The sequence below is a fragment of the Prodigiosinella confusarubida genome, assembly GCF_002847015.1.
Classification (GTDB): Bacteria; Pseudomonadota; Gammaproteobacteria; order Enterobacterales; family Enterobacteriaceae; genus Prodigiosinella; species Prodigiosinella aquatilis.
In genome coordinates, this window is sequence record NZ_CP025085.1 from 1 (window position 1) to 57,671 (window position 57,671).

Genomic DNA, 57,671 nt, shown 5'->3' on the forward strand with positions numbered 1-57,671 from the left:
AGGATGCAGATTAATTACCCGCGTTTGTCGGGGCTGGTCATCCTGATGAAAATAATTACCCAATCATGATTTGCTGAAAAATCGTGATGGCTGAGTATCACCCTATGAATCAGCGAGCCGTATCTCCAAATGTGACTGATTAACGACTCGCGATTTTAATACTATCCAATGTAATCAAGTAAGTTAAAGGAATAATGGTTATGTCAAATAACATCCGTATAGAAGAAGATCTGCTAGGTACTCGTGAAGTTCCTGCTAATGCGTATTATGGGATCCACACACTTCGGGCTATTGAAAACTTTTATATTAGCGACAACACAATCAGCGATATTCCAGAATTTGTGCGCGCCATGGTGATGGTGAAAAAAGCGGCAGCATTGGCAAACCAGGAATTGAAAACTATTCCACGAAAAATTGCCGACACAATTATTCAAGCCTGTGATGAAGTACTGAATAATGGCAAATGCCTGGATCAGTTTCCTGTCGATGTCTATCAAGGCGGTGCGGGAACATCAGTAAATATGAACACCAATGAAGTGCTGGCGAACATTGGTCTGGAGTTGATGGGGCATAAAAAAGGCGAATATCAGTACCTCAATCCGAACGACCATCTGAACAAATGCCAGTCCACCAACGATGCCTACCCGACCGGCTTTCGCATCGCGGTGTACAGCTCCATCCTGAAACTGGTGGAAGCGATCACTCAACTGGGTCAAGGGTTTGAGCGTAAAGCCAAAGAATTTGAAACTATCCTGAAAATGGGCCGTACCCAGTTACAGGATGCGGTTCCGATGACACTGGGCCAGGAATTCCATGCTTTCAACATCCTGCTGAAAGAAGAAAACAAAAACTTGCTGCGTACCGCAGAACTGCTGCTGGAAGTAAATCTGGGCGCAACGGCCATCGGTACACGTTTGAACACCCCTGATGAGTACCAGCACCTGGCGGTACAACATCTGGCGAAAGTCAGCGGATTACCCTGTGTCCCTGCCGAAGATCTGATCGAAGCAACGTCCGACTGCGGTGCCTATGTGATGGTTCACAGCGCACTCAAACGTCTCGCCGTAAAACTGTCGAAAATCTGTAATGACTTGCGTCTACTCTCTTCCGGTCCACGCGCCGGTCTGAACGAAATCAATCTGCCAGAGTTGCAGGCCGGTTCTTCCATTATGCCCGCCAAGGTTAACCCGGTAGTGCCGGAAGTCGTGAATCAGGTGTGCTTCAAAGTTATTGGTAATGACACTTGCGTGACGATGGCGGCAGAAGCGGGTCAGCTACAGTTAAACGTCATGGAGCCGGTTATTGGCCAAGCCATGTTTGAATCCATCAAGATTCTGTCGAATGCGTGCTGTAACTTGCTGGAAAAATGCGTCAACGGCATTACTGCCAATAAGAGCGTGTGCGAAGCATATGTCTTCAACTCTATCGGTATCGTGACGTACCTGAACCCGTTCATCGGCCATCATAACGGCGATATCGTCGGGAAAATCTGCGCCGAAACCGGTAAGAGCGTACGCGAAGTGGTACTAGAACGCGGCTTGTTAACCGAAAGCGAACTGGATGATATCTTCTCTATCCAAAACTTGATGCATCCGGCCTATAAGGCGAAACGCTGCACCGACGAAAAAGAATCCGTTTAACTGCCTTTTCTTAATCACCACGGCTGGCACAGGGGTATTCCATTCCTGTGCCTTTACTAAAAAATAAAAAACCATAAAAATCAAAATAATATCTATATACCCAATAAATTTCGAGTTGCAGGAAGGTGGCAAGTAAAGAAATCCCGATGCATTTACCAAGGTAAGTAATTCGAGTGACAAATCTGCCAAGAACAGAGTTAAACACTGCTTCCAGCGGCCTCGAAGAGGCAAAACCCAGGGATAGGCCAAGTAATTGAGTGATACCAACGCACCTGCAACTTGAAAGATCACGGGTATATTAAATTGTTTTAAGGAGCATTGTATGCTGGTCTTGGAACTCATTGTCGTGCTGCTTGCCATCTACCTGGGCGCACGCCTTGGTGGTATTGGCATCGGTTTTGCCGGAGGACTGGGAGTCTTGATTCTTACTCTTGGCTTTCACATAAAACCGGGCGCGATCCCTTTTGATGTCATCGAAATTATCATGTCCGTTATCGCCGCTATCGCCGCCATGCAAGTGGCAGGCGGCATGGATTATCTTGTCAGTCTGGCTGAAAAACTGCTGCGTCGTCAGCCTAAGTACGTTACCTTTCTGGCCCCGCTGGTAACCTATTTCATGACACTGCTGGCCGGTACGGGGCATACCGCGTTCTCTACGCTGCCAGTGATTGCAGAAGTGGCGAAAGAACAAGGAATAAGGCCTTCGCGTCCACTGTCGATTGCCGTTGTCGCTTCTCAGGTGGCGATTACCGCCTCACCTATTTCAGCGGCTGTCGTGTTTGTCGCCGGGATCCTGGAGCCGCACGGTGTCAGTTATCTGATGCTGTTGGGCATTTGTATTCCCACCACACTGGCCGCCGTCTTGCTGACCGCCATCGTCACCAACTTTTTGGGTAAAGAGCTGAAAGATGATGAGGTTTATCTGGAACGGTTGAAAAAGCACGAAGTGACGCTACGCAGCACAAGCAAACTGGAGATACAACCCGGTGCAAAACTGTCTGTACTGTTATTCCTGCTCGGCATTATCGCCGTTGTGTTTTATGCCACGGCGATCAGCGATACCGTCAAGCTGATTGCTCATCCTGTATTACCACGGAATGAAGCAATCGTAGTGTTCATGCTGACGATCGCCACGCTTATCTGCATCACCTGTAAAATTGATACCAGCAGAGTGCTGTCAGCCAGTACATTCAAATCAGGGATGAGTGCGTGTGTCTGCGTGATGGGTGTCGCCTGGCTGGGTGATACCTTCGTCAAAGCGCATATCACCGATATTCAGGAAACAGCGGGAACACTCTTGCAAAGCTACCCGTGGATGCTGGCTATCGTATTGTTTTTTGCCTCCATGCTGCTCTATTCGCAGGCTGCAACAGCCAAAGCATTGATGCCTGCCGCATTGCTGCTTGGCGTCTCTCCTGTAACAGCGGTCGCGTCGTTCGCTGCGGTATCCGCTCTGTTCGTCTTACCAACCTACCCGACCTTGCTGGCCGCCGTAGAAATGGATGACACAGGATCAACCCGCATCGGGAAATATGTGTTTAATCATTCGTTCATTATTCCGGGCGTGCTGACAATTACGCTCTCGGTCATCTTTGGGTTTATTCTCGGCAATATCCTGCTGTAGCCCGTGGAGGAGTGATCATTCGATACCTGTTGCATTGATTAAGTTCGCTTTCAACGCGCTAAAGACGTCACATGAAAAGCCAGAAAATAAACTGGCTTTTCATGCCGACAGAAGACATTAAAACAAGCTTTCTGTGCCGCTCAGTTGCCAATTACCCCCCCCCCCCGAAAACCAAGACAACCACAGCTTTAGTAAATAAATTTAATCACAGTAAAATAGATTCAAAATAATCCGCCAAATGACATCAGGCCGGATAACTAATGGCCAATATCGTGCATAAAGCGCTACACATTAGTAATAAAAAATAGTACATCTGGCAAAGTATCCTGACCATCCATTTCCCAAGTATCAAGCGCTATTGAATAATTACGTTTCTCATTATATTCATAATAAGACACCGGCATTGCTTAATTATTACATTGCTTACTATATTCATAGTAATACATCTGAAATTATTATATTTGTTATTATGTCACTCTGAAAGAACCCACCATTATTTAAGCCATTATCTTGATAACATTATGATTATTTACAGAATTCATTCTAATTGTGATTATACAGACTGAACAGGATCTCATATGCCACATATTTTATTAACCTAACCAATACAAATAATGCATTAAACGGTATTTATTAAAAAAAAAGAACAATATTCCATAATATTAAAAAACAAGTTCAAGTTAAAAAAACAAACATTTGTATATAAACAAAACTAGAATCCAAAGCAAACATACACTATAAATAAACTTACCATTAAAGAAGTACTCAATAGACTACGTGAATTTACTTCAGCGTTTATACGACAGAGTATGTAGAGAGACAGATAATTTATCGATGTCACAAACAATCCATTAAATTAAGGAATAAACACTATGAAAGAAAATATAGGGCGATGGAATCGCCGCTTGTGTTATACCGCGACCTTATTTCTAGCCATGGCTGGGGCTGCTCATGCAAGTACCGTAAATATTAATACCGATGTCGGGTATCAAGTTGTTCGAGGCTTTGGCGGTATGAATGGACCGGGTTGGATTAATGACCTAACAACAGCGCAAGTTAACACCGCATTCGGTAATGATTCCGGCCAAATGGGATTATCCATTATGCGGATGCGAATTGATCCAGACTCCAGCCACTGGAACTTACAGGTTGCTAGTGCAAGTAAAGCTTATGCTCTTGGCGCAACGCTGATGGCAACGCCCTGGAGCCCGCCAGCCTATATGAAAAGTAATAACAGTCTGATCAATGGAGGAACGTTACTTCCTTCCTATTATTATAGTTACACCACTCATCTGCTCAATTTTGCCAGTTATATGAAAACCAATGGTGCGCCACTCTATGCCATTTCAATACAGAATGAGCCTGACTGGCAACCAGCTTATGAATCCTGTGAATGGAGCGGTGATGATTTTAAAAATTATATCAAATCACAAGGCTCAAGATTTGGCTCTCTCAACGTCATTATTGCGGAGTCGCTAAATTTTAATCATTCACTAACCGATCCAGTATTAAACGACAGTACGGCGTCTCAGTATGTGTCGATCATAGGGGGACATCTCTATGGTACGACGCCAACAGCCTATCCCTTAGCTCGCAACGCCGGTAAACAAGTGTGGATGACTGAGCATTTGATTGACGAAAAGCAATCTGGCAATGACTGGACATCTGCGCTAAATGTCGCAAACGAACTGCATAACAGTATGGTTGCCAACTTTAATGCTTATGTTTGGTGGTACATTCGCCGTTCTTATGGCCTGATGACTGAAGATGGCAATATAAGTAAACGTGGTTATGTCATGTCACAATATGCCAAGTTTGTTCGTCCTGGATTTCAGCGTATTCAGGCAACTGAAAATCCACAATCCAACGTTCATTTGACCGCTTATAAGGGAGCATCTAACGATAAATTGGTTATCGTTGCTGTCAACACCAACGACTCAAACCAAAGCCTCACGCTGAATATTACAAACTCAAATGTAAGTGCACTCAAGAAATATAGCACTTCAGCAACGCTTAATGTCGGCTATGGCGGTAATACCCCGTTAAGTAGTGGTAAAGCCACATTATGGTTGAACCCCAAAAGCGTCACAACGTTTGTCAGTGATTAACATGTTGGCGTTAACGTGAAGACGTGAAAGTGGGCTATTGATAGGCGTTCACCAACATGGTCAACACTGAGCAAGTGTTTCAGGTAACACAACGCTTTTGCAAATTACCGACATTTCAAACATTGCCGCCGATATGATGATTGACTGGCGGCACATAAATTAAGAATTCAATAGCGAACGGCTCATGCGGGAAATGCGCGGGCCACTAACTACAGCTGCCAGCGCGGCAAAGGTACCTGCGGCAATCAGCGAAACGTGAGTGCCTTGCCCGCCAAACTGGTTGAACATTAACGCCACCAGAGCCGCCCCCATCGTTTGTCCGACCAGACGTGCGGTGCCCAACATGCCGCTGGCACCGCCGCTACGATGGCGGGGAGCAGCGCTGATAATGGTGTGGTTATTCGGCGACTGAAACAGCCCGAAGCCAACACCGCACAATATCATACGCAAACAGATATCCAGATAACCCGGCGCGGCAGGCAACCAAGCCAGCGAAAAGAGCCCCAGCGAGAACAACGTCAGGCCGATGGTACACAATATTCCCGCATTGACACGCTCCAGCAACCTGCCCGCCAACGGCGCCGTCACCATAATCGCCAGTGGCCAGGGCGTCAGCAATAAACCGGTTTCAATTTCACTCAGTCCCAGCGTATTCTGAAAATAGAATGGAATCGACACCATCGCCAGCATCTGCGCACAAAAAGAGCTGATTGAGGTACCCATCGACAGCGCAAACACCGGGATCCGTAGCAGGTCCACCGGCAACAGCGGGTACGTCTGGCTCAACTGACGTCGGAAGAAATAAAGCCCGACCAACAGTGTCAGTATCAGTTCTCCCAGCACCAGCCACAGATTCTGATTATGAGCAAAGCCACCCAACGCGATAAAGAATAGACCAAAAGTCAAGGCGTTAAGCAGGGCGCTCGGTGTGTCGAAACGCGACGAGCGCCGCCCTTCATTGCACGGCAGAAAACGCCACCCTAATATCAGAGCTACGATGCCGAACGGCACGTTAATAGCAAACAGCCACTGCCACGACGCTATGCCCAAAATGCCTGCCGCAATGGTCGGCCCAGCAGCACTGGCCACCGCCACCACCAGAGAATTGATCGCAATGCCTCGCCCTAAGCGGTCCTTGGGGTAAATCAGCCGGACCAGCGCGATATTGACACTCATCAGTGCCGCCGCCGCCAGCCCTTGCAGGATTCGCGCCAGCGTCAGCGTCGTCAGTGAATCCGACAGTGAACACACCAGCGACATCAGGGTAAACAACACCAGCCCCACCATATAGATACGGCGATAACCAATGATATCGCCGAGCGATGAAAACGGTAGCAACGTCATGGTGATTGCCAGTTGATAGGCATTAATCACCCAGATCGAAGACGCTGGGCTGGCATTAAAATCAGCGGCGATAGTGGGCAACGCCACGTTGACGATCGCCCCGTCCAGCACCGCCATGGTGATACCGAAAGCAATAGTGAGAATGGCGCCAATCCGCATTGGCATCGGTAATCCGTCGCCTATGGACACCGCCACCTGACTGGAAAAAACAGATTTCAAGATAAGATCCGAATACGAAAGGAGTGAAGTACGAGCCCGGTTATTCGCCGCACGTTTTTTATCTTTGTTACCCTACTGTGTTTAACTGGGAAGCGCAATCATCCGCATGTGGAGGATAATCAATAAGCACGCAGGGCTAATCATACGGTTGGTGTCGTTAACTATCCACCAGTGCCGTACTGTGACTTCATCAGTGATCAATCCGCACGACATCCTACTGGCTAGCCCGACGCGAGATCTTCCTGCATAGTGACAAAAAACAACACGAGGTTTAGCGTTTCTCTGAATCTTAGCCTCGATTATGCGTCGCCCCGTTAAAACTGCCTATATTCTATTTTCTACTTAAAACTCATTGAAATATTCTTATCGCTTTCTTTATGCCCCGCTGAATAACAATTACTGGCCGCTGAGTAGAATGGAATAAGCGTTACCGCCTTGATCTTTTTTTTGCGGGAACAGCCCCAGGAATTGCTGATGTTGTATTCACACATATAGCGCTTATGTGCCAACACAGTTTCTTGACCTGATCATGCACACTACATCAGTCTGGGCGATCTGTCTGAAATGTGGTGGATTAAGGGCTTATTGCTTGTTTAAGTAACGTGTTGTGGAGGGAAATATGAGGAAAAATACCGGACTTGCTATTTTCGCTGCCGGAGCGCTGTTTGCAGCAGGATTCAGTGCATCAGCTTTCGCCGGACCACCTGGTCCTGGTCCTGGTCCGTGGCTAGGGCCTGGTTGGTGGGGACCGAGGTGGTATCCGGGACCTGTCGTCGTCGTCAGGCCGGACCCAGGGCCAAGAGTGATTTATGCTCCGCCACCGCAGCCTCAGGTATGGGTTGAAAAAACACCGACGTACCATTATTACTGTCGCCATCCGACCGGGTATTACCCAAAAATCGCTCGTTGCCCCAGTGGGTGGATGAAAGTGGTGTCTGATAAACCGTAATACCAATGAAGTCTCATCAGGAAGGGGAAAGGACTAGCGAATGAAAAAGAATTGTGCAGTAGTCGGCATCGTACTACTTACGAGCGCCGAACTGACGGGGTGCGTATCCACACCTACAGCACCAACGGTGATGTCCTTGCCCGGTAATGGCAAAAGTTACGAGCAATTCCAGGCTGACGACGCCGTCTGTAAGAATACGGCCTATCGTTCGCTCAATGGTGAGGCAAACACCGCCAACAATCAAAGTATAGGCACTGCCGCCGCTGGCGCAGCTATTGGTACTGCAGCAGGAGCGCTATTGGGAGCAGCAAGCGGAGCACCGAGAGGTACAGCCAATGGTGTGGCAGTAGGCGCAGCCAGTGGCTTGCTGATAGGATCAGCGATCGCCGGTGGCAACGGTGAGCGTACCCAGAGCACCTTGCAGGATCAGTTTGATACTATCTATATGCAATGCATGTACGCGAAGGGAGAAAAAATTCCGCAAGCGTATTCCTGGGATCAGCCTTCCAACACATCAGACGTGCCACCAGACTATAACAGTAGTGAGTATGACAATAGCGCATCAGCGGTACCACCAGATTATCATCCACAGTAGTTTCACGTATGAACGCAGCTAAGAACATGGGCGCATTCATTCAGGGGTATGACGCGATTAAAGCAGCAACACAGGCCACAGTGCTGATTATTCATCATTCCGGTAAAGATCAGGACAAAGGGGCGCGGGGCTCCAGCGCCTTCCGTGCCTCGCTGGACGTGGAATTTAACGTCAGCCGTGAAGGTGATGACGGCGCGTTGATCCTCAGTCGCACCAAGATGAAGGAAGCGGAATAACTGCCGCGTCGCGCCTATGACCTGAATGCTATCGATCTGTACGTGGATGATGATGGCGATCAGATCACCTCGCTGGCGCTGAACGATGAAGGCCGTAGGATGCTGCTGCCAGCAACCCCGATTTAGCGGGCATTTCGCAGCTGACGGAAAATCGCTTTCCCCCACTTCCCACGCATATATAGGCGAGAAGTGGGGGAAACTTTATGATCGCTTGCCTTGGTCACTCACCGTTTTATGGTTGCCTTCTGCCTGGAGGACGAATTGTTTCAAGACATTCCTCAATGTCCTATTTACGATGCAGTTCTTGTAACCGACCACACTGCTGCCGCATACCATCAAACACACATTCCGCAAGCTCTGGTGGAAACGACTCCGGCAACAACGCAGATACACGTTCAATAACCTCAGGTGTTCTGGATATAATTTCATCCATCATGGATTCAACCTGTACTCTGCCCAGACCGGTTAATTCACCCTGCTTGATCCAATGCCGCCGTTGAATTCTGTGCAGGTGGTAATAATTACTGCTACCGCGAACTGCCATTGCCAGTTTGCACTTCTGCCAGGAAATATGGTTATTATCAGGACCAATGACTGGCCATACCGATAAAACATCATAAAGAGGCGTAAGGTGATAATGACCTTGTGGCTCAATAGCGATACTGAAATTTTTGGCATGTCCATCAGTGGCCGCTATCAGCCAGAAAATAATTTGCGCCATGAAGAACAACGCTTTGTCCCGTTCAGCCTGGTCTGAATGACTCAGTATGGCCATAATATCGGAAATACTCGGCCCACCATCAGACTGGTATTTTCGTAGTGGAGAAACACCCAGAGCTTGACACATATCCTCTTGTGGCAAGCGAACGATCCATTGCCGATCGCCCGACCATCTCCTGTCAAAACGCTCAACAACCAGTGCCTTCTGCTCTTCAAACTGCGCAATCCGCGTTTTTGCAACCGGGACCCCATACGCCTCAAGAATCAAAGAACATAGCCATTCATTTTCAACCGACGTGCTCATATTCGCTTGCATATTACCAACCAGCCCGAGTGGTAACTTGAAAATATGCGTCGTTGGGGTACTGCCTTCTGGCAAACACCATTGTTCTTCATGCCACAGTAAAGCCGTTTTTTCCTGCGCACCGGCAATTGATAAGCGCAAATCATCAGTATCGCCCTGCCGACCAGGCAATAAAGCTGCCGTGATATTACGCAATCTTGCGGCTATCTCTGCTTCAGAAAGCGGGCGATGGTTTATGGAGAATAAATCCGTGGGCTCTTCATCAACATTCAGTAACTGTATTGCGCCAACACAGTCTTTTCCCAACTCAGCCAGCAGATCAAAAGGCTCAAGACTTGCTGCTTGGTAACGCATTGCCAAACGCCTGCGAATGCCTTCGCTGTCAGGCAATAAATTATCAAAATAGTCACGTACTACGTTGCCGCGCCAAAGCTGATTACCGGGGGTGAAAAGCAAAGAGAGCGATAAAGGTCTTCCCTGTTCATCAGCAATCCATTCCGGAAGATATTGCAACCTATCTTCACCTCTGGCCTTTCCCCAGAATCCAACCTGGATCCCGTTCATCCATATCGCTAAACGCTGTTGTGTACGACGCATATCATCACCATTTTTCCCGTCGGGTAGGGGAATCTATTGGCTTTTCTCCCCCTTCCATGGTTGAAGATGACGCAGAGAAGAGCTCCCTTGGTTCAGAAGAGAGCACCACTTCAACCCCCAGTACAGTAAACACCTTAAACAAGCGCTCAATGCTGGCACTTCCAGGGTTTGCTTCCAGACGGGCATAGGTTTGCTGTGTTACACCTAGCCTTTCAGACACGTCTTTTTGCGTCAGTCCATTAGCTTTGCGAAAGCCAATCAGCAATGGACGCAGCTGATTCAAGGTTTTCAATGGATAAACAGTATTCATAAGGCACTTACCATTGTTTTAGATGCTTATACATACTATAAGCTGTTTTTTAAAAAACACACCCTATAAGCTGTAAACACAAAATACATCAAATAAGCTGTAAAATGATAAAACAGCTTATATGCTGTAAAAAGGTAAGATTCTAATGATGGAAAACGATCTGGCGGAAATGATACTTGGGTATAATGAGCAGCAGGAAAATCATCTACATACGAAAAATGAGCGTCAGCCCCTCCCAAAAAGGGGCTGGCGCGGCGCTTAATACATATGCTTTTGATACAGGATACGCCCCTGTATTTCTATCGATTATGCTTGCTTCAGTCTGACGATAAACGCCTGCATATCAGCGGGATTTACAACACGCCCAGCATCAACATCGGCAAGTCCCTGTAAGACTCTCTGATGACGCTGTTCTGCCTTTTCAATCAGAGAAGTAAGCGCTACAGTTGATTTTTTCGTTTTTTTCATCGCTAAGTCCCTAATGAATCAAGTATTTTTAAACTCATACGGCACCACACACTCTTCCTGATTAGCATCCAGATAATCCGCCCACCATTGCAGCATTACAGGCCATGCGCGTCCGCGAGTTTATAGGCTTTCTCGCGGAGCTTGGCGGTGCGGGCAACAATGTCAGTCAGCACCATAATTTGGAGGGACAACTTATAATCGAAATGAATTGCTCCTCACCTTGCTCCCCAAATCATCTGGATGTCAATGGACGAAGAAAGACCACTGTGGATAAAACAGACAAAATAACAGAGAGGGAAATGAAATTAAAATCTTTATTTTACAGATAGATATTGACGTTACTGGACGATTACGGACATAAAAAAAGCCACCCGAAGGTGACTTAATTTTCATACAATGGTGCGAAGGCTGTACTCGTTCATTGGTGCGTGACGACATGCGGGCAATGGGCTTTGATGTGAACAAGAAGTTCACACGCTGGCTGGACAAGCTGGAAAAAGATGGCCTGATCGCCTTTGAGGGGGAACGGATTACGCCGTTATCACAACGGAATAAGGTGGGGGAAGCCGTGATCCCTGAGTAAGTGGGGGGGATGGTTTGCTAATGTTTTACTCTGCCGACACACTCTAAATATAACATTTGAGTTATTATAACCTATGAGTTATATTCCCCATTAAGAAGGGGACTGACATGTATGAATTGATTTTTCACCCCGAAGCTGCAAACGAAATTTATGGCCTCGAACCTGTTATGCAGGCAAAAGCGCTTAAAGGGCTTGAAAAACTTGAAGCTAAAGGGCCCGAGCTAAGATATCCAGACACGGATATCATTGAAGCTGGATTATTTGAGCTACGGGTTGGTAGAAAAGACATAAGCAGAACGTTTTTTGCTTACGCAAAAGGACGTAAGATCTATATTTTAAGGACGTTCGTAAAGAAAACCCCTAAGACCCCGAAAGCTGAAATAGCGCTGGCAAAGTCAAGATGGGAGGAACTGAAAGATGGCAGTTAAAGGTATCAACTTCTCTGAAGTTAAAGAGAAAGCGCTTTCTAATCATGAAGTTAAAAAAGCGTATGAGGACGAAACTCAAGAAGAAGCGCTTCGCGCTGTTCTGATCGAAATGAAGTCCAAATCAGGTCTGACAAGTACAGAGATCGCAGCTCGCATGGGTGTAAGCCAACCTGCGGTGAGCCGCCTTGAGAGAAATGTTTCCAGTGCCAGTATCTCAACCTTACAACGATATGCCGCTGCTTGCGGGATGCAACTTAAGCTGTCACTGGGTTAAGATTAGCGCGGTATCCACACGCCGGATTTTGAGCAGGCCTGCCGGTTAGCATCGGTGCTACACGTTCCGGCTTGCTACTTCTTCTATACATTGGAAAACGATCTGGCAAAAATGATACTTGGGTATGATGAGCAGCAGGAAAATCATCTACATACGAAAAATGAGCGTCAGCCCCTCCCAAAAAGGGGCTGGCGCGGCGCTTAATACATATGCTTTTGGTACAGGATACGCCCCTGTATTTCTATCGATTATGCTTGCTTCAGTCTGGCGATAAACGCCTGTATATCAGCGTAATTTACAACACGCCCAGCATCAGCATCGTCAAGTCCCTGTAAGACCCTCTGATGACGCTGTTCTTCTTTAATCAGAGAAGTGAGCGCTACCGTTGGTTTTTCCGTTTTTTCATCGCTAACCCCCTAATGAATCAGATATTTTTAAACTCATACGGCACCACATACTCATCCCGATTGGCATCCAGATAATCCGCCCACCATTGCAGCATTAGCCTACGCTCATCCAGATGTTCCGCTTTGTGGATATAGGCAGCACGGACGCCGTTGCGTTCCTGATGGCTCATCTGGCGCTCTACCGCATCCCGTGACCACTGCCCAGACTCAATTAATGCGCTACAGGCCATGGTGCGGAAGCCATGTCCGCAAACTTCAGTGGTGGTGTCATAGCCCATTGCCCGCAATGCATTGTTGATGGTGTTTTCACTCATAGCATTACTTGGGCAGTGTGCTCCGGGGAAGACAAATTCATAGTTACCGCTGATCGCTTTAACTTCTTTCAACAATGCTAAAGCCTGTTTAGATAGAGGCACCAGATGTTCAGTACCCATTTTCGATCCCCGATGAGAATGCTTCACACCAGGAACTGGCTCACGTTTTGGGGGTATCGTCCACATAGCACGTTTAAAATCAAATTCCGGCCAGCGGGCATAGCGTACTCGCTGGAGCGGATAAAAACGCACAGCGTGAGTTTTAAGGCCAGTCTGGTTAACGCCCGCCCTTTGTGGCGTTCTATCCTTGCCAGAAAATCCGGCAGTTTATTCAGCTTCAGGGCTGGCCGATGAGTGGCCTTGGGCGCGGCTATCGCGCCGGAGAGGTCTTGCGCGGGGTTGCGCTCTATCAGATCATTTTGCACCGCGTAGCGCATAATATCGGTGACGCGCTGGCGCAACCGTGACGCCAAATCAAGATGGCCGTTTTGTTCCACGATTTTAAGCGGTTCAAGCAGGTCTTTAGTTTTCAGTTCGGCAATGTGGCGATGCCCGATAGCAGGCAGAATATTACGTTCCATATCACGCCATACCCGTCCGTCGTGCGTTTCTGACCACTTATTCTGGCTAACATACCAGTGCCAGTCTTTTGCTACCTTCTCAAAGGTATTCAGCGCAATCTGCGCCTGCGCTTTTTCTTCTTCGCGCTTTTCCGTTGGGTGGATGCCCTCCAACAGCAGCAATCGTATCTCATCACGCTTCTCTCGAGCCTTCGCCAGCGAGACCAGCGGATAGGCACCGAACGCAATCCGGCTTTCCTTACCTTCAAAGCGATATTTGAGATACCAGCGCTTAGAGCCGTTAGGACTCACCAAAAGATACAGGCCATGCACGTCCGCGAGTTTATAGGCTTTCTCGCGGAGCTTGGCGGTGCGGGCAACAATGTCAGTCAGCACCATAATTTGGAGGGACAACTTATAATCGAAATGAATTGCCCCTCACCTTGCTCCCCGAATCATCTGGATGTCAATGGACGAAGAAAGACCACTGTGGATAAAACAGACAATCCGCCCAGACAATAAAATCAGATTAAATCGTTATTTAACAATGATATATGGAAGCCAGTGGACGATAGCGGACATGAAAAAAGCCCCCCTAAGGTGACTTGACTTTCATACAATGGTGCGAAGGCCGGACCGAATTTTATGACGTAATTAACTGATAAATATAATTTTAAAAACCAGTTATATCATGTTGTATACTCACATATATACTCAGCTTTATTAATTTTAAAATACTATAAAAATCAATTAATTAAACTTCTTCATCGTCATCTTCAACAGGCTCCAGCACATCAAGAGCGACCTTCACCATGGCGATGGAACCTATACGGATAAAAGCATCTTCGCCGTCAGCATCGGCTATCACATAGCGTGCTGTTTTTTCCGGCCCAGATTCCAACATATCAAAGAACCCACCTAACTGGCCGAGAGCCCCTGTGTTTTCATCCTCAGGTTCATCCGATTCAACACTCAGTCCGATAACTGGGCCGCCATTTTCCAGCGTAATGCAGACATTATAATAGAAATCCTCATCCCCATGCTCATCTCCATCACCGTAAATAGGAGTAAGTGCTTCAAACAGGAACTGGTGAAATGCCACTTCGCGGGTATTTAACGCATAGCAATACTGGTCTGAATAGAACACAAAAAAGCGCTCTATCTCTGGATCTGTTTTCTCTTGAAAATAGGAAAAGAATCGACGCTTATCAGCCGCAGATATTGGTAGCCAGAGCGGGTCTTGATGCCCTCGCAGATAGAGCTTCACAGACCAGATCCCGTTATCTATTTCAATGCCATTGGCTGCAAAACGATCCAATGCTTCATCAGTTTGAGTACGATAGGTTCGGAATTCTTTCAACACTTCGTCGCCGTCAGGAAACACTGCACTTAACGGCTTATTCAATACAGCACATATCGCCTGCGCCAAGCCTAGCTTTGCGGCAACTTTACCTGTCTCTATGCGTTGAATTTGCTGCTGACTGGTTCCCACCATGTCCGCCAGCCCACGCTGAGTGATGGATAGTTGGGTACGAAGCTGTTTGATCTTATTTTGCGACATAGTGCAATACCCTACATGAGATCGGCAAATACCATTAAAACACGTAATGGTGTTATAAACACAAAATAAGGTTAAGCCGTGATCGTATTGCTGTTTCTACTGTGACAGCAAAAAGTAAGGCAGGGCTACACATTGTCGATAGCAGTAAGTGCAGTGAAGTAGAACGTCAACATACTCAAATCATCCATTGAGGTTGCTGCTCCCTACGATAAGCACCCTTTTAAAACGCGATGAGGTTTCTATTTCCAGAGAGACTGGGATCTGCGTGGACTTGCCGCTGTTATATGCTGCTGTTGCGCCAACGAAACGATAAGGTACATTTAAGCGATCCAGAACTTCAATAATCACGGCAGAAGACCCCCCTGGCGCAGCAGGCATAATGTTGCCGGTAATGCTGTTTCGACGAGCTTTGGTATATATCCCATAGCCTACCTTCAGCAACAACCCATCCTTAACCAGGCTACGTAACACTTTGCCAACTTGGCCATAGCTCCCAATATCTTTGAAGTCATCACGAGTAAAAACATAACGCTTTGAACGCTTCAGTCTGGACTGAATACAATCTTTCGTCGTCATGTACGTCTCCATGAAGATAATGGAAGAAAACCGAAATCAGCGATCTTCCCTCGTATGCCAAAGATCGACAATATAAACAGCATCATGCTGAATTTCATAGTGAACTTCATAATCATCAAACAGAATTTTTCTCACCTCGCGTGGTTCATACCTTGTCTGAGATACGCCGACTCGTGGATGGTCGGCAAGCCCTGTTGTTCCAATGATCAAGCGATCTAACACATCGTCAGCATGTTGCCGACTGTACTGACTGGCAAACCCATAGATACGTTCCAGGTCATCCTGTGCCTTTTGCGTCCAAAGTATTTCCATTGATTATGACTTTTTCAGTTTGTTGGCAAAGTCGATCACATCAGCATGGCTCACCACCTTCCCGGTATCGACATCGGCAAGACCTTTCAAAATCCGCTGATGCCGCCGTTCTCTCTCTTCAATCATTGCGGTCAACGCTTCTTTAATCACCCAACTTTTGGATCTATCCAGTTCAATAGCCAGGCTTTCAACCGCAGCAGCAAGCTCGGCGGGTATCTGAGCACTGATCGTCTGTTTAGCTGGTTGTCCCATTAGCATCACCTTTTAATAAAAGTTAATAACACTTATTAAAATAGCACGATTTTGTTAGCGTCACTACCTGTGACAAGCACAACATCAGCATCCCTGCTACGTCATGAGATCACCTCGCCGCCAACATCCCTGGATAATGCTTGGCAATAATATCGTTCATCTGATCGATCAGATCGGGGCGTTTAAAGGTGAGATGTCCGGTGCCTTTCTGAAAATAACGAATAGTGAAAAATTCATCTTCGTAAACCTGCTTGTGAGGATTATCGCGGATATGGTCCATCAGCCGAATGGTGAGATCGCCCCGATTGTCGGGAATAGGTTTGCCGTCCAACAGATACAGCATACGCTCCAAGTCGGCCAATTGATCTCGTCGCCAGCCCCAGTTCAGGCCAAAGCCCCAACGATTGTATGTGACCAAGTTGCTGATGATGATTTTCTTGCCAAAGTAACAAGGGTGATTGGTTTTGTAATCCCATGATAATCCTTTGAAGACATTGATCACTCCACGTTCAAACACCGCCTGCTTGCTCTGGTGAAGCTGCTCAAAGGTGCTAAGGATGTTGGCTTCACTGATAGTCGGCAGTTCGCCCTCATCCAGATTCTTGTGCCACTGGGTACGGGCTTCGACGTCCATCAGTGACAGCATGCCGGACTTCAACATCAGGTCACGCCAGATATTGCGATCCAGTGTGCGGGTAATAGCCTGCATCGCCTTATTCAGGGGTTCCGTCAGCCAGCAGTCATAGCGATGACCTTGTTTCAATGACCAGTCTTCAGCGCTGCCGCCACCAATGGCGGTTGTAAGCTGGGAAATCGCCTGCAACTGATAGATAAGCTGTTCTATCTTTTGCAGCGCGGTATCACGTCCGGTGACGATGCGCTCGATATTGGTCGAGCAAATGAGCTGGGTGTGTTCGGTTAAAACCTCGGGTTCAGTTTGCATAGTTTGTGTTCCGTACATAAAAGCAAACGCGCCTGCCGGGAGTGGCAGACGCAGTATGCAACGGGGAAAGGGAGAAGAAAGTCAACGAGAGTAATTCAGGAAAGCGGCTCGCAATCTTTAGGCTTTCAGCAAGCCGGTGGCGCGTCTGGCGCGCAGAATATCGACGGCAGGGGTTATACTCCGTTTACACGGACAGTTGTGAAAAGTCTAAAAACTTCTGATTTCGTCGTGGCTAACCGTAAATACCATTGACAGCCGCCAAGGGCAATCCGGTTGCGACTGGTTGTCTCGCCTTCAACGCTCAAATCCTCGTGCATACGCAGCATGCCGATAATGCCCTGACTGTCGTCATGGATCGCCCGAATACGATTGAGCAAACGAGCATTGTCTAATGACCGGGGGCTTGGCTTGTGCTCCTGCCTGGATAGTAGCCACTGGCTGACACTTCAAGGCAACGGCACATGAGACGAGGCAACGCCACGGCCTCATGTTTGAATTCCGGGCTAAACTTTCTTCTATTGGTCATAACACGCCTTGACCCCATGATGGGGCTTCTTTGACGTGCCCGTAATATCAGGGCAGAACCCCACTGAGTTACCCCCAGTTAAGAGCAACTTTGGTGATTATATTAATTTCAAGTTAGATGATTTAACTTACTTGTATTATCTGCCATAGGGTCAGAAATAAATTGATTAGTTCCCGAACTAAAATAAATAGAGAAAATGCCTTTCCCTGCTTTCAGTAACTTGCCACGGAAGGGATGGGCTGTTTATAGTCAAGAAAGGGGCACCCGCAAGCGCGCATTTTTCAAGTTAAGGCAGTAAAGTAGCTAAATTTCACCATTTCAGCACACTATTCTCTTGCATTGAGTACTCGCTGTGCAATGGGGTATTTTGTTGATATTTATACAGTATGTTAAATAAGGATTAGGTCGTTTTATGGAAGATAACAACACCTCAGCTACTCTCCAGGCCATCAGAATTCTTGAGTACTGGCACAAAGTTGAGTTCTTTGAGTCTACTGACATTAAAGATCTGGAAGATAACGCCGAAGGTGTTCTGAAGATTGATCTGGATGCTCTGCAGACCCCATCTTCACTCCCCTGGATCGATCAAAAGCAGATAAGACGAGCGGGCAAAGACTTCTCACCCTATAAGAAATATAAATACGAACTCTTTTTCGGTATTTTTGATAGAAAGGAAATATTCTCTCGAGCGAAACGCGTCTTACCTGACACTAACGACATAAACGATGAAAACCTTCGGGATGAAGGTAGAACATGTTCGATTAAATGCCTCGTCGATCAGGACGGTATTATCAATAGTGACAGTTTTGAATTCTCGACTGTGACATGGGCGCTGGGACAACTGGAAACTGGTGGGCTGGATAATCTTCGGTTCGACGCCTACGAAGAAGCGACAAAAAATCTACATAAGCGCTTCATCGACATCATTACCGTAGCAAACAATTTTAAAAAACAGCATAAATATCCTGCCGAACTGACGATATATGAAGTCATTGGCTTTTTAAAAGCGATGGCAGAATGGACCTGCTTTAGCCCCGAAAACCCCGCCCCTGCGCTTTTCATCAAATTAAAGGAAACTAGAAACAAGAAAAAAACTGACGAATCACCACGGCAGTTCAATCGAGAAGGACTGCCTAATCTCACTCAACTTACCCAGCTATTACCGTCAGCATCTGAACAATCAGCGATATCATCCCAGTCTCCGATCGGTGATATCAGCATTCTTAATAGCTTCTATATCCGTGATATTGAAATCGCCCTGCATCAGATCAAATGCAATGGGCTAGACCTTGACTCACCGTTGGGTCGTTACCTCACGGGTAGCAGAAATAAAAAGCCAGATTTATTGCAGCCTGATGGCCGTTCTATTCTGTTAGAGAAGCTCAGACTAAGTCAGTTGCCTGCCGGACGCTGGCCTTCAGACGTCAAACACAATATGAGCCTAATGCAGCAGTTTGCTATTAATACGTTAGAGCAAGAGCTGGAACTGTCAGGTCTCTATTCTGTTAATGGGCCTCCAGGCACGGGTAAAACCACCATGCTGAGGGATCTCATTGCCAACAATTTGGTGAAGCGCGCGACAGTGCTGGCTGGTCTGAAGCATGCCTCTGAAGCATTTGACGGAACCATCACAGCGGAAATAGCGGGTAAACACCACGTCATTCCCTGCCTATCATCTGAGCTCTGTGGATATGAAATGGTGGTGACATCCAGTAATAACGCGGCAGTCGAAAACATTTCCCGTGAATTACCCCAAACTAAAAGCTTAGGCAAAGCATGGCAACATATCGACTACCTAAAGCCCGTAGCTCAAAAGCTAGCCGCTACCACATGTACTATTGAACACCCTGCTCAGCATGGGGGGAAAACCTTCGAGATCACTCCCTTAACGGAGAAAACAGATTGCTGGGGTCTTATCGCAGCAGCACTGGGCAAGCAGGAAAACCGGGATATATTCGGAAATCGCGTTTTCTACCAAAATCATGAAAAGGCTATTGCTCCATCACCAGCAGACGGCTACCGCAATTTATTTACTGCAATAAAGCTTCCTGCAAACGCTTTCATAGATGCGAAGAAAGCATTCAATCAGGCGCATAAACAATATGAGCACATTATTCAGGAATTGAAGATTCTCGAGGCCCTAAGCGACCAGCAAAATGCCTGTCAGCAGTTGCAATTAAAGATTGAAAAATTACACATCCGCCAGTTACAACTCAGTGCATTTTTGGCTAAACGCTATGCTCGTACTCCGGTATGGTGGACACTGCGAATAAAAAAAATCTGCCGTGAAAAAACAATTTCCAAAGGTCTGAGTCGCAGACTGGCGGCCACACAGGCGAGTTACCGGCTCGAAGAGAAGCGCTTTCAGCAAGCTTCAACCGCACTACATGCCGAGCAAAAACGGTGTGCCCCACTTAAACAGAAGTACAACGATGTACTGTTCGCTTCGCTGGAAACAGATGTGGAAGCTCAGAATATTCAGCGAACCGCCTTTGGTCACGGTCAGGCTCTGAATGAGGCTCGTAGTCTTCTGACCATTAGGGCGCTGGATCTGCATCAGGCCTGGCTGGCGACCGCTTATAGAGAGTGCAATCTGAAGAACACGTTATTCAGTTTAATGCCTGCTATCAATGGCTCGTTAAAAAACAAACAGGCAAGTCTGACACTATGGCGACTGCTGTTTATGATAGTTCCAGTCATCTCATCGACATTTGCATCTGTGGCTCGCCAATTCAGTGCTTATGGTGCTGGTGATATTGGCTGGTTGTTTATTGATGAAGCTGGACAGGCTACACCACAGCAAGCTGCTGGAGCACTCTGGCGCGCTAAACGTGCGGTTGTCGTGGGTGATCCTTTACAAATCGAACCTGTTTTCACTATCCCCCCAGCGTTTGTAGAAGCTATTGCTAAACGAGAGTTTGGTGAAACATGGCGGGACTGGTCCCCAACCGTTCAGTCGGTTCAGAATCTGGCGGACAGGGTTAATCCTTACGGCACCATGCAGATTTCGAAAGATATCTGGCTTGGCAGTCCGCTTCGCGTCCATCGACGCTGTGATGAACCGATGTTCAGCATCGCTAATGCTATTGCCTATAACAACAAGATGCTGCATGGCCGGGATCATCTCTGGCCTCAAGATGAGTTTCTGTGGGGAAGCAGCTGCTGGTTTGACGTTTATGGTGAGACAGAAGGGAAGCATTATGTTCCAGCGCAAGGACGTCACGTGTTGACAATGCTGAGAACTTGGCTACAGCACAATAATCAAACGTTACCCGATGCCTATATCATTTCACCTTTTAAACAGGTCAAAAACCAACTGAAGGATTTTCTGCGAAAAGAGCTTCGCGGCGTAGAAGGTCTAAATCAGTGGATCAACAAGCGTATCGGCACAGTACACACCTTCCAAGGCAAGGAAGAGAAAAACGTCATTCTTGTTCTTGGTCTCTCAGAAAATAACCGAGGTGCTACAAAATGGGCCGCTAAGAAACCTAATTTGCTAAATGTCGCGATTACTCGCGCACAAAACCGTGTCTACGTCGTTGGCAGTAAAAGCATCTGGTCAGGATGCCAATATTTTGACATTGCAGATGAAAAGCTGGGAGAAGTGGCGCTACATTCTGCTTCGGCAAAACCTGCCATTGCGCTTGCCAGGGACAACATAGAACAGAAACAAGAAGATCTCTCAATTATCCAATATTGATGAGACGAAGTAACATTTAATTGCAGCATGATTTGGGTAAGGAGAGTGTCCATCGAGCAGTCCCAACCACCCCGTCTGATTGTTGAAATGAAAAATGGGCAACCTGTTAAGTTGTTCCGGCCATCCTAACGACAAACAGGCGTAGGTTTTATATCTACGCCTATTACAGCATCCCATCCCTTATTTCTTTGTCCCAAATCGTTTGTGATTGCATCATCAGCAGGTATGATTTTGCGATATCCATTCCAAACCAAATCTGTGACAGCGCGTAACGCATTGCCAATAATTGATCTTTTTCAAGGATGTTCATGAACAACAACGAACAGCTATTTCTGAACGAGCTGGATAACAAATTTTGGAAAGCCGCTGATAAACTGCGCTCTAATATGGATGCCGCCAACTACAAGCATGTCGTCCTGGGGCTCATCTTTCTGAAATATGTATCCGATGCATTTGAAGCACGTCAGCAGGAGTTGCTCACGTTGTTTCGCGATATCGGCAATCCGGACAATATTTACGCCATGTCTCGTGATGATTTCGCAACCGATGAAGAATATGCGCGGGCGATTCAAGCAGAGCTGGAAGTTGAAGACTACTACATCGAAAAAAACGTGTTCTGGGTTCCCAAAGCCGCCCGCTGGGACATGCTGAAAAGTAAAGCAACATTACCCGTCGGTACGGTACTTTGGGTGGATAAAACCGGACAGGAAGTGGTCCTTCGTTCTGTTTCCTGGCTGATTGATAATGCGCTGGATAAAATCGAAGAATCCAACGAAAAACTCAAAGGGATCCTTAACCGCATCAGTCAGTATCAGCTGAGCAACGACGTATTAATCGGCCTGATTAATACCTTCTCAGATGCCAACTTCAGCAATCCAGAATATAACGGCCAGAAATTACAGCTTAAAAGCAAAGATATTCTCGGTCACGTTTACGAATATTTCCTCGGGCAATTTGCGCTAGCCGAAGGTAAACAAGGCGGTCAATACTACACGCCAAAAAGTATCGTTACGCTGATTGTTGAAATGCTGCAGCCGTATAAAGGCCGAGTGTATGACCCGGCGATGGGTTCCGGTGGGTTCTTTGTTTCCAGCGACCGTTTTATTGAAGAGCACGCAGGCGAGAAGCATTACAACGCCGCCGAGCAGAAACGCAATATCTCCGTTTACGGTCAGGAATCCAACCCGACCACCTGGAAGCTGGCGGCAATGAACATGGCGATCCGCGGCATCGACTTCAACTTCGGCAAGAAAAACGCCGATACCTTGCTGGATGACCAGCACCCAGATTTACGTGCCGACTTTGTAATGGCCAACCCGCCGTTCAACATGAAGGAATGGTGGAGCGCAAAGCTTGAAAATGACGCTCGCTGGAAATACGGCACTCCGCCGCAGGGCAACGCCAACTTTGCGTGGATGCAGCATATGATCCACCACCTCGCGCCGAAAGGCTCGATGGCGCTGCTGCTGGCGAACGGCTCGATGAGTTCCAACACCAATAACGAAGGTGATATACGCCGTAACCTGATTGAAGCGGATCTGGTGGAATGTATGGTGGCGCTGCCGGGTCAGTTGTTTACTAACACCCAAATTCCCGCCTGTATCTGGTTGCTGACCAAAGACAAAACCGGCGGTAACGGCAAAGCGCATCGCAAAGGCGAAGTGCTGTTTATAGATGCTCGCCAGATTGGCTTTATGAGAGACCGCGTACTACGTGATTTTACTGATAAAGATATTGAGAAAATTGCTGATACTTTCCATGCATGGCAGGAAGATAAAGATTATCACGACGATGCAGGTTTTTGTTTTGCTGCAACTCTGGAAGATATTAAGAAAAACGACTTTGTTCTGACGCCAGGGCGCTATGTTGGCGCTACTGAGCAGGAGGAAGATGCTGAACCTTTTGCTGAGAAAATGGCGCGTTTGACCCAGCAACTAAAAGTACAACTGGAAGAAAGTGCTGAACTGGAGAAGCAGATTAAGGCGAATTTGGGGGGGCTGGGTTATGGGTTTTGATTGGGGAGTAAAAAAGCTAGGTGACATTTTAACATTACAGAGAGGCCATGACCTTCCTTCTCAGGATCGAAAATTTGGTAAAGTACCAATAATGGGATCCTCTGGGGTTACTGGTTATCACGATCAATATAAAGCTAAAGGACCAGGTGTAATCATAGGGCGTAGCGGTAACTCTATGGGACAAGTTTCTTATGTCTCAGAAAACTATTGGCCTTTGAATACATCTCTTTATGTTACAGATTTCAAAGGCAATTGCCCCGAGTTTATTTATTACTTCTTGAAGCAAATAAATTTTGATCAGTTTAATTCTGGCAGCGCCCAAAAGTCTCTGAATAGAAATGCAGTGTACCCTTTTGAAGTTAAATTCCCATCGTCCTATAAAACACAGTCAGCAATTGCATCAATCCTATTTGCTTTAGAAGATAAAATAGGCGTTAACCAGGAAATCAACCAAACTTTCGAACAAATGGCACAAGCCTTGTTCAAAAGCTGGTTTGTTGATTTTGAACCAGTAAAATCTAAAATGATGGCGTTGGAGGCTGGTGGCTCACATAAAGAGGCAACCCTTGCGGCAATGACTGCAATCTCGGGAAAAGATTCTGATTCATTGGCATTTTTTGAGCGTGAACTACCTGAGAAATATGCTCAGTTAAAAAGTACGGCGGAGCTGTTTCCGGCTGCGATGCAGCACAGTGAGTTAGGGGAGATTCCGGAAGGGTGGAACATTGGTCCATTGAGTGACATTGCTATTTTTACTAAAGGAAAGATCGAAGTTTCAAAACTAACTACTGATACATACATTTCTACAGAAAATATGCTTGAGAATAAAATGGGTATTTCTCAAGCATCATCTTTACCTTCTGCAAGTACAGTTCCTAACTTCAGTGCAGGGCATATATTAATTTCCAATATACGGCCCTACTTCAAGAAGATCTGGCTTGCTAGGTTTTCTGGTGGCAGATCTGCTGATGTTTTAGCATTTGAGAGCAAAAAAAACATTACAGTTGAGTTTTTATACAATCTTCTTTATCAAGATGTCTTTTTTGATTTCATGATGTTGACATCAAAAGGTGTGAAAATGCCTCGTGGAGATAAAACAGCTATTATGGGATGGTCCTGCATACAACCAGAAGAAAAGCTTTTGAAAGCTTTTTCAAAAAGCGTTAGGCAATTTTATTCGTATATAGAAAGCCATAATTCAGAAAATAAATACCTTACCGAACTCCGAGATACCCTTCTCCCCAAACTCCTCTCTGGCGAAATCACCCTGCCGGAAGCCGAGCAAGCGGTAAGCGAGGCAGAAAATGTATAAAGTTGACCGGCCTTCAAACAGCCTGCAATCCCTTCAGGAAGTCTCGTTCAGCAGTCTAGGTTTTACAGAACGTTATCACCTGCAAGAGTGGCTTGCGAAAAACCCGCAGGCGCTGACACGTGAAAATGAAGATGAACTGCTGATTATTCAGAAAGAGTTCGCCGGGTTTGACGACACCAAGGAACGACTCGATCTGTTTGCTATTGATAAGAAAGGCAATCTGGTCATTATCGAGAACAAACTCGATGACTCCGGGCGAGACGTAGTGTGGCAGGCGCTGAAATACGCCGGTTACTGCGCCAATCTGCGCAAAGAACAGATCCTCGAGATCTTCCAGCTTTATCTCGATAAAGAAGAACCTGAAGAAACCCGTCCGGCGGCTGAGGTGATGGCAGAGTTTCTGGAATATGAAAGTTTAGATGAAGTGCTGATCAACCAGATTCGCACTCAGCGCGTGATGATGGTGGCCGCCAATTTCCGCAAAGAAGTCACTAATACTGCACTTTGGCTGATGCAGTTTGGTATCCGCGCCCAGTGCTTCAAGGTCACGCCGTACCGCTTTAATGACGATGTATTCGTGGATATCCGCCAGGTGATCCCAACGCCGGAAGCGGAATCCTACATGATCGGCATGGCGCAAAAAGAAGCAGAAGAACAATCTACCAACGGTGAGATGAAATCCCGCCACCACATGCGCAAGGCCTTCTGGACACAGATGCTGGAAAGATTAAGGCACAGCGCCTGTACACTCTATAACAACATCAGCCCCTCCACTGACCACTGGCTAAGTGCCGGTTCGGGCATCAGCGGCGTTTCGTACAATCTGATATTCAGCAAAAAAGAAATTCGCGTAGAGCTTTGGATTGCCAAATTCTCCGCTGAGAGTAATACCTTTGCGTTCGACTGGTTGTATGAGCATCGCCAGACTATTGAGAATACTTTCGGTCATTCCCTTTTCTGGCAGCCACTACCGGGGAAAAAATCTTGCCGGATTAGTTTTGCAAAAACCATAGCCAGTTTTGATCAGACTAACTGGCCGGAAATGACAGACTGGCTGCTGAAAAATATGAGCGCGTTTGAAAAAGCGTTCGATCTCTTTATCGCGCCGTTAAATATAGCGCTCAAAGAAGTATCAAACGCGCCGGAAGAAATTGAAGCGCCAGAGACAGAGGAAGTGTAAATGCTGAGCGAAGACGATTTGGAGCAAATGAGTCTCGGGTGGTTTGCCGGACAAGGATGGGAAATACTGCATGGGCCTGATATCGCGCCGGATAGCGACAATCCGCTGCGTATTTCATTCCACGATGTATTTCTGCGCCCGGTGTTACGGGAGCAACTGGCGAAACTGAATCCACACCTTCCCGCCAGTGTGTTAGACGAAGTACTCGCCCGCATCACCCGTGCTGAAAGCCCGGATATCGTCGTCAGCAATAAAGCGTTCCATCATCTGCTTCTCGCTGGTGTTCCGGTCGAATATAAACGTGACGATAAAGTCATCCACGATACCGCCCTGCTGATGGATTTTAATCATCCGGGAAATAACCATTTCACGGTAGTTAATCAGGTGGCCATCAGCGGAACTAAACAACTGCGTCGCCCTGATGTAATTTGTTATATCAACGGATTGCCGGTCGCGGTTATTGAGCTGAAAAGCCCAATTGATGCTAACGCCGATATCTGGACCGCATTCAATCAGCTTCAGACTTATAAAAACGAAATCAGCGACTTGTTTATCTGTAATGAAGCACTGGTGATCAGTGATGGCTATAACGCACGGATTGGTTCTCTGACCGCCGATGAAGAACGTTATCTGCCGTGGAAAACCATCAGCAATGAAGACGATAAACCGCTGTTGGAATGGCAATTAGAAACCGTTGTTAAAGGCTTCTTTAACCGCGAGTTGCTGCTCGATTACATCCGTTATTTCATTCTGTTTGAGAATGATGGTAAACACCTGATCAAGAAAATCGCGGCTTATCATCAGTTTCATGCCGTGCGTGAGGCAGTGAGTGCAACCATCGTCGCTTCCACCGGTAAATTTTTGCCGCTGCGCTGTGATATCAAACCCGGCAGTAAAAAAGCCGGTGTTGTCTGGCATACACAAGGTTCGGGTAAGAGCATTTCCATGTGCTGCTATGCCGGGAAATTATTGCAGCAGGAAGAGATGAACAACCCGACCATCGTGGTGGTTACTGATCGCAACGATCTGGATGGTCAACTTTACGCCACTTTCTGTCAGGCCAAAGATCTTCTGAAGCAAGAGCCTCAGCAAGCCAGTGATCGTGACCAGTTACGCGAAATGCTGGCTGCCCGTGAATCTGGCGGCATCATCTTTACGACGGTGCAGAAGTTTGCTCCGCTGGATGGGGAAAAAGTACATCCGGCACTGAGCGTACGTGACAACATCGTGGTGATTTCCGATGAAGCACACCGCAGCCAGTATGGATTGAGTGCCACACTGGACAGAGAAACGGGTGTCTATAAATACGGCTACGCCAAGCACATGCGCGATGCATTACCCAATGCCTCGTTTATGGGCTTTACCGGCACGCCGGTCTCTTCTGAAGATAAAGATACCCGCGCCGTATTTGGTGATTACGTTTCAATTTACGACATTCAGGACGCAGTAGAAGACGGCGCAACAGTACAGATTTTCTATGAATCTCGTCTGGCAAAACTCGACCTTAATCATGCAGAACTGGAAGAACTTTCAAACCAGGTCGATGAGCTGGTTGAAGATGAAGAAACCGACCAGAAAGAAAAAACCAAAGGTGACTGGAGCCGTCTGGAGAAGCTGGTGGGTTCAGAGCCCCGCATTCATCAGGTCGCTGCTGATCTGGTTAAACATTTTGAAGCCCGTAACGCTACGATGGATGGCAAAGCAATGGTTGTTGCCATGAGCCGTGACATCTGCGTGCGGCTTTATAATGCGCTGGTAGCACTGCGGCCGGAATGGCACAGCGAAGATGTCGAAAAAGGCAGCCTCAAAGTTATCATGACCGGTTCAGCCTCCGATAAAGAACACCTACAGTCGCACATCTACAATAAGCAGACTAAAAAACGTCTCGAAACGAGATTTAAGGACCTGGACGATCCATTAAAAATCGTGATTGTGCGCGATATGTGGCTGACGGGGTTTGATGCGCCTTGTTGCCACACCATGTATATCGACAAGCCCATGCGCGGGCATAACCTGATGCAGGCCATAGCACGCGTGAATCGGGTGTTCAAAGATAAACCTAGCGGTCTGGTGGTTGATTACATCGGCATCGCTAATGAACTGAAGGATGCTCTGAAGACCTACACAGACTCGAAAGGTAAAGGCCAAACGACTGTTGATACTAAAGAAGCCTTTTCTGTACTGTTGGAAAAACTCGATATTATTCATGGCATGTTTGCCAAAACTGCAACAGATCCAGGCTTCGATTATTCAGCGTTTGAACATAATCCACAGAGGGTCCTTCTCGATGCAGCAAACTACATTCTCGGACTTGATGACGGTAAAAAGCGTTATTTCGATGTCGTGCTGGCTCTAAATAAATCCTGGTCACTGTGTAGTACGCTGGATGAAGCTAAACCATTGCAGAAGGAACTCGCCTTTTTGTCAGCGGTGAAGGTTGCCATCATAAAACTGACCACCACGGATAAAAAATTCAGCCAATCCGAGAAAAACTCACTGCTAAGCCGCATTCTGGATAACGCCATAATCGCGACCGGTGTTGACGATGTATTCGCCCTGGCAGGTCTAGATAAGCCCAACATCGGCTTACTTTCTGATGAGTTTTTACAGGAAGTGCACGATATGCCGCAGCGCAATTTGGCTGTTGAATTACTTCAAAAACTTCTGAATGATGGTATTCATGCCCGAGCAAATAACAACGTTGTTCAGGAGAAAAAATACTCTGATCGTCTGAGAACGGTGCTTCTCAAATATAATAACCGCGCAATTGAAACCGCACAGGTTATTGAAGAACTGATCCAGATGGCCAAAGAGTTTCAGGCTGCCATGGCGCGTGACGATGCACTCGGTCTGAATCCTGACGAAATTGCCTTCTATGATGCGTTGGCGGAAAACGAAAGTGCTGTTCGGGAGCTCGGGGATGATATTCTCAAGAAACTGGCGATTGAAGTCACTTTAAAACTGCGTCAATCCACCACCGTTGACTGGCAGGTGCGCGAAAGCGTGCGCGCGCGGTTGCGGATCCTGGTACGTCAGACATTACGTAAATATAAATATCCGCCAGATAAAACCGCTGGTGCAGTTGAGCTGATACTAAAGCAGGCTGAAGTGGTTTCTAATAGCTGGACGGTGTGATAACCAACATACGGAAGATGAGTAAAAGGATGTAATAACATGGCAAAAATGATTCCCGCATTTGGTCCTCAGGATACCAACAGCTATGGCGAAAAGACGGTTTATGCCTTGTTAAAGGCTGGGCTATCCAATGATTTCATTATTATTCATAGCCTTCCATGGCTAAGCGCCGCAGTAAAAGAATTCGGCATCAAGTTACAACCGAGCGGTGAAATTGATTTTTTGATACTGCATCCTTCCCTTGGGGTTTTAGTGCTTGAAGTAAAAAGCGGGGCTTATCGTGTGGATAGACTTGTTTTTATTCACATCAAATCAAATACTCCCGTAGATGTTATTCGTCAGGCCCGCAATAATACTCACGGACTAGCCCGCTGGTTAGGTGGTGCAACAAAATTACGACTACGCATTGGATACGGTTTTGTTTTTCCTGATAGCTGCTTCGATAAAAAGCTCATTAGCACAGCGATGATCGACACTACTGTCAAACCATTTAATCGTATATTCATTGACAAAAAACAGTTGCCTGCGATCGCTAAACGCATCATCGATATGATGCAGTACTGGAAATTAGCGTTAAATAATGGAGAACTAGGAGGGAACAGACTTAAGTTAATTATTAAGTCTATTTGCCCTCAGTTTGATGGAACACCTAGCTGGGGTTCCAGAATTGTTTACGATAACCAACTCTGGCTAAGACTCACACACGAACAAATTAAGGTCATTGAGCTCCTGTCTCAAAATAAACGGTTTATAGCGACTGGATGGCCAGGCACAGGAAAAACACTGATAGGAATTGAGTTCGCGAGGAGACTCGTTAGAGAACAAAAAAACGTTTTGTTTATTACATTCAATAACCGTCTATCTGACTATATTCGCCAACAAACGCCTGATTCATTATGCGATGTTTTCACCTGGCATAAACTGTGTCATCAGGCTCGTAGTAGATTAGCATTGTCACCCAATGTGCCAACAGACTGGTTTGAAACAGGGTGTTACGAAGATTTACTTGAGGCACTAAATAACAACAAGCTAAAAAATTATGACGTATTAATTATCGATGAAGCTCAGGCATTACAACATTCATGGCTCGAAACTTTATATACTTGGTTTCAAAATAAAAACATTCTCGCATTTTGTGATGAATCCCAAATTTTCTCGTTTGAGAAAGGTACTAATCATGATGAACTTCGCCAGTTAATCAACGCTCAGATCACTTTTAACTTAACTATCGTTTTAAGGAGCCCTAAAGCTGTCACTGATTATTTAATGACAATAAGGCCTACTTCGTATCAACTCATTTCCCCTCGTAATGCTGAACCCGATACATTAAAAGAACTTGTCGTCAGCGATCCGCTCGCTGCTATGATTAATGAAATATTACGCTTGAAAGAAAGCTTCGTACCATCTAATAACATTACAGTTCTTGTGCCTACAGACTTAGTTAAAAACACTCTTCAGGAAGAAATAAATGTTATCGGTATAAATATTGAAACTGTTTCTCGTTTTCGAGGTATGGAATCACCTATTGTTATAGCTCTCTATTCATCAGATATGGAAGATGCACAATTATTTTGTGCTTATTCAAGGGCCACTACTGCCTTCATCGCAATCTATGATTCAGAGAAATTGGCGTGGAAAGATCATCATAGTTTCTTACAGCAGCTTATCAGTCGAAAAGAAACGCAGAAAGCAATTGATGAAGCAAAATATAATTCAATGACTCAGTCGCTCATGGCTGGATATTTTGAAGAAGGATTAAAACTTAATACAATAAAGTTGTCATGGTCAGAAGGATTATCTTCATGGTTGATCAGTTTTGGACAAGAAAACTCGCCAGCAGAAACATGGTTGGATTATCTTTACACTGAATTTCCTTGGCCTATTTTATATTGGTTTGATAGTTCTCACAGAACAGTACATTATATAAATAGAAATAATTTTGAACCGGGTACCTTAGAAAATGGAGCATTATTATCGATAAAACATTGCTCTACATGCAAAAAAATGACCCCATTCATTTCAAAAAGACAGTGTTTACATTGCAACAATAAAGAAATAGAAAAAAAAACCTCACCGACCGTAGAAAATTTCGACACGCTTAGGAACCTTGATTCAATAATTTCCTGCAATAATTTTACTACATCAGAGAATATACAAAAAAGGAGTTCACTGCCGATACCGTTAGCCGCAGTTGGAGCACGAAGGGTTGCATTCGAGAGAGGGAAAAGAAATAAAGTATTAAGTGAACCATTACCAGGAGGTAATCTCCTGTATCGTAGCGCATTAGCATTCGTTCAGGCCAGGATAGCATTACTACCACCTGGAAAAATGTTAGTTCTGGATGAAATCACGGATACTTTACGTAAGCGTTATATCCATATTGAGACATTAGACCGCTCGGCATTACGAAATGCCTTGGCCTGTGCTTTAGCCACTTGCTTTACTAAAAAACTGCTTATTAAAATTGAGAAAGGTAAGTATTGCATTGTGGATGAGTGATTTACAGCCACTTTCCTTGGGCTGATCCAGGTCTTAAAAGTATCCTTTAATCAAATAGTTAAACTGTCGTTCTGCAATCATAGTGTTAGACATAAGGAAATTAACAATGCCTTTAGATTTAAGTAACACTGTCGTTATTGGCATTAGTGCAACTGCACTTTTTGATATGAGCGAATCCGATCGCATGTTTCGGGAAACCTATGCCACCGATCGTGATAGCGCTATTGAAAAATATCGAGCCTATATGCTGGAGCACGAAAACCAACCTTTAAAACCCGGTACCGGTTACCCTTTGGTAAAGGCGCTTCTAGGGTTAAATCAGTATCGCGAGCCAGACGATAAATCACCACTTGTTGAGGTAGTTGTAATGTCACGTAACAGCCCAGATACTGGTATCCGGGTTCTGAATACTATTCGTCATGATAAGCTTGATATCACCCGCTCAGCCTTCACTGCGGGAGAAACTGTCGCTGATTATCTTGATGCGTTTGATGTTGATCTTTTTCTAACGACTAACGTTGAAGATGCTCAAAAAGTCATCGACTCCCGCTTTTGCGCCGCCGCCGTCTTGAGAGATCCACCCTCTGATGCTTCCGATATCCCAGAAGGGCAGGTACGCATTGCTTTTGATGGCGATGCAGTCCTTTTCTCCGATAAAAGTGAACTGGTCTATAAAACTCAGGGAATAGCGGCATTTCATGCTCAGGAAGACGCACAGCAAGATATCCCCATGGCTGAAGGCCCATACGCCACATTGCTTAAAAAACTAGCAAAGCTCCAAGATCGATTACCGACACGTATTGAATACTCTCCTGTCCGCATCGCCCTGGTCACGGCTCGAAACAGTCCGTCTGAAATGCGTGTAATCAAAACGCTGAGGAGCTGGGGGGTTTATGTTGATGAAGCTTTTTTTCTGGGCGGTGTAGAAAAAACGAAAGTTCTTAAGGCTTTTAAACCACATATTTTCTTCGACGATCAGGATGTACATTTAAACGCTGCCGCGAAACTTGTTCCTTCAGGAAAAGTTCCTTATACCAGTAATTCTGAACTTAATGTAGCCTTCTGACCGTTACTCAATATCATGCCGTGATACCAAGTAATTTACTTCTGAAGTACGAAAATAACTCTGCTGAGGGTTTACCCCGGTTTTATCATTTCCCGGTTGGCTTCCCAAAGTCAAACGGACTAACCCCCTTCTCCCGATTAGCATCCAGAAAATCCGCCCACCACTGCAGCATCAGTCTGCGCTCATCAAGATGCTCGGCCTTATGAATATAAGCCGCACGCACAGAGTTACGTTCCATATGGCTCATCTGCCGCTCTACCGCATCCCTAGACCACAATCCTGATTCAATCAAAGAGCTACAAGCCATAGTACGAAAACCGTGGCCGCAGACTTCAACCTTAGTGTCATACCCCATTACCCGCAGCGCGTTATTCACCGTGTTTTCGCTCATGGGCTTACGCGGATTGTGATCGCCAATAAAGATCAGTTCATGGTCACCGCTAACTTGCTGTATTTGCTTGAGGATAACCAACGCCTGCCGGGAAAGTGGCACCAAGTGCGGAGTACGCATTTTAGAACCGCGATGGGAATGTTTCACACCTTCGATGGGTTCACGCTCAGGGGGAATGGTCCACATTGAAGTTTCAAAATCGATCTCCGACCAACGGGCAAAACGCAGTTCGCTGGAGCGGATAAAGATCAATAGCGTCAATTCTACCGACAAGCGGGTTAACGGTCTGCCGGTGTAGCTATCAATGCGCTGAAGCAGTTCAGGAGTACGCTTTAGCTCCAGTGCCGGGCGATGTTGCCGATTGCTCGATGCAACTGCACCTGCCATTTCCTGTGCTGGGTTGTAGTCGATTAATCCACTCTGTACGGCGTAGCGCATTATCGCTGTCGTGCGTTGCTGAAGCCGTGACGCGACTTCGAGGCGGCCCGACTGTTCCACCGTCTTGATAGGCGCTAACAGGTCACGCGTTTTAAGCTCGGCAACGTTACGTTTGCCAATAGCAGAGAAAAGATTATCTTCCAGACTTTTCAGTACTCGCCTGCTGTGCTCTTCCGACCACTTTTTATTGGTGGCGTGCCACTCTCGGGCTACGAACTCAAAGGTGAATACCGCTTTCGCTTGTTCTTCTTGCACCGCACGTTTTTGCTCACGCGGATCAATGCCCGCAGCAACCAACTTTCTGGCGGCTTCTCGCTTTTGCCTTGCATCAGCCAGTGAAACTTCGGGATAGACGCCAAACGCCATCAGGTGTTGTTTGCCACCGAAGCGAAAACGAAAGCGCCAGTATTTTGAGCCGTTGGGATGAACCAGCAAAAACATGCCATCGCCATCAACCAACGAATACTCTTTTTCTTCAGGTTTAGCAGAACGTACCTTGGTATCTGTCAGGGCCATAGTGGTTGTCCTTCCATAATCCTGCTGTGAGTATATAAGCAATATCGAACCAGCATATATACTCGGTTCTATACTCACAAGCAGATTGATGTGGGTGGAGTCAGGTTGACTTCCGTTGACAGAAAATTCGGGCAAAGCCTTGTGTAGCGCGGATTTCAGGCATAAAAAAAGACCTCAGTTGAGGTCTATTTACATACTGTTGGTGCCGAAGGCCGGACTCGAACCGGCACACCTTGCGGCGGTTGATTTTGAATCAACTGCGTCTACCGATTTCGCCACTTCGGCACTGAAGTAGTATGCGGAAAACGTCGTGGATTATACCGTGGCATTACGCTTGCGCAACCCTAATCCATAAATATCTGACTTGAATGCTGAAAAAATCGTCTCTTTGTACATTATCTCGCAATTATGATGTGTCGCATCAGGTGGTTGCTGATGCATCAGCAGCTTTATCGACGCTTGAGCAACAACAAAATGCTGATAACCAGGAATAGCGTACTTGGCAGTAATGCCCCCAGGATCGGCGGAATGTGATACACCAGACTCAACGGTCCGAAGATCTGATCCAGCACATAAAACAGGAAACCGAAGCTGATACCAATCACTATCCTCATACCTGCCGATACACTGCGCAATGGACCGAAAATAAAGGATAGTGCCATTAGCATCATCACCGCTACAGAAAAGGGTGAAAACAGCTTGCTCCACATGTTGAGCTGATAGCGATTAGATTCCTGCCCACTCTGTTTAAGATATTTAATATAGTTGTACAAACCATGAATAGAGAGCGCACTGGGGTCAAGGGCTACCGCACTCAATTTGTCTGGCGTCAGATTGGTTTTCCACACGCCACTGAGCATCTGGCTACCACCAATCTGTTTGCTGTTTTGGAGATCAGACTCTTCAACCTGAGACAGCTTCCAGACACCATCATCGAAATTGGCGGAAGCGGCATAACGGACAAAAAGCAATTTATCATTTTTGTCGAAATGGTAAATATTCACCCCGGCAAGCTCAGTGTCACTCACGACCCGCTGAATATACACAAAATCGTTGCCGTCTTTGGCCCATAATCCATTTTGGGAGGAAAGCATGGAACCACCGTACATCATCTGGGAACGATAATCACGCGCTAACTGCTCGCCTTGTGGCGCGCCCCACTCACCTATCATCATCGTCAGCAGTACCAGCGGAATGGCGGTTTTCATTACCGAACCAGCAATTTGTAGACGGGTAAAACCAGAGGCCTGCATCACCACTAATTCACTACGGGTAGCCAGTGTTCCCAACCCTAACAACGCACCCAATAAAGCCGCCATCGGGAAAAATATTTCAATGTCTTTCGGCACACTGAGCAGTGTGTATATACCGGCACCCATCACCGAATAACCGCCCTCTCCTACCTTACGTAACTGATCAACAAACTTAATGATGCCAGACAACGAAACCAACATGAACAAAGTCATCATGATGGTATTAAAAATGGTTTTACCGATATAACGATCTAATACACCAAACATCAGGCCGCCCCTCTCAGATTCAGACGGGCCCGTACTTTACGCGCAGGAACGCTATCCCACAGGTTGAGTCCCACTGCAATAGCGAAATAGACCAGGTTGGTAAACCACATCCATATCATCGGGTCGAGCTTACCTTTGCCAGCATTGGAACGTAACGAGCTCTGTAACAAAAAGAAAATCAGGTAGAGCAACATTGCCGGGAGCATACTCAACACACGCCCCTGACGCGGGTTAACCACACTGAGTGGCACCACCATTATAGCCATCACTAAAACAGAAACGATCAGCGTCAAACGCCAATGAAACTCAGCTCTGGCATTAATATCTTTGGAGTGCCACAGCGTTTTCATGCTCATCTGTTCTACATTACTGGGATCAACTGCCACTGCCTGATGACCCACGACAGCCTTATAGTCTTTAAAATCCGTGATGCGAAAATCGCGCAGCATAGCCGTACCTTCATAGCGGGTACCCTTATTCAGCGTGACAATCTGGGAACCATCACTATTCTGTGAAACATGACCACGGTCTGCCACCACCACAGATGGACGGCTATTATCGCGGGGGTGCAACTGTGCCAAAAATACATGTTCGAACTCCTGGCCGTTGACATTGCTGACAAACAGCACAGAGTTGCCATCCTGAGTCGATTGAAACTGCCCTTCCGCCAACGTTGCCATTCCGGGGTTGGCTTTCGCCTCCGCCAACACTTCATCCTGATGACGCGAGGACCAGGGGCTCAGCCATAAGACATTCACCGTCGCCAGTACGACAGTGAATATAGACAACAATAACGCCGCCTTCAGCAGGACATTCTTCCCCATCCCGCAGGCATGCATGACTGTGATTTCACTTTCAGAGTATAAACGGCCATAGGCCATCAATAATCCGAGGAACAGGCTCAACGGCAGAATAAGCTGCGCCATCTCCGGGATACCCAGCCCCAACAGGGATAAAACCAAATTTGTCGGAATATCGCCATCAACCGCAGCGCCTAATATTCGTACTAATTTTTGACAGAAAAAAATCAGCAGCAGAATAAAAAGAATGGCTACTTGGCTCTTGAAAGTTTCCCGTACCAGATATCGAATGATGATCACGTTCAATTACGCCTGTGAAAACTTGTCTTTTTGCAGGAAAGTCGATAGTTTTTTCGCTAACTCGCCATTTATACTCATTTGTGGCAACCTTCATAGCGACAATAATATTACGACATCCTGCATTCGGGGTGTTCTATCAGAACCTGCTTATAATCACCAAAACAGATTCGCTACGTCGTTTAGATTAACACAGGTTATGTTAACGCAACGACGGGAAGTATTACGGAGTATCATATTCTAGCCGTAGTTCCCGTTTTTGTCTTTAAGATTCAGGAGAGTACATGGAGTTCAGCGTAAAAAGCGGTAGCCCGGAAAAACAACGCAGTGCTTGCATTGTCGTCGGCGTGTTTGAACCGCGTCGTCTGTCCCCTATCGCTGAACAACTCGATAAAATCAGTGACGGCTACATCAGCGCGTTACTTCGCCGCGGCGAGCTTGAGGGCAAGGTAGGACAATCATTGCTCCTGCACCATGTACCGAATATTCTTTCCGAACGCATCTTGCTGATCGGTTGCGGAAAAGAACGCGAGCTTGACGAACGCCAATACAAACAGGTAATTCAGAAAACCATCAATGCACTCAACGATACCGGCTCAATGGAAGCCGTATGTTTTCTGACCGAGTTACATGTAAAAAGCCGCAACACTTACTGGAAAGTACGTCAGGCCATCGAAACCGCCAAAGAAACGCTTTATACCTTCGATCAGTTAAAAACCAACAAAGTCGAACCTCGCCGTCCACTGCGTAAAATGGTGTTTAACGTTCCCACTCGCCGTGAACTGACTTCCGGCGAACGCGCCATTCAGCACGGTTTGGCAATTGCTGCTGGTATCAAAGCCGCAAAAGATCTAGGCAACATGCCGCCTAATATCTGTAATGCCGCTTATCTGGCGTCTCAGGCGCGTCAGTTGGCCGATACCTACGACCATATCACCACCCGCGTGATTGGCGAACAGCAGATGAAAGAACTGGGAATGAACGCCTATCTGGCTGTTGGCCAGGGCTCACAGCACGAATCACTGATGTCTGTCGTCGAATATAAGGGCGATCCGTCAGTTGATACTAAGCCTATCGTGCTAGTGGGAAAAGGATTGACATTCGACTCCGGTGGCATTTCCATCAAACCCGCCGATAGCATGGACGAAATGAAATACGATATGTGCGGCGCTGCTGCGGTCTATGGCGTAATGCGCATGGCCGCTGAACTGTCTTTGCCACTGAATATCATTGGTGTGCTGGCCGGCTGTGAAAACATGGTGGACGGTCGTGCTTACCGTCCTGGCGACGTACTAACCACGATGTCTGGGCAAACGGTGGAAGTGCTCAACACCGACGCCGAAGGCCGTTTGGTATTATGTGATGCTCTTACCTATGTAGAACGCTTCGATCCTGACGTCGTCATTGATGTCGCCACGCTGACCGGCGCGTGCGTGATAGCACTTGGCCACCATATCACCGGACTGATGTCGAACCACAATCCGCTGGCACATGAATTGCTGGGTGCATCGGAACAGGCAGGCGATCGCGCCTGGCGGTTACCATTAGCAGATGAGTATCAGGAACAACTGGAATCCAACTTTGCCGATATGGCCAATATCGGTGGACGTCCAGGCGGTGCTATTACGGCAGGCTGCTTTCTGTCGCGCTTTACCCGCAAATACAGTTGGGCACATCTGGATGTTGCCGGAACAGCCTGGCGCTCCGGCAAAGCCAAAGGAGCGACTGGTCGGCCGGTGGCGCTACTGTCGCAGTTTCTGCTTAGTCGTGCGGGTTTCAACGACGCAGAATAAACTGACGGGCGGTATCAGCTAAGGCAGTACGTTACAATGGTTATGTGTCCCTATGAATGTCTGACCATTTACGGCAATCCCCGCGCAAGCGGGGATTCATCATTACTATTAATGTATTTATTTTAAATGGATTGATTCCTGCGTAAGACATCGTCACCGCCCGGAGAAAATAGAAGCGCACGAAGTCTTCGATGGAAACACACAGGAAACTATGAAAAACACAACGTTCTATCTTCTTGAACACGACAGTAAAAGCGGCGAACTGAGCGCCTGCGAGGCACTGGCCTGTGAACTGGCAGCGGAACGTTGGCGTGCGGGAAAGCGCATACTGATTGCCTGTGAAGATGAACAGCAGGCCATACGACTGGACGAAGCATTGTGGCAACGAGATCCTCACGCCTTTGTACCGCATAACCTGGCGGGAGAAGGCCCACGACAAGGCGCACCAGTAGAACTTTCCTGGCCTCAGCGCCGTGGTAATGCACCACGTGATCTGCTCATTAATTTGCAAGGGCAATTCGCAGATTTTGCCACCGCTTTCCATGAAGTGATAGACTTCGTCCCTTATGAAGAATCTCTGAAACAGTTGGCGCGCGATCGCTACAAAGCCTATCGCAGCGTCGGCTTCCAATTGACCACGGCAACACCGCCAACCCACTGAATTTTGAGCATAATGGAAACGAAATACAACCCGCAAGATATCGAGCAGCCACTCTACGAACACTGGGAAAAACAAGGGTACTTCAAGCCTAACGGCGATACTGGCACAGAAAGCTTCAGCATTATGATTCCGCCGCCCAATGTCACCGGCAGCCTGCATATGGGTCATGCTTTCCAGCAAACCATCATGGACACCATGATCCGCTATCAGCGGATGCAGGGTAAAAACACCTTGTGGCAGGCAGGAACAGATCATGCTGGTATCGCAACTCAGATGGTGGTCGAGCGTAAAATCGCCGCAGAAGAGGGCAAAACCCGTCATGATTATGGTCGTGAAGCTTTTATCGACAAAATCTGGCAGTGGAAATCCGAATCCGGCGGTACCATCACTCGCCAGATGCGTCGCCTGGGTAACTCTGTAGATTGGGAGCGTGAACGTTTCACAATGGATGACGGTCTTTCCAATGCGGTGAAAGAGGTGTTCGTCCGCTTATATAAAGAAGACCTGATTTACCGGGGAAAACGCCTGGTGAACTGGGACCCGAAACTGCGTACCGCCATTTCTGATCTGGAAGTGGAAAACCGCGATGTGAAAGGTTCCATGTGGCATTTGCGCTATCCGCTGGCCGACGGTGTGAAAACCGCTGATGGCAAAGATTACCTGGTCGTAGCCACAACCCGGCCGGAAACTGTGCTCGGCGATACCGGCGTGGCGGTTAATCCAGAGGATCCACGCTATAACGATCTGATTGGCAAAGAAGTAATCTTACCGTTGGTTGGTCGCCGTATTCCAATTCTTGGTGATGAACACGCCGACATGGAAAAAGGAACCGGCTGTGTGAAAATCACCCCGGCGCATGATTTCAACGACTACGACGTCGGCAAACGTCATGCACTGCCGATGATCAACGTCCTGACATTTGATGGCGATATCCGTCAGGAAGCTGAAATTTTTGATACCAACGGTGAAACCAGCACGGTTTACAGTGATGAAATTCCGTCTCAGTTGCGAGGGTTAGAGCGTTTTGCCGCCCGCAAAGCCGTCGTCGCGGCCTTTGATGAACTCGGATTGTTAGAAGAGATTAAAATACACGACTACACCGTCCCTTATGGCGATCGCGGCGGTGTGGTGATTGAACCCATGCTGACTGACCAATGGTATGTGCGTACAGCACCACTGGCAAAAGTCGCCGTAGAAGCAGTTGAAGACGGCCAGATTCAGTTTGTACCGAAGCAATACGAAAATATGTACTTCGGTTGGATGCGCGATATCCAGGACTGGTGTATTTCCCGCCAACTGTGGTGGGGTCACCGTATTCCCGCCTGGTACGATGCCGAAGGCAAAATTTATGTAGGCCGTGATGAAGCGGAAGTGCGCCGTGAAAACCACATCGCCGACGACATCGTGTTGAGGCAGGATGAAGACGTACTGGACACCTGGTTCTCCTCCGGATTGTGGACATTCTCCACCCTCGGTTGGCCGGAACAGACGCCAGAACTGAAAGCCTTCCATCCCAGTAGTGTGATGGTGAGCGGCTTTGATATTATTTTCTTCTGGATTGCCCGCATGATCATGCTGACCATGCACTTCATCAAAGATGAGAATGGCAAACCACAGGTTCCGTTCCATACTGTCTATATGACCGGTCTGATTCGTGATGAAGAAGGCCAGAAAATGTCCAAATCCAAAGGGAACGTCATTGACCCGCTGGATATGGTGGATGGTATTTCACTGGCGGCGTTGCTGGAAAAACGTACCGGTAACATGATGCAGCCACAGTTGGCAGAGAAAATCCGGAAACGTACCGAGAAACAGTTCCCGAATGGTATTGAACCGCATGGTACTGATGCCTTGCGGTTCACGCTGGCGGCGCTGGCGTCCACCGGCCGCGATATCAACTGGGACATGAAGCGTCTGGAAGGGTATCGAAACTTCTGTAACAAACTGTGGAACGCCAGCCGTTTTGTACTGATGAACACAGAAGGTCAGGATTGTGGTGCGCAGGGCGGCGATAAAGTGTTGTCGCTGGCAGATCGCTGGATTCTGGCGGAATTCAACCGCACGGTGAAAGCCTACCGTGAAGCACTGGATAGCTATCGCTTTGATCTGGCTGCCAATGTGTTGTACGAATTTACCTGGAACCAGTTCTGTGACTGGTATCTGGAACTGACCAAACCGGTGATGAATGGTGGCAGTGATGCTGAACTGCGCGGCACCCGTCATACGTTGGTACAGGTACTGGAAGCATTGTTGCGTCTGGCGCATCCGATTATTCCGTTCATCACAGAAACCATCTGGCAGAGAGTGAAAGTGTTGAAGGGCATTACGGCCGACACAATTATGCTACAACCGTTCCCGACATTTGATGCCGCACAGGAAGATACTCAGGCACTGAACGATCTGGAATGGATCAAGCAGGCCATCATAGCGATACGTAACATTCGCGCTGAAATGAACATCGCACCCGGCAAGCCATTGGATGTGCTATTGCGTGATACCAGTGCTGAAGCCCAGCGTCGTGTAGAACAGAACCGTAGCTTCCTGCAAACGCTGGCTCGTCTGGAGAGCATCACGATTCTGCCAGCCGGGGATAAAGGTCCGGTGTCTGTCACCAAACTGGTGGACGGTACTGAACTGCTGATACCAATGGCGGGTCTGATCGATAAAACTGCAGAACTGGATCGTCTGGTGAAAGAAGTTGCCAGAATCGACGCTGAAATCAGCCGTATCGAAAACAAGCTGTCCAATGAAGGCTTTGTGGCTCGAGCGCCGGAGGCTGTCGTCGCTAAAGAACGTGAAAAACTGGATAGTTATGCCACAGACAAGGCTAAACTACAGGAACAACAGGCGATCATTGCTGCGCTGTAAATGCTATAAGCCCCGCGATGCGGGGCTTATTACACCGGCCGGATAAGCACCTCTTCCATCATCGCCTCAGATACCCGATTTTCTTGACTGAACGGCAGAACACCATAATGACGGACATGTTGCCGGTTCAGTATCAATAACGTCGTTTAAGCGCAGATAACTGCGATTAAACCATCGGAAAAGGAGAGTGACATGACGATGCACCCGATGATCAAGCTGGCCGACGGAAACCTTATGCCGCAATTGGGGCTAGGTGTCTGGCGGGCCAGTAATGAAGAGACCATGACTGCGGTTACTGAAGCCCTGAAAACCGGTTATCGGGCGATTGATACCGCCGCCATTTACAAGAATGAAGAGGGTGTCGGTCAGGCCTTAAAGGCGGCAAATCTCCCCCGGGAACAGGTGTTTATTACCACCAAACTGTGGAATGCTGATCAGAAACATACGCAAAAAGCGTTGGAAGAGAGTCTGCGCAAACTACAGCTGGATTACGTCGATCTTTATCTGATTCACTGGCCGTTACCTCAGCAGGATAGCTACGCTGACGCCTGGCGAGGGCTCATCAAGCTACAAGAACAGGGACTGGCCAAAAGCATTGGCGTCAGTAACTTCCATCCCCACCACTTGCAACGACTGAAAGATGAAACAGGCATTTTACCGGTTATCAACCAGATAGAGTTGCACCCGCTGATGCAGCAACGTCCCCTCAATACCTGGAATGCCACTCACCATATCCAGACCGAATCCTGGAGTCCGCTGGCTCAAGGTGGTGAAGGGGTTTTTGATCAGCCGATTATTCGCACGCTGGCCATAAAATATGGCAAAACACCAGCGCAGATTGTTATCCGCTGGCATCTGGATAATGGCTTTGTCGTTATTCCAAAATCAGTCACACCTACCCGTATCCAGGAAAATTTCGATGTATTCGATTTTCGTCTGGATAAAGAAGAGCTGAGTGAAATTGCCAAGCTGGACTGCGGTAAACGATTAGGCCCTGATCCTGATGCACCACGTCAATAACATCTGCTATCAAAACCAAACATCCACCAGCCATGTCGCTGGTGGATGGAGTTTATTCTGACACCTGAAACTCGTAGATATCACTACGGCAATAAATTTCGCAGTATTCCAACAGATCACCATGAGCGTTATAAGTATGCTGACGGCTTAACAGCAGTGGCGTGCCTGCCAAAACGCCCAGGTGTTCGGCAATCTCGGGCATGCAGCTCACTGCTCGCAGCCGATAACGTTTGTTTTGTGGGAAAATATTGCGATCCGCCCAATATTGATACAGTGAAAGTTCCACTTCTTCGGGGTGCGATAACCACTTTTGCGGGATCCATACCGTCTCCAACGATATGGGTTCGTCATTGAGCAGACGCACCCGGCGTAGCTTGGTTACCATTGCACCAGCCGACAGTTTCATTTCTGCTATCAACGCTGAAGGAATGGGCAATTGGGTACGTTCCAGCCAGATATTACCGGCGATACCACCGCGTTGCTGTACCTGCGCAGTAAATCCCACGTCCTCTTTATTCAGTGAATAATCTAATTGCTGAGTAATACGAGTGCCCACTCCCTGCTGCCGCACAATCAGCCCTTTTTCTTCCAGTAATGCCAGTGAACGGGAAACCGTTACACGTGAAAGCCCCAGTGACTGGACAATCTGTCGCTCCGGCGGCAAAAACTGCCCGGAAAGATTATTGTATTGGCCAATGCACAGCTCCAGAGCAGCAGCCAACTGCATATAACGGGGAGCCGACGATGGCTGCTCCAATATTCCCCGTACTTTGGTCAAAAGCGCTTGCATAGTTGCCTTATGGTTATCGCAGTAAATCCGACATCATTATTTATTGTGAATCACAACCCATTGAATGTGCCAGTAGACAATAACAAAGTCTTTAGGCTTTATATTGGCATTATAAAGGCATTAAATTGGACTTGCTATTGTCGAGTGCTTTTTGTACATTTAAAAACAGGAATCAGGTATCAGAGCCAACACCAGGTGTCATTTCATGACCGTAAAGAGAAATCCTCACGACGCCATCCTCGGCTGCTTGTATGGGCAAGCTGTGGGTGACGCGATGGGGATGCCATCAGAACTATGGCCGCAGGAAAAGGTCCGCCACCATTTTGGCTGGATTAGCGATTTCCTGCCCGGTCCTGATGAAAACATCGCCGCGAAGGGATTTGTTGCCGGCGAATATACAGACGATACACAGCAAGCCATTGCGTTATTAAATGCTGTTATTGAAGCCAATGGTGAGGTCGAGCCCGAGCGCATTGCCAGACATATTTTGTCTTGGGCCGACCACATCAACGCGTTTGAAAAAAATGTGCTGGGTCCCAGCTCCAAGGCCGCATTAAACGCTATCCGAACGGGTATTTCCGTTCATGACATCGTTGCCAATGGTGTAACCAATGGTGCGGCCATGCGTATCGCGCCAGTAGGCTGCCTGATGGCAACCACCGATAAAATGGCATTTATTGACGCGGTACGACAGGCATCCAGCCCTACCCACAAATCGGATATCGCTGTTGCAGGTGCTTTTGCCATTGCCTGGGCAATCAGCCGTGCCATTGAAGGTGCCAGTTGGGAAGAAATAAAGGCTGAATTACCTGTACTCACGGAAGAAGTTCAGCAGCAACACATCACCACTTTTTGCCCGCAATTGGGCCGCCGAATTATGCAGGCACTCACGTTTGTAGAGAACCTTCGAGACTTACCCGATCCCCTGGCACTATCAGAGCTTTATGATACGCTGGGTGCAGGTATGGATACTCTGGAATCAGTGCCAATGGCACTGGCCATTGTCGAACTCGCCGCAACCATCCCCCAGCGCTGTGCCATATTAGCCGCCAATCTTGGTGGTGATACGGATACGATAGGTGCCATGGCAACCGCTATTTGTGGCGCGTTGCACGGTATCAGTGCTTTTCCTGCGGCATGGATCTCTACAATCAATCAGGCCAACTCGGTTGATTTCATCCCCCTTGCCGCTATTCTCTCTGAGCTCAGGCTGAAAAGGAGTACGCCAACATGGGTGAAATCCAGCAACAAGATACATACCAGCAAAACAAAACATGGAAAGTAGAAAATACCGGTATTGACCTGGTGCCGGAGGTAGAACGCACCGGTAGCCCAATGCAACTTTTCTGGATCTGGTGCGCAGCTAACATCGGCATCCTCGGTATTGTTTATGGTGCTATCATCGTCTCGTTTGGCTTGTCCTTTATTCAATCAGTGTTGGCGGCAGTGGTCGGCGTTGCCAGCTTTTCCCTGGTCGGTTATACCTCTTTTGCCGGCCAAACCGGTCGTACTTCTACCCTGACCCTCTCTCGTACCATTTTTGGTCTGCAAGGCAACATCGCTCCCACCGCCTTTAGCTGGTTTAACCTTATCGGTTGGGAAGCGGTGAATGTCATTACCGGTACCATGACACTGGCGGCACTCTTTGAAGCGTTGGGATTTAGCGCCAGTACGACGCTAACTACCGTATGCCTGCTGCTGTTTGCCGGTCTGACGATTATCGTCAGTCTGCTAGGCCAGAATACGCTGTTCATGATGCAAAGCTGGTTTAGCAAGATCTTTGGCACCATGACCTTGATTGTGGCGGTTTATATTTTATTCGACACCCCCTGGGCTCAGGTGTTAAGTATGCCTTCCGGCAATTGGCTGACCGGTTTTTTACCGGCAGTTTCGGTGATTGCCGCCGGCACAGGTATAGGCTGGACCATCGCTGGTGCCGACTACAGCCGCTATCAAAGTCCCACTACCTCACGCAACCACCTCTTTTATGCCGTGGTAGGTGGGGCTTGTCTGCCACTGGTACTTCTGATGCTGGCCGGTATTCTTCTGTCCTCACAGTTGCCGGATCTGGCCAGTTCTGCAAATCCCATCGCGTTGATTGGTACCGTGCTGCCACCCTGGATGTCCGTTCCCTATCTGCTGGCCGCCACTGCCGGGATTGTGACCATTGCAGTACTGAGCCTTTACTCCGCCAGTCTCAACCTGCTGACAATTGGTATCAAAGTGCCTCAATCTGTCGCCGTAGCAATAGACGCCATCCTGATGTTGGGTGTGTCTATTTACGTCCTGTTTGTTTCCGGCGACTTTCTGACACCATTCATCTCGTTTCTGATTTTTTGCGGCGTCTTTCTGGCAGCCTGGGCGGCGATGTTCATTCTGGATTACCTCTGGTTGCGTCAGCACCACGGCTATAACACTGCGGCACTGTTCGGTTTGGACGGTAAAAATCAGGGCGTCCGCTGGGTACCGCTGTTCTGCTGGGCGTTAGGTGCTCTGAGCGGATTAATGGTCACCAAAACCGGATTCATTGATGGCCCACTGGCAAAAGGCATTTTTGCCAGCTCCAGTCTCGGCATTTTTATCTCTTTTGGTATCAGCCTGGTGACTTACGCGTTATTTCTGATGATTAAGCCACAGGAAAAACAACTATGAGTATTTTTCAGGCAAAAGTGCCCGTAGTGGCTATCGGTGGTGCCGTATGCGACATGGTGTTATCGGTGGAACGTCTGCCGTTCAGTGGTGAGGATATTGAAGCTGAAGATGGTGGACGACAAGTCGGTGGCTGTGCGTTTAACGTCACCAGAGCTCTCTGTCAGTTACAGGTTCCCGTGATTAACGGCATGCCTGTCGGCAACGGCCACTGGGGGCAGATGGTCGAGCAGGCCATGACTAAACTCGGCCTCCCCGTTTTATTACGCAATCAGGAAAAAGACAACGGCTGGTGCCTGGCACTGGCGGAGCGAGATGGTAATGACCGCGCGTTTGTGTCCATTACCGGTTGCGAGTCCATCTGGACACCAGAATTACTGCAACTGCTCTCACCGCCAGAAAATGCGCTGATCTATGCCAGCGGCTATGAACTTGCCGGAGAAACCGGTGCCGCCCTGCGTGAATGGCTGCTGAACCAACCGCAACGCAAAGTGATCGATCCTGGCCCGCGGATCGCGGATATTCCTGCCACATTCTTTCAGGCATTACCCGGCACAAATACGCTGTTGACGTTAAACCGGGATGAAACTCGCTACCTGTGTGGCGAGGGTGATACCGTCGCACAGGCATCCCATTACGCGAAACAAAACAGACTGTGGCTGATTTGCCGTCTGGATAAGGCCGGAGCCTGGATTTGTCCTCCCGACGCTGCCGCTCAGGAAGTGCCAGCCTATAAAGTTGATGTAGTCGATACCATTGGTGCAGGCGATGCCCACTGTGGCGGCCTGCTCGCTGGTCTGGCAGCCGACTGGTCATTACATGATGCGGTTGATTTGGCAAATCGTGTCGCGGCCTGTGTGGTTGCCAGCCAGGGGGCCGCAGGAGCGCCAGATTGGAAAGAATTACAGCAGCGTTTCCCTGACGTTCACACTAACCCTGGCAGATAACAACGGACCGCGATGACTCTCCCCGTGAAAACGAGGAGAGTCATCCCCCACTTATGCAGGGATGACGTCAGCCTGCCTCTCGGGTACGGCGGCAATAAACGCTGGTAGCGCGGTGCAGTGCTGATAAATCCGCTGGCAGTATGGATAAGCAGACAGGTCGCATCCCATGCGTTTGGCATTGGCCCACTGTGGAATCAGGCAACAGTCAGCCAGTGTAACGCGCCCACCGACGCAGTAGTCGCCAGCATCTCCCCGTTCCAACAAGCGTTCCACCGCTCCGAGACCTTGTTTGACCCAGTGAGCATACCACCGTTTTTTTTCCGTTTCAGACACATCCAGCTCGTCGCCCAGATAGTGCAGGATGCGCATGTTGTTGACCGGATGGATATCGCAAGCAATGGCGAAGGCAATCTCCAACACCTGCGCCCGTTGCTGTTCATCATCCGGTATCAAACGAGGCTCCGGATAACGACGATCAAGATAGTCAATAATAGCCAGTGACTGGCCTATCTGCTGCCCGCTGTCGGTAATCAAGGCCGGCACGACGCCCATTGGATTTAGCGCCAGATAATCATCGTGATACTGCTCGCCGTTACGGATGTTAACGCCCACAGCATCGTAGCGAATGCCTTTTAACGCCAGCGCAATGCGGACGCGGTAAGATGCCGAACTGTTGAAAAAGGTGAATAACTTCATGATTTCATCCTTTTATGTGCCTTTAGCGAATAGCCACAGTCAGTTCGGTCAACCCTTCAACGCCACAAGTGATTGTGTCGCCTTTGACCACCGGCCCTACACCTTCCGGCGTGCCGGTGTAAATCAAGTCGCCGGGTTGCAGTTCAAAAAAGGCGGACAGATAGCTGATGGTTTCCGCGACCGACCAGATCAGGAAGTTCACACCGCTGCGTTGCCGATCTTCACCATTGACTTGCAACCAGATCGCCGCCTGCTCAATGTTTGGGCAACCCGCCACCGGATGCACCGGCCCGATGGGGGCGGAACGGTCAAATGCTTTGCCAATTTCCCAAGGGCGGCCCATCTTGCGCATATCTATCTGACGATCGCGACGGGTCATGTCCAGCCCAGTGGCGTAGCCGTAAACATAGCTCAGCGCTTCTGTTACCGGGATGTCTTTTCCACCTTTACCAATGGCTACCACCAGCTCGATTTCGTAGTGGTAATTGTCGGTCTGCGCCGGGTAATCCAGCATCAGCGTTTCGCCCTCCAAGACCGGGACGACCGCATCGGACGGTTTGCAGAAAAAGAACGGCGGTTCACGATCAGGATCGAACCCCATCTCCCGGGCATGTGCGGCGTAGTTACGCCCGACGCAGTAGACCCTGCGCACTGGAAACAGGGTGTCGCTGCCGACAATGGGGATAGCAACCTGTGGAGCAGGCGAAAAAACATACTGACTCATAACGAACTCCTTAAAAAACATCAATCATTCAAGTAAATGCACGTAAATAGCGCATCAGCCACGTTTTTCACGAAATAGCCCCAGGGCTTCCTGTACCGGGCGGTCGGAAAAACTGAACAGCACGGTATCCGCCAGACTTTCAATACTGAGGGGTATCCAGGAAGGCACCACGAAGATATCTTTCGGCGCGAAAATGAATTGCTCCTGGCCGATGGTGATCCGGCCTTCCCCCTCCACCACGTGATAAATGGTGCTATCGGTGGCGCGGATAGGTTGTGTCGTCAGCCCGTGCGGCAGCAGTTGCATGAAAGTCGCCATGGTCGGCATCGGATGGCCGCCGTTGGCGGGGTTGATATAACGTAGCTTGAAACCTTCGCATTCGTCCGGGTCTCCATTGCGGCTGAGTTGCTCCAGCGCATCGCGGCTGCGGTCATAGCGATAGTTGAAAATGGGTGATGAATTTCCTGACTGATAGCGTACCGGCAACATGTTGGCGGCATAGCGCGGTAGGTAGTCCCCCATCGGGCGGATTACCGGCTGCTGGTCTTCCGGATAATTTTCGGCGAAACCGCAGCCCAGGAAATTGACCAGCGGCAGATCGAGACCATCGAGCCATACCACCGGTTCGTTGCCGGGATTACCATGGTCGTGCCAGCACCACTGCGGGGTCAGGATAAAATCACCTGGATGCATCATGGTGCGCTCACCGTCCACGGCGGTGAAAGCCCCCTGGCCTTCCACGATGAAACGCAGTGCAGACTGGGTATGGCGGTGACTCGGCGCGACTTCGCCCGGCATAATCAACTGCAACCCGGCGTACAAGGATGAGGTGATCGATGACTTGCCTCGCAGCGCCGGGTTTTCCAGAACCAGCACTCGGCGAACCGCTTCTTTCGCGCCAATGAGTTCGCCGCTTTTCATCAGGAAAGGACGTACCTGCTGATAGTTCCACAAGGCAGGCACCGTGGGTGTATGTGGCGTTTGCGGTACCAGTCGATGCAGCGATTCCCAGAGCGGTGACAGGTTCAGCCCGGAGATTCCCTGATAAAAATGTTCCCGACGATCAGTGGCTGTAGTATTAATTTCGTACATGTCAGACTCCTTATGATTTACTGAGCGCGGAGACTTGCGCGGTGTTAACAGCGAACGCTGTGCGTCGTCCGTACATCCACAACATGATCAGGGCGATAGCGGCCGTTAGGGCTGGTAGGGCCATCACCAAGAGCATCACGTGGAAAGAAATCTGCCAGGCCAGCAACATTCCACCGCTGAGCGATCCAATGATGGCACCACAACGTCCCATAGCGTTCGACCAACTCACACCAGTAGCGCGGCAGTGAGTGGGGTACAGCGACGCGGATAACGCGTTCAGCCCAACCTGCGATCCACTGATGCCGATACCGGTGCCCAGTACCGCCAGAGACATTGCCCACAGCGATCCTTCACTGGTGCTGATCAGGACAATGAATCCCGCTCCCAGGGCGTAACTGATCGCCAGTGTCCAGTAAGGATTGAAGCGATCCATTAGCTGGCCGATCAACAAAGCGCCTGCGGTGCCGCCAATCTGAAATGCAGTGGTCACCCAGGCTGCATGCTGGAGATCAATACCGCCGCTATTCAGCATGGTCGGTAGCCAGCTCGACAGGGAGTAAATGATCAGCATGCTCATAAAAAACACACACCACAGCAAGAGCGTGACTGGGAGAATGCCCAGCGCGAACAGCGCGGTGACGGCGTTTTTTCCGCTGTGTGTTACGGCCTTGTTTTCGTCCAGCCGAAATGTCACGTCGTGGTAGTCTTTTCCCGTGATGTTATGTAGCACCTCAGCCACTTTCTCCGGCTGTTTGCCGCGTAACACGCGATAACGCGGCGACTCCGGAAGGAGCCACAGCAACACCAGGCTCAGCGCCAGCGGTAAGGCGCCGCCGAGAATCAAAATACCCTGCCAGCCAAGCACCGGGATCCACTGGGCGCTAACCACGCCGCCGAGTGCCGAACCAAGCGTAAAACCGCAGAACATGAGTGTAACCAACCCGGCACGACGGCGGGCAGGCACGAATTCCGAGGTCAACGTAATGGCGTTGGGCATGGCGCCCCCCAGGCCAAGCCCGGTGAGAAAGCGCAGCAACGTTAATGTGGTCATGTCAGGTGCAAAGGCGGAAAACACGCCCATCAGACCAAAAAACGCCACACTCAGCCACATGACGTTCTTGCGGCCAAAGCGATCTGCCAATGGCCCGAACAGCAGAGCGCCCAACATCAGGCCGAACAGCCCTGCACCGAAGAGTGGCGCCAGGCGCGCCGCATCAAGCTGCCATTCCTGCCGAATGGCTGGTGCGATAAAACCGATGGCTGCGGTGTCGAATCCGTCCAGAGTGACGACCAGAAAGCAACAGACCAGTACCCGCCACTGAAAGGCGGACACAGGTGCCGCATCAATGACTTCCTGAATTGTCATGCTACGCGGTTTATTCATCTTTTAGCCTCGCGATTGTAGGGTTGAGGATGTGGTTATTGTTGTTTTTGTGAGTTATGTTGCGGAATTGTGAATACTATGCTGCGCGATGATGTGAAAAGATAATGGTATTTCCGCCCGACCTATAACCTGGAGGTTATACCCGTGAGTGACTGGACCCAAAAACTGAAGGTGCATCATCTGCGGCTGCTGGTGTGTATCGGCGATCAAGGCAACCTCTCGCAGGTCGCCACGATGATGAATATCACTCAGCCGGCCTTATCAAAATGGCTCAGCGCATTAGAGGAGGAGATCGGCCTGACATTGTTCGAACGCCACAGTAAAGGGCTGCGTCCCTCCGCAGGCGGGCGGCTGATGCTGGAACACGCACGGCGTATCCTCAATGATCTGGAACGCTCTCGTGTCGATATTGAGCAGTTTAAACAGGGGTCTCAGGGCAGCCTGATCGTCGGTTGCTCCCCGGTGGCGACAGATTGCGTCGCCATGGCGCTTTTGCCACTAACGGCAGACTACCCGACGTTACGGCTACATGTAGTGGAAAACGTGATGACACCGCTGCTGCAAAGTCTGCTCTCCGGCAAGATCGATGTTGCAGTGGGACGTGTTGGCGGCCGGGCACTGGAGTTGCCACTGAATTATCGGGTGCTGTATACCGAACCCATCTGCTTCGTCAGTGGGCGGAATCATCCGTTGGTGCAGCGAAACAGCATCAGTTGGCATGAATTACTTAGCTATCGATGGGTTGTCTGGCCGACGGGTACGCCTATCCGGGTGAGTATCGACAATGCGTTGGTGGAGCATGGCGCCATGTTGCCGGATGATTACCTGGAGTGTTCATCCATGAGCGTCACCCTCAACATGGTACAGGCCAGTGAAATGGTATCGATCCTCTCCTGGCGGCTGGCACGACGTTACGAGGCACAAGGGCAACTGGCGATTTTACCCCTGCCACGCATTGAGCAGAAAGGCAGCGTCGGTGTGTTCTGGCGCAAACGCGAAACGCCTTCCGGCGTGCTGCAACGGTTTCTGACACACCTGCTCGCCACCGCTGGTGATGACCGTAATTAGGGCAGTTAACTTCAGCACTAATGTCTCCGGTGCTCATGACGATACGATGAGGAAACCATGTTGAAACCAGAACCACCATATTCACGAACAAACCGGAATCCTGGCGATTAGACTGTTGATTTAAAAACCGGCCTCATTTCCCAAACGAGGCCAGCCGGATATGTCAGTTATCCCGTACCACCAGTTGTCCGGTGGAACCACGATCAGCCATTTCAAGTATCTGGCTGTAATAGAGAAATGGGAATTGCGCTGATGAATCCTGGTTGAAATAGACCAGCAGTTCGACATCCGTATCCACCCACACTGTATCTTTCCAGCCACTGTCTTCCGGCGGAACTCTGCCGCCATTAACACTGCGGACCTGAAACATAACGCCTTGAATATGAAACGGCTGCGGTTTGTCGGCATGGACCAGCCAGCGTTCACATAGCCCTACTTGAGTCTGAACATCCACACGAGTCATATCCCACATGGCACCATTGATACCCGGTAGGGTGTCACCTAAACTGAACTCACGGGTACGACTGATATTCCCTTCAACCACATTATCAGCTATCAGATGCAATGGCAGGCTATCTGCCACCAACGACAGTAGCCCCGTCGGTTTCAATGTTAAAATCTGATTGGAAATCAAAATATTGGATGGTTCAAACAATCCATGCAGGCGATCCATAATCCCGGCGGATTCTCCGGTAATCAGTGTCACTTCCTCACCCTGAGACAGATCAATCAGGATTTCCCGCCGTTCGCCAGGAGACAATGAGATCTGGTTTAACGTGACAGGTGTGGGTAAAAAACCCTGATCATTAGCGACAAGGTGCATTGGACGACCATCACTCATACGCATCACATAGCGACGAGCATTCGACGCATTCAGCAGTCGCAAACGCACCCAACCACGGGAAACCTCAATAAACGGATTCTGAACCCCATTGACGAGCAAAATGTCACCGAGAAATCCGCCATGACGGGGTGAGTCATAAATCGGCGCACCAAAGTTATCCAGCCGCTTATCCTGAATAATCAGCGGGAAATCATCCAGGCCGTAATGATTGGGAATCGGCAACGCCTTGCTGTAGCGGTCTTCCACCAGCCAGAGTCCCGCCAGACCGTTATAAACATGCGGAGCCATCCGATTCGGTGTGTTGGCGTGATACCAGCAGCTTGACGCTGCCTGACGAATGGGCATCACTGGATACCAATTCATACCAGGCGGAATGATACGCCCTGCTCCGCCCATCAGTGAACCGGGTACCTGTAAACCACTGACGGTCATGGCTACCGGTTCTGGCAGATGGTTAGTGTATATCAGCTTCACATCGTCATTACTGAATACCCGGACTGTTGGCCCCAGATATCTGCCATTGATTCCCCAGACCAAGGCTTTCCTGCCGCCGCTAAATGACCAGTGCGCCTGCTGCAGCGTCAAAAATACCGGTTGTCCTCGCCGGGATTCAATCAATGGCGGAATAGGTAATGCGTTTTGTGTACTATTGGCCCTGGCCGCTAATGACACGGTCCCAGCGCAGAATGCGATACCTGAAGCCTGCAAAAATCGACGCCGGCTCAATGACATAGTGACTCCGAAAACCTATTAACCGTATGCAAATGCATCACTTCCCTAAGGAAGAAAATAGTGACAACACTACCTCCATGACATAACAACTGTCATGGTTAAAAAAGTGACAATATTATTCAGATTTAACGTTTCTCTGCTGCTTCGCGTTCTGCCACTTCGGCATCCAGTTGTACCAGTTTCGCTGCCATCAAATCATGGCAATAGGCTGCCAGTTTGCGCGCTTGATCTTTAGTATAAGTGCTGGTATCAACCGGTGGCAGTATTTCAACGATCACATGGCCATTGTTCCAGCGATTGAGTTTGATCTTATTGCTGGTAGTGGAAATACAAATCGGCACCACTGGCACCCCGGCGGCAATTGCCGCATGAAAAGCGCCGGTTTTAAACGGCAGCAAACCACGACCTCGACTGCGAGTACCTTCCGGAAACATCCAGATAGAAATATTGTGCTCTTTGATATGTTTGACCACCTGGGTGATCGTGCCGTGGGCTTTAGTCCGGTTTTCCCGCTCAATTAGCAGGTTACCGGTCAGCCAGTAAAGCGGCCCAAAAAAAGGTATCCACAGTATACTTTTCTTACCGACGGTTACAGTACGTGGCTGCACCACACTCGCCGCCGTGACCATATCGTAATTATTCTGATGATTGGCAATGTAAATGCATTTACCGTAATGCGATGCCGCTTCTGGCACCCTCAGTTCCACTTTCAGGCCTAAAACCACAGACAATCGCCCGAAAAGACGGCCGAATGTTGATACATGACGAGGATTTCTAGGGCTGAACAGGCAGTAAACAGAACCAAAAACACTGACCAATATGGAAAAAACCATCACCACCAGGAACCGGAGAATGAATAACATAACAACCTCATTAGCCAACTGCCACCGCTAATACAGCGGTTTCACGATAAAAACACGGTGATCCTTCGACCTAAAACACCTTATCTTCCAGCCGGAAAATAAGGAGAAAGACACCAAAAGAAGAAACAGAAGAGGTGATAAAACACGACTTTATTTCCCCCGCCTGACTCCACGTTGCCGGTACAATCACTCTTCACTGTTGCCGTCACTGGGCGTTTCAGGCGTATCCACGTCTATCCGATCCACCCGCTGCAATCCACGTGGTAACAGCGTTCCCTTGCAACCCCGGCTGGCGTGATATTTCTGCAAATCTTCCGGATGCAGGTTGAGCTTACGTTTACCGACATACATTGTAACGGATGACTGCGGTGTGAGGATAAACAACCAGTTGATTTTATCCACACCACTGGCCGCCTGCGCGGCCGGGATAGCAATGATCTTGTTACCCTTTCCTTTCGACAATTGCGGCAAATCAGATACCGGGAACAATAACATCCGCCCTGCTTCAGTAATGGTCAGCAGCAGATCATCATCACGATGAGTTTCCAACGGTGACAATACCTTCGCGTTTTCCGGTAGCGCCAACACCGCTTTACCCACACGGTTACGCGCGACCAGATCATTAAAGGTACAAACAAAACCATAGCCGGCATCCGAAGCCAATAACATCCGCTGATCATCAGCCGCCATCAATACCTGTTCGATGGAGGCACCCGGTGGCAACATCAGCTTGCCAGTCAGCGGTTCGCCTTGTCCACGTGCCGATGGCATCGTCAGTGGGTCGAGAGCATAACTGCGTCCGGTGGAATCAATAAAGACCACCGGCTGGTTGCTCTTGCCGCGTGCGGCGGCACGGAAACTGTCTCCAGCCTTGTAGCTCAGCCCGGAAGGATCGATATCATGTCCTTTGGCGCTGCGTACCCACCCCATTTCGGAAAGCACAATCGTTACCGGCTCTGAAGGGGTCAGGTCATGCTCGCTCATCGCCTTGGCTTCACCGCGCTTACACAGTGGTGAACGGCGTTCGTCGCCATAAGCCAGAGCATCAGACTGAATCTCTTTTTTCAGCAGGTTATTCAATTTCCGTTCAGACGCCAGTAGCGCCTGTAGATGATCGCGTTCCTTGGCCAGATCGCTTTGTTCACCACGGATTTTCATCTCTTCCAGCTTGGCCAGGTGACGCAATTTCAATTCCAGTATCGCTTCAGCCTGTATTTCACTCAGACTGAACTGGCGCATCAATACCGGCTTCGGTTCATCTTCGGTACGGACGATATGAATAACATCATCAATATTTAGGAACGCAATCAGCAAACCTTCCAGAATATGCAGGCGCTTCAGCACCTTTTCCAGCCGGTAATCAAGACGACGGCGCACAGTTTCACGACGGAAAGTCAACCACTCGGTCAGGATTTCCAGCAGCCCTTTCACACTGGGCCGGCTATCCAGACCAATCATATTCATATTGATACGGTAGCTTTTTTCCAAATCGGTGGTAGCGAACAGATGATTCATCACCTGTTCCAGGTCGACACGGTTGGAACGCGGCACCAGCACCAGACGCGTCGGGTTTTCATGGTCAGATTCATCGCGCAAATCGTCGACCATCGGCAACTTTTTAGCCCGCATCTGACTGGCGATCTGCTCTAGCACCTTGGCCCCGGACACCTGATGCGGTAAGGCGGTAATGACTACACTGTTGTCCTCTTGTTTCCAGACCGCACGCATCCGTACCGAACCACGCCCGGTTTCATACATTTTGCACAGTTCGTCACGTGGCGTAATGATTTCCGCCTCAGTCGGGAAATCCGGCCCCTGGACATGCTGCAACAGTACATCCAGCGTGGCGTGCGGATTATCAATCAACGCTACGGCGGCGGCGGCAATCTCACGGATGTTATGCGGGGGAATATCCGTTGCCATACCCACCGCAATACCCGTCGTGCCATTCAACAGAATATTCGGCAGACGAGCCGGTAACATTCTGGGCTCCTGCAGGGTGCCGTCAAAGTTCGGGGAATAATCGACGGTGCCTTGTCCCAGCTCGCCCAGTAGCACTTCGGCATATTTGGACAACCGGGATTCGGTATAACGCATGGCGGCAAAAGACTTCGGATCGTCCGGCGCCCCCCAGTTTCCCTGTCCATCCACTAACGGATAACGGTAAGAGAACGGTTGAGCCATTAATACCATCGCCTCATAACAGGCGCTGTCGCCATGCGGATGGTATTTCCCCAATACATCCCCCACCGTACGAGCGGACTTCTTGAATTTGGCACTGGCATTCAGGCCCAGCTCCGACATAGCGTAGACGATACGGCGCTGTACGGGTTTCAAACCATCGCCGATAAAGGGTAATGCCCGATCCATGATGACGTACATGGAGTAGTTCAGATACGCATTTTCAGTAAACGTATGCAGCGCAAGGCTTTCTACGCCGTCATGAGTTATCTCACTCATTTATCTTATTTTCCTCACATCGCGGCGTGATTATTGAACTTTCCGACACGCCACACAGCGGTATGTTTGGAGAGGATAGTACCTTATCTGGTGATGTTGTGTCACAGGGAACAGGACACTGGCGGTGGAAAACAAGTCTGTCATTCGCTAAATAGCAACAACATGCTTATTTACTCGTCATTATGTAAGTAATAATTAATATGTGGATAAGGTCACAATTATTTATTTTGGCGAATAATGTGATCACGTTCTCAATTAACGGATACTGAAAGCAATGTTTTAATTTTGTCTCATCTTATGGACAGAATTTAGTATTGTCGTGATTTACTATCGCAACTAGATTAATCATTACAGAATTACC

Annotated in this window: 42 protein-coding genes, 1 tRNA gene and 5 pseudogenes; 25 read left to right on the forward strand and 23 right to left on the reverse strand. The window is 48.4% G+C overall.

Annotated features, from left to right (window positions below):
- Positions 1–200 precede the first annotated feature (200 nt).
- The 3 genes from aspA (at position 201) to CWC46_RS00020 (ending at position 5,372) form a co-directional block, all read left to right on the forward strand.
- The gene (gene aspA / locus CWC46_RS00005; RefSeq protein WP_021014250.1) at positions 201–1,640 is read left to right on the forward strand and encodes an aspartate ammonia-lyase; all 1,440 of its coding nucleotides are present in this window, start codon (positions 201–203) and stop codon (positions 1,638–1,640) included.
- A gap of 322 nt (positions 1,641–1,962) precedes the next feature.
- Complete coding sequence (locus tag CWC46_RS00015; RefSeq protein ID WP_021014249.1) at positions 1,963–3,264, forward strand: anaerobic C4-dicarboxylate transporter; 1,302 nt, start codon at positions 1,963–1,965, stop codon at positions 3,262–3,264.
- An 872-nt stretch (positions 3,265–4,136) separates the two neighbouring features.
- Positions 4,137–5,372, forward strand: a complete 1,236-nt coding sequence (locus CWC46_RS00020) for a glycoside hydrolase family 30 beta sandwich domain-containing protein (RefSeq protein ID WP_021014248.1) — start codon at positions 4,137–4,139, stop codon at positions 5,370–5,372.
- Positions 5,373–5,531: 159 nt separating this feature from the next.
- On the opposite strand, the gene CWC46_RS00025 is transcribed toward CWC46_RS00020, so the two are convergent.
- Positions 5,532–6,881, reverse strand: coding sequence for an MFS transporter (locus tag CWC46_RS00025; RefSeq protein ID WP_021014247.1), 1,350 nt, complete (start codon positions 6,879–6,881; stop codon positions 5,532–5,534).
- A gap of 673 nt (positions 6,882–7,554) precedes the next feature.
- Here CWC46_RS00025 and CWC46_RS00030 point away from each other — a divergent pair.
- The 3 genes and pseudogenes from CWC46_RS00030 to CWC46_RS23130 all read left to right on the forward strand — a co-directional run.
- Positions 7,555–7,884 (forward strand): hypothetical protein, encoded by a 330-nt coding sequence (locus CWC46_RS00030; protein ID WP_021014246.1) that lies wholly within the window; start codon positions 7,555–7,557, stop codon positions 7,882–7,884.
- A 40-nt stretch (positions 7,885–7,924) separates the two neighbouring features.
- Positions 7,925–8,479, forward strand: a complete 555-nt coding sequence (locus CWC46_RS00035; RefSeq protein ID WP_021014245.1) for a glycine zipper family protein — start codon at positions 7,925–7,927, stop codon at positions 8,477–8,479.
- 11 nt (positions 8,480–8,490) lie between these two features.
- Positions 8,491–8,835: pseudogene (locus tag CWC46_RS23130) on the forward strand (P-loop NTPase family protein); the annotation flags it as partial.
- Positions 8,836–9,001: 166 nt separating this feature from the next.
- Here CWC46_RS23130 and CWC46_RS00045 read toward each other — a convergent pair.
- From CWC46_RS00045 to CWC46_RS00055, 3 genes are all read right to left on the reverse strand, one after another.
- Complete coding sequence (locus CWC46_RS00045) at positions 9,002–10,336, reverse strand: type II toxin-antitoxin system HipA family toxin (protein ID WP_021014243.1); 1,335 nt, start codon at positions 10,334–10,336, stop codon at positions 9,002–9,004.
- 4 nt (positions 10,337–10,340) lie between these two features.
- Complete coding sequence (locus tag CWC46_RS00050; protein ID WP_021014242.1) at positions 10,341–10,646, reverse strand: helix-turn-helix transcriptional regulator; 306 nt, start codon at positions 10,644–10,646, stop codon at positions 10,341–10,343.
- A gap of 306 nt (positions 10,647–10,952) precedes the next feature.
- Entirely contained in the window at positions 10,953–11,114 is a 162-nt protein-coding gene (locus tag CWC46_RS00055) for a hypothetical protein (protein ID WP_021014240.1), read from the reverse strand.
- A gap of 403 nt (positions 11,115–11,517) precedes the next feature.
- On the opposite strand from CWC46_RS00055, the pseudogene CWC46_RS23045 reads away from it, so the two are divergent.
- From CWC46_RS23045 to CWC46_RS23135, 4 genes and pseudogenes are all read left to right on the forward strand, one after another.
- A pseudogene (locus tag CWC46_RS23045) lies at positions 11,518–11,697 on the forward strand (hypothetical protein); the annotation flags it as partial.
- A gap of 107 nt (positions 11,698–11,804) precedes the next feature.
- Entirely contained in the window at positions 11,805–12,125 is a 321-nt protein-coding gene (locus CWC46_RS00060; protein WP_021014239.1) for a type II toxin-antitoxin system RelE/ParE family toxin, read from the forward strand.
- On the forward strand, positions 12,115–12,399 hold the full coding sequence (locus CWC46_RS00065) for a helix-turn-helix domain-containing protein (protein ID WP_021014238.1): 285 nt from the start codon (positions 12,115–12,117) through the stop codon (positions 12,397–12,399). The genes CWC46_RS00060 and CWC46_RS00065 overlap by 11 nt, the downstream gene beginning before the upstream one ends.
- 6 nt (positions 12,400–12,405) lie before the next feature.
- Positions 12,406–12,603, forward strand: a pseudogene (locus tag CWC46_RS23135) (hypothetical protein); the annotation flags it as partial.
- Between the two features lie 220 nt (positions 12,604–12,823).
- On the opposite strand, the pseudogene CWC46_RS00075 reads toward CWC46_RS23135, so the two are convergent.
- The 7 genes and pseudogenes from CWC46_RS00075 to CWC46_RS23140 form a co-directional block, all read right to left on the reverse strand.
- Positions 12,824–14,079, reverse strand: a pseudogene (locus CWC46_RS00075) (tyrosine-type recombinase/integrase).
- A gap of 355 nt (positions 14,080–14,434) precedes the next feature.
- Entirely contained in the window at positions 14,435–15,241 is an 807-nt protein-coding gene (locus tag CWC46_RS00080; protein WP_021014235.1) for a helix-turn-helix transcriptional regulator, read from the reverse strand.
- A gap of 180 nt (positions 15,242–15,421) precedes the next feature.
- The gene (locus tag CWC46_RS00085) at positions 15,422–15,817 is read right to left on the reverse strand and encodes a DUF6088 family protein (protein WP_021014234.1); all 396 of its coding nucleotides are present in this window, start codon (positions 15,815–15,817) and stop codon (positions 15,422–15,424) included.
- A 36-nt stretch (positions 15,818–15,853) separates the two neighbouring features.
- A complete protein-coding gene (locus CWC46_RS00090; RefSeq protein ID WP_021014233.1) occupies positions 15,854–16,129 on the reverse strand; it encodes a type II toxin-antitoxin system RelE/ParE family toxin in 276 nt (91 codons plus the stop codon).
- A 3-nt stretch (positions 16,130–16,132) separates the two neighbouring features.
- Entirely contained in the window at positions 16,133–16,381 is a 249-nt protein-coding gene (locus CWC46_RS00095; RefSeq protein WP_021014232.1) for a CopG family ribbon-helix-helix protein, read from the reverse strand.
- 109 nt (positions 16,382–16,490) lie between these two features.
- Positions 16,491–17,324, reverse strand: coding sequence for a DUF4942 domain-containing protein (locus CWC46_RS00100; RefSeq protein ID WP_021014231.1), 834 nt, complete (start codon positions 17,322–17,324; stop codon positions 16,491–16,493).
- A 263-nt stretch (positions 17,325–17,587) separates the two neighbouring features.
- Positions 17,588–17,793 (reverse strand): annotated as a pseudogene (locus CWC46_RS23140) (IS3 family transposase); the annotation flags it as partial.
- A gap of 469 nt (positions 17,794–18,262) precedes the next feature.
- Here CWC46_RS23140 and CWC46_RS00105 point away from each other — a divergent pair.
- The 7 genes from CWC46_RS00105 (at position 18,263) to CWC46_RS00135 (ending at position 32,757) form a co-directional block, all read left to right on the forward strand.
- Complete coding sequence (locus CWC46_RS00105) at positions 18,263–21,550, forward strand: DEAD/DEAH box helicase (RefSeq protein ID WP_021014230.1); 3,288 nt, start codon at positions 18,263–18,265, stop codon at positions 21,548–21,550.
- 308 nt (positions 21,551–21,858) lie between these two features.
- Positions 21,859–23,565, forward strand: a complete 1,707-nt coding sequence (locus tag CWC46_RS00110) for a class I SAM-dependent DNA methyltransferase (RefSeq protein WP_021014229.1) — start codon at positions 21,859–21,861, stop codon at positions 23,563–23,565.
- Positions 23,555–24,877 (forward strand): restriction endonuclease subunit S, encoded by a 1,323-nt coding sequence (locus tag CWC46_RS00115; protein WP_021014228.1) that lies wholly within the window; start codon positions 23,555–23,557, stop codon positions 24,875–24,877. Before CWC46_RS00110 ends, CWC46_RS00115 begins: the two co-directional genes overlap by 11 nt.
- A complete protein-coding gene (locus tag CWC46_RS00120; protein WP_021014227.1) occupies positions 24,870–26,057 on the forward strand; it encodes a DUF4268 domain-containing protein in 1,188 nt (395 codons plus the stop codon). Before CWC46_RS00115 ends, CWC46_RS00120 begins: the two co-directional genes overlap by 8 nt.
- Positions 26,058–29,192, forward strand: a complete 3,135-nt coding sequence (locus CWC46_RS00125) for a type I restriction endonuclease subunit R (protein ID WP_021014226.1) — start codon at positions 26,058–26,060, stop codon at positions 29,190–29,192.
- A 39-nt stretch (positions 29,193–29,231) separates the two neighbouring features.
- Positions 29,232–31,691, forward strand: a complete 2,460-nt coding sequence (locus tag CWC46_RS00130; RefSeq protein ID WP_021014225.1) for an AAA family ATPase — start codon at positions 29,232–29,234, stop codon at positions 31,689–31,691.
- A 106-nt stretch (positions 31,692–31,797) separates the two neighbouring features.
- A complete protein-coding gene (locus tag CWC46_RS00135; RefSeq protein WP_021014224.1) occupies positions 31,798–32,757 on the forward strand; it encodes a 5'-nucleotidase in 960 nt (319 codons plus the stop codon).
- 85 nt (positions 32,758–32,842) lie between these two features.
- On the opposite strand, the gene CWC46_RS00140 is transcribed toward CWC46_RS00135, so the two are convergent.
- The 4 genes from CWC46_RS00140 to lptF form a co-directional block, all read right to left on the reverse strand.
- The gene (locus tag CWC46_RS00140) at positions 32,843–34,102 is read right to left on the reverse strand and encodes a tyrosine-type recombinase/integrase (RefSeq protein ID WP_021014223.1); all 1,260 of its coding nucleotides are present in this window, start codon (positions 34,100–34,102) and stop codon (positions 32,843–32,845) included.
- A 200-nt stretch (positions 34,103–34,302) separates the two neighbouring features.
- A tRNA-Leu gene (locus tag CWC46_RS00145) sits at positions 34,303–34,387 on the reverse strand.
- Positions 34,388–34,551: 164 nt separating this feature from the next.
- Positions 34,552–35,622 (reverse strand): LPS export ABC transporter permease LptG, encoded by a 1,071-nt coding sequence (gene lptG, locus CWC46_RS00150; protein WP_021014222.1) that lies wholly within the window; start codon positions 35,620–35,622, stop codon positions 34,552–34,554.
- Positions 35,622–36,722 (reverse strand): LPS export ABC transporter permease LptF, encoded by a 1,101-nt coding sequence (lptF, locus tag CWC46_RS00155; protein ID WP_021014221.1) that lies wholly within the window; start codon positions 36,720–36,722, stop codon positions 35,622–35,624. Before lptF ends, lptG begins: the two co-directional genes overlap by 1 nt.
- A gap of 281 nt (positions 36,723–37,003) precedes the next feature.
- Between lptF and pepA the strand changes: the two genes are divergently transcribed.
- The 4 genes from pepA to dkgA all read left to right on the forward strand — a co-directional run bounded on the left by pepA (position 37,004) and on the right by dkgA (position 43,061).
- Positions 37,004–38,512, forward strand: a complete 1,509-nt coding sequence (pepA, locus tag CWC46_RS00160; protein ID WP_021014220.1) for a leucyl aminopeptidase — start codon at positions 37,004–37,006, stop codon at positions 38,510–38,512.
- Positions 38,513–38,723: 211 nt separating this feature from the next.
- The gene (locus CWC46_RS00165) at positions 38,724–39,173 is read left to right on the forward strand and encodes a DNA polymerase III subunit chi (RefSeq protein ID WP_021014219.1); all 450 of its coding nucleotides are present in this window, start codon (positions 38,724–38,726) and stop codon (positions 39,171–39,173) included.
- A gap of 12 nt (positions 39,174–39,185) precedes the next feature.
- Positions 39,186–42,041, forward strand: a complete 2,856-nt coding sequence (locus CWC46_RS00170) for a valine--tRNA ligase (protein ID WP_021014218.1) — start codon at positions 39,186–39,188, stop codon at positions 42,039–42,041.
- Positions 42,042–42,233: 192 nt separating this feature from the next.
- Entirely contained in the window at positions 42,234–43,061 is an 828-nt protein-coding gene (dkgA, locus tag CWC46_RS00175; RefSeq protein ID WP_021014217.1) for a 2,5-didehydrogluconate reductase DkgA, read from the forward strand.
- Between the two features lie 52 nt (positions 43,062–43,113).
- Here the strand turns inward: dkgA and CWC46_RS00180 are convergent, their stop codons facing one another.
- A complete protein-coding gene (locus CWC46_RS00180) occupies positions 43,114–43,851 on the reverse strand; it encodes a GntR family transcriptional regulator (protein WP_021014216.1) in 738 nt (245 codons plus the stop codon).
- A gap of 205 nt (positions 43,852–44,056) precedes the next feature.
- On the opposite strand from CWC46_RS00180, the gene CWC46_RS00185 reads away from it, so the two are divergent.
- The 3 genes from CWC46_RS00185 to CWC46_RS00195 are packed head-to-tail and all read left to right on the forward strand — an operon-like array spanning position 44,057 to position 47,447.
- On the forward strand, positions 44,057–45,136 hold the full coding sequence (locus CWC46_RS00185) for an ADP-ribosylglycohydrolase family protein (RefSeq protein ID WP_021014215.1): 1,080 nt from the start codon (positions 44,057–44,059) through the stop codon (positions 45,134–45,136).
- Positions 45,082–46,503, forward strand: coding sequence for a purine-cytosine permease family protein (locus CWC46_RS00190; RefSeq protein WP_021014214.1), 1,422 nt, complete (start codon positions 45,082–45,084; stop codon positions 46,501–46,503). Before CWC46_RS00185 ends, CWC46_RS00190 begins: the two co-directional genes overlap by 55 nt.
- Positions 46,500–47,447 (forward strand): PfkB family carbohydrate kinase, encoded by a 948-nt coding sequence (locus tag CWC46_RS00195; RefSeq protein ID WP_021014213.1) that lies wholly within the window; start codon positions 46,500–46,502, stop codon positions 47,445–47,447. The genes CWC46_RS00190 and CWC46_RS00195 overlap by 4 nt, the downstream gene beginning before the upstream one ends.
- 51 nt (positions 47,448–47,498) lie before the next feature.
- Here the strand turns inward: CWC46_RS00195 and maiA are convergent, their stop codons facing one another.
- Genes maiA through CWC46_RS00215 form a run of 4 tightly spaced genes read right to left on the reverse strand, consistent with a single transcriptional unit; the run spans position 47,499 to position 51,343 of the window.
- Positions 47,499–48,143: a maleylacetoacetate isomerase gene (maiA, locus tag CWC46_RS00200; RefSeq protein WP_021014212.1), complete on the reverse strand. Its 645-nt coding sequence runs from the start codon at positions 48,141–48,143 to the stop codon at positions 47,499–47,501.
- Positions 48,144–48,165: 22 nt separating this feature from the next.
- Positions 48,166–48,867 (reverse strand): fumarylacetoacetate hydrolase family protein, encoded by a 702-nt coding sequence (locus CWC46_RS00205; protein ID WP_021014211.1) that lies wholly within the window; start codon positions 48,865–48,867, stop codon positions 48,166–48,168.
- A 54-nt stretch (positions 48,868–48,921) separates the two neighbouring features.
- Positions 48,922–49,959 carry a gentisate 1,2-dioxygenase gene (gtdA, locus tag CWC46_RS00210; RefSeq protein ID WP_021014210.1) on the reverse strand — a complete coding sequence of 346 codons (1,038 nt, stop codon included), beginning with the start codon at positions 49,957–49,959 and terminating at the stop codon, positions 48,922–48,924.
- A gap of 10 nt (positions 49,960–49,969) precedes the next feature.
- Positions 49,970–51,343 carry an MFS transporter gene (locus CWC46_RS00215; protein ID WP_021014209.1) on the reverse strand — a complete coding sequence of 458 codons (1,374 nt, stop codon included), beginning with the start codon at positions 51,341–51,343 and terminating at the stop codon, positions 49,970–49,972.
- Between the two features lie 144 nt (positions 51,344–51,487).
- Here CWC46_RS00215 and CWC46_RS00220 point away from each other — a divergent pair, with 144 nt between their 5' ends.
- Positions 51,488–52,411, forward strand: coding sequence for a LysR family transcriptional regulator (locus CWC46_RS00220; protein WP_021014208.1), 924 nt, complete (start codon positions 51,488–51,490; stop codon positions 52,409–52,411).
- Between the two features lie 163 nt (positions 52,412–52,574).
- On the opposite strand, the gene ftsP is transcribed toward CWC46_RS00220, so the two are convergent.
- The 3 genes from ftsP to parC all read right to left on the reverse strand — a co-directional run bounded on the left by ftsP (position 52,575) and on the right by parC (position 57,310).
- Positions 52,575–53,987, reverse strand: a complete 1,413-nt coding sequence (gene ftsP, locus CWC46_RS00225; RefSeq protein ID WP_021014207.1) for a cell division protein FtsP — start codon at positions 53,985–53,987, stop codon at positions 52,575–52,577.
- A 125-nt stretch (positions 53,988–54,112) separates the two neighbouring features.
- Positions 54,113–54,850, reverse strand: coding sequence for a 1-acylglycerol-3-phosphate O-acyltransferase (locus CWC46_RS00230; RefSeq protein WP_021014206.1), 738 nt, complete (start codon positions 54,848–54,850; stop codon positions 54,113–54,115).
- Between the two features lie 186 nt (positions 54,851–55,036).
- Positions 55,037–57,310, reverse strand: a complete 2,274-nt coding sequence (gene parC, locus CWC46_RS00235) for a DNA topoisomerase IV subunit A (protein WP_021014205.1) — start codon at positions 57,308–57,310, stop codon at positions 55,037–55,039.
- Positions 57,311–57,671: the final 361 nt, after the last annotated feature.

Coding starts and splice junctions, on each gene's coding strand:
- aspA (WP_021014250.1), top strand. CDS start 201: ATGTCAAATAACATCCGTATAGAAGAAGATCTGCTAGGTACTCGTGAA.
- CWC46_RS00015 (WP_021014249.1), top strand. CDS start 1,963: ATGCTGGTCTTGGAACTCATTGTCGTGCTGCTTGCCATCTACCTGGGC.
- CWC46_RS00020 (WP_021014248.1), top strand. CDS start 4,137: ATGAAAGAAAATATAGGGCGATGGAATCGCCGCTTGTGTTATACCGCG.
- CWC46_RS00025 (WP_021014247.1), bottom strand. CDS start 6,881: ATGCCAATGCGGATTGGCGCCATTCTCACTATTGCTTTCGGTATCACC.
- CWC46_RS00030 (WP_021014246.1), top strand. CDS start 7,555: ATGAGGAAAAATACCGGACTTGCTATTTTCGCTGCCGGAGCGCTGTTT.
- CWC46_RS00035 (WP_021014245.1), top strand. CDS start 7,925: ATGAAAAAGAATTGTGCAGTAGTCGGCATCGTACTACTTACGAGCGCC.
- CWC46_RS00045 (WP_021014243.1), bottom strand. CDS start 10,336: ATGCGTCGTACACAACAGCGTTTAGCGATATGGATGAACGGGATCCAG.
- CWC46_RS00050 (WP_021014242.1), bottom strand. CDS start 10,646: ATGAATACTGTTTATCCATTGAAAACCTTGAATCAGCTGCGTCCATTG.
- CWC46_RS00055 (WP_021014240.1), bottom strand. CDS start 11,114: ATGAAAAAAACGAAAAAATCAACTGTAGCGCTTACTTCTCTGATTGAA.
- CWC46_RS00060 (WP_021014239.1), top strand. CDS start 11,805: ATGTATGAATTGATTTTTCACCCCGAAGCTGCAAACGAAATTTATGGC.
- CWC46_RS00065 (WP_021014238.1), top strand. CDS start 12,115: ATGGCAGTTAAAGGTATCAACTTCTCTGAAGTTAAAGAGAAAGCGCTT.
- CWC46_RS00080 (WP_021014235.1), bottom strand. CDS start 15,241: ATGTCGCAAAATAAGATCAAACAGCTTCGTACCCAACTATCCATCACT.
- CWC46_RS00085 (WP_021014234.1), bottom strand. CDS start 15,817: ATGACGACGAAAGATTGTATTCAGTCCAGACTGAAGCGTTCAAAGCGT.
- CWC46_RS00090 (WP_021014233.1), bottom strand. CDS start 16,129: ATGGAAATACTTTGGACGCAAAAGGCACAGGATGACCTGGAACGTATC.
- CWC46_RS00095 (WP_021014232.1), bottom strand. CDS start 16,381: ATGGGACAACCAGCTAAACAGACGATCAGTGCTCAGATACCCGCCGAG.
- CWC46_RS00100 (WP_021014231.1), bottom strand. CDS start 17,324: ATGCAAACTGAACCCGAGGTTTTAACCGAACACACCCAGCTCATTTGC.
- CWC46_RS00105 (WP_021014230.1), top strand. CDS start 18,263: ATGGAAGATAACAACACCTCAGCTACTCTCCAGGCCATCAGAATTCTT.
- CWC46_RS00110 (WP_021014229.1), top strand. CDS start 21,859: ATGAACAACAACGAACAGCTATTTCTGAACGAGCTGGATAACAAATTT.
- CWC46_RS00115 (WP_021014228.1), top strand. CDS start 23,555: ATGGGTTTTGATTGGGGAGTAAAAAAGCTAGGTGACATTTTAACATTA.
- CWC46_RS00120 (WP_021014227.1), top strand. CDS start 24,870: ATGTATAAAGTTGACCGGCCTTCAAACAGCCTGCAATCCCTTCAGGAA.
- CWC46_RS00125 (WP_021014226.1), top strand. CDS start 26,058: ATGCTGAGCGAAGACGATTTGGAGCAAATGAGTCTCGGGTGGTTTGCC.
- CWC46_RS00130 (WP_021014225.1), top strand. CDS start 29,232: ATGGCAAAAATGATTCCCGCATTTGGTCCTCAGGATACCAACAGCTAT.
- CWC46_RS00135 (WP_021014224.1), top strand. CDS start 31,798: ATGCCTTTAGATTTAAGTAACACTGTCGTTATTGGCATTAGTGCAACT.
- CWC46_RS00140 (WP_021014223.1), bottom strand. CDS start 34,102: ATGGCCCTGACAGATACCAAGGTACGTTCTGCTAAACCTGAAGAAAAA.
- lptG (WP_021014222.1), bottom strand. CDS start 35,622: ATGTTTGGTGTATTAGATCGTTATATCGGTAAAACCATTTTTAATACC.
- pepA (WP_021014220.1), top strand. CDS start 37,004: ATGGAGTTCAGCGTAAAAAGCGGTAGCCCGGAAAAACAACGCAGTGCT.
- CWC46_RS00165 (WP_021014219.1), top strand. CDS start 38,724: ATGAAAAACACAACGTTCTATCTTCTTGAACACGACAGTAAAAGCGGC.
- CWC46_RS00170 (WP_021014218.1), top strand. CDS start 39,186: ATGGAAACGAAATACAACCCGCAAGATATCGAGCAGCCACTCTACGAA.
- dkgA (WP_021014217.1), top strand. CDS start 42,234: ATGACGATGCACCCGATGATCAAGCTGGCCGACGGAAACCTTATGCCG.
- CWC46_RS00180 (WP_021014216.1), bottom strand. CDS start 43,851: ATGCAAGCGCTTTTGACCAAAGTACGGGGAATATTGGAGCAGCCATCG.
- CWC46_RS00185 (WP_021014215.1), top strand. CDS start 44,057: ATGACCGTAAAGAGAAATCCTCACGACGCCATCCTCGGCTGCTTGTAT.
- CWC46_RS00190 (WP_021014214.1), top strand. CDS start 45,082: ATGGGTGAAATCCAGCAACAAGATACATACCAGCAAAACAAAACATGG.
- CWC46_RS00195 (WP_021014213.1), top strand. CDS start 46,500: ATGAGTATTTTTCAGGCAAAAGTGCCCGTAGTGGCTATCGGTGGTGCC.
- maiA (WP_021014212.1), bottom strand. CDS start 48,143: ATGAAGTTATTCACCTTTTTCAACAGTTCGGCATCTTACCGCGTCCGC.
- CWC46_RS00205 (WP_021014211.1), bottom strand. CDS start 48,867: ATGAGTCAGTATGTTTTTTCGCCTGCTCCACAGGTTGCTATCCCCATT.
- gtdA (WP_021014210.1), bottom strand. CDS start 49,959: ATGTACGAAATTAATACTACAGCCACTGATCGTCGGGAACATTTTTAT.
- CWC46_RS00215 (WP_021014209.1), bottom strand. CDS start 51,343: ATGAATAAACCGCGTAGCATGACAATTCAGGAAGTCATTGATGCGGCA.
- ftsP (WP_021014207.1), bottom strand. CDS start 53,987: ATGTCATTGAGCCGGCGTCGATTTTTGCAGGCTTCAGGTATCGCATTC.
- CWC46_RS00230 (WP_021014206.1), bottom strand. CDS start 54,850: ATGTTATTCATTCTCCGGTTCCTGGTGGTGATGGTTTTTTCCATATTG.
- parC (WP_021014205.1), bottom strand. CDS start 57,310: ATGAGTGAGATAACTCATGACGGCGTAGAAAGCCTTGCGCTGCATACG.